We start from the raw sequence: 55569 nt of genomic DNA, 5'->3' as shown, positions 1-55569 counted from the left end.
GGGGAACATCACGTCCAGTGTCTGGCTTTGCTTGTCGGCGTATTCGATCTCGAACTCGGCCAGCGAGGAGCCGCAGTCAAAGCACCAGTACACGGGCTTCAGGCCACGGTAGACGAAGCCGCGCTCCATGACGCGCTTGAGGGCGCGCAGCTCGGCGGCCTCGTTGGCGTAGTTCATGGTCTTGTAGGGATGGTCCCAGTCGCCGAGCACGCCCAGGCGCTTGAAGTCCACCATCTGCTGGGCGATCTGCTCGGTGGCGAAGGCGCGGCTCTTGGCCTGCATCTCGTCGCGCGGCAGGTTGCGGCCATGCAGCTTTTCGATGGCGTTCTCGATGGGCAGGCCGTGGCAGTCCCAGCCCGGCACGTACAGCGCGTCGAAGCCTTCGAGCTGGCGGCTCTTGACGATCATGTCCTTGAGCGCCTTGTTCACCGCGTGGCCGATGTGGATCTTGCCGTTGGCGTAGGGCGGGCCGTCATGCAGGATGAACTTGGGCGCACCGTGGCGCGCGTCGCGCAGCTTCTTGTAGAGCCCCTTGTCCTCCCATTCCTGGACCCAGCCCGGCTCGCGCTTGGGCAGGTCGCCGCGCATGGGGAAGGGTGTGTCGGGCATGTTCAGCGTGGCGCGATAGCCCGCATTGGCGTTGGGAGAGACTTTCGAATCAGACATGGAGAACCTTGAAAGCAGGCCAGAGCCCGGACCGTCTGGTCCAGGCACGGAAAAAGGGGAGGAAAGCCTGGTGCGCACCCGCGCCCGGGCAGGTGACGGAGAGCGTCAAATTCGGTCGCGCGTGGTCTGGCGACGGGTCTCGGTGTAGATGGGCGTGTGGATGGTGGCGAAGAACGCGCGCGCGTCATCGCAGTCCTTGGCGATGCCGGCGGTGAGGGCGTCGAGACTGTCGTACTTCAGCTCGTCGTGCAGTTTGTGCAGAAGTTCCACGCGGATGATTTTACCGTAGGCCTCTTCGCCTCCCGGCGCGCCGGGCCAATCGAGGCAGTGGGTTTCCAGCAGGACGCGCCCGCCGTTGACATCCGTCGGGTCCAGGGAAGGGCGCACGCCGAGGTTGGCCACGCCGCGCAGCGGTCGTTCATTCAGGCCATGGACCAGCACGGCGAAGATGCCGCTGGCCGCAGGCTTCCAATGGTTGAAGCGCAGGTTCAGCGTGCGAAAGCCATCGCCCGCGCCCTGGCGGCTTTCGGCCAGGCTGCGGCCCAGCTTTCGGCCGTGCACCACATGGCCGGAGATGGTGTAGGGATGGCCCAGCAGCCGCGCTGCGTCCTGCATGCGCCCCTCGGCCAGGGCTGCGCGCACATGGGTGCTGGACACGCGCAGGCCGTGCACCTCGTAGCTGTTCATGCGGGCCACGTCAAAGCCCTGGCGCTGGCCTGCCGCATCCAGCATGGCGTAGTCGCCCGCACGCTGGGTGCCGAAGCGGAAGTCGTCGCCAACCAGCACGTATTTCGCGCCTAGGCCCGCCACCAGCACTTCGTCGATGAAGGCCTGCGGCGACTGGCTGGCCAGCGCCTGGTTGAAGGGCAGCACCACGGTCTGGTCCACCCCGCAGCGCTCCAGCTCCGACAGCTTGTCGCGCAACGTGCCTATGCGCGCCGGAGCGATTTCAGGCCGTCCAAGGGTCTGGGCGAAGTAGTCGCGCGGATGGGGCTCGAAGGTCAGCACGCAGGTGGGCACGCCGCGCTGTGCAGCCTCGGCCGACAGCAGGGCCAGCATGGCCTGGTGGCCGCGATGGACACCATCGAAATTGCCGATGGTCACGGCGCAGGCCGATTCCCGCCCTGGATGGTTGAAGCCTCGAAAAATCTTCATGGGACGCTTTGTTTTCAATAGCGGCTGGCACGCGCGCAGCCAGCGCGGGCTGTCAATCCGACATGGAAACAGAGTATATTGCCTCGATAAGGCCTGCCTTGCAGGCCCTGTGCACTGGCTGCATTCCCGTTCACTTTGGTGTCAGAGGAGGCGTGTCGTGAAGGTCTTGAAGCTGTCGGCCCAAGGGCTGCCCCAATCCTGGATCACGCTGGAGCAGGCGGCGCTGCATTACGCGGCGGACGATGTGCGCTGGGAGTCCGGCGGAGAGGTCGCCTGTTTCCGCGGTGGTCACAATGCCGTCACGGGCTGCCAGTCAGTCATCCACATCAACAGCATCATCGGCACGCGCGGGGCACCTGCCATCAATCCGCACAGCCTGCAGCCCGGCCTGACCAATGGCAAGCTGTTCGCACGCGACCGCTGCATCTGCGCCTATTGCGGCCGGGTCTTTCATGAAAACGACCTCACGCGCGAGCACATCGTGCCCATCTCCGCAGGGGGAGGCCACCAGTGGATGAACCTGGTGACGGCCTGCCGTTCCTGCAATCACCGCAAGGGTGCCCGCACACCTGAGCAGGCGCGCATGCCGCTGCTCTATACGCCCTATATACCCAGCCTCTGGGAAGACTTCATCCTGCGCAACCGGCGGATCCTGGCCGATCAGATGGAGTTCCTGATCGCCCATGTGCCCAAGTCATCGCGGCTGCTTGTATAGGGTATAGCTCCGGGTTTTCGATGGCTCCCGGTAGGCCTTGGCGTACAGCGATGAAGTTATGTCCGGCAAAGCGATTTCCGCGCGGTGAGGCTCGCGGGTCATATCACTGCGTCTGCCTTGCGGTCATGCAGGCTTGTTCGCGGTGATCAGAAAGCCCTGTACTGGTGTTCCCGCTTCCATGCGCAGGACCAGTTCCTGTTTACTGGGGACGAGGCCTGCCTGCCTGCATAGCTCTTCTACATGGCTGAGCTTGTGGGCATAGCGGTGCGAGCCTTGGAGCAGCAGATCTGGCCCGTCTTCTGGCGCAGCCTCGCAGGAGAAGATGAAGGAGCCACCTGCCTTGAGAATGCGGGCTGCATTGGGTATCACGGGCTGGAGGTCACCCACGTAAATCAATACGTCGAGACTGGTGAGAACCTCGTATTGCTCTTCCGGGGTGTCGCGTAGTGCCTTCAGCAAATCGACATGATGGAACCGATCGTAGACATTGTGCTGGGCAGCCTGCTCGATCATCGCGAGAGAGCTGTCCACGCCGATCAGATAGCCTTTCATTGGTCCGAGACAGGCACCGAGCAGGCCGGTGCCGCAGCCTAGATCCAGCAGATTGAAGTCTTTGTCCGGGCGCTGTTCAATCAATTGATCTGCCACCAGCTTCGGCAATTGATATTGGAGGCCGCGGACCAGATGCTGGTCGAACTGCCCAGCCATCTTGTTGAACATGGATTGGTGAACTTCCACCGGTTGCCTGGAAGGCACTTCTCCTCTGGCCAGAGTCGCGTAGTAGTCCAGGGTGGGGTCCTCGGGGAATTTTTCCCGCAGCACAAGAATGTCAGGCATAGCTGCCGCAGGCTCGCCGCGGGCCGCACAGGCCTTTATGCGGCCATATCGAAGTTCTGCTTCGTCGGGCCGCTCCAGCACCAGTGTGTCCCATAGCATTGTTGCTTCTGCGTGCTGTTGTGTGATGCTGAGATCCACCGCGAGATAGCGGCGCAGGACCGCATCACCGGGATGCAACTCCAGACCTCGCCGAAGGTGGTTGATGGCCATATCCAGATTGCCCACAGCATGTGCAAGATCCACGACAGCGGCCAGGACCTGCGGGTTTCTGGGTTCGATACGCGCGACTTTCTCCGCCAATTCGATGGCTCGGTCCGTTTCACCGCTGCGTGCACTGTACATTGCGTACTCTAGCAGGCCGGGACCCCACATCGGGGCCATTTCCAGGCAACGCTGGAACGACTCTTCGGCTTTGGCGGGATTGTTTGCCTTGTCGGCCAGCAGTCCTCCCAACATGAATACACGGGCGTCATGAGGCGCTTGGCGATGGGCCTTGTTCAGGGCCTGCGCAGCCTTCTTCAGGTTGCCCTGCATGATCTGTTGGCGGGCCATTTCCAAGAGCTTGCGGTTGATGTCTGCGGGGATGGAGATAGCACTCATGACGAAAGTGTGTGGGTATGACCGGAGAAGGGCAGGGCAGGCGCTGCAACATGCATAGTTGCTGTGCCAGCAGAGAACATTTAATTATCGCGGATTCTTTGTCCGCCCCTGTGCCAGGTTGGGATATGCAGGGGGTGCTGTCCTGCATGAGGTACTTGATAGCGTGAGCGTGAAGCGGGTGCCGCCCTGGTCTGATGGCGCTGCCTGTATGTCGCCGCCGTGCAGGCGCGCAATGCGCCGTGCCACCCACAGGCCCAGGCCGAAGCCGCGGGCCTGGTCCGCGCGGTGACCGCGCTCGAAGCGCTCGAAGATGCGTTGCGCCAGCTCGGGTGCAAGACCCGGGCCCTGGTCGCTGACAGTGAGTTCCAGCCGGCCGTATTCGTCGGTGCGCGCGCGCACGGCGATTTCTCCGGCCTTGGCGTATTTCACCGCGTTGTCCACGAGGTTGGACAGGGCGATGCGGGTGAGCGTGGAGTCGCACTCCCATGTGGCGGGCGCATTGGCGCTGTCCAGGTTCAGGTGGTGGCGGCGTGACCAGTGCACAAGCTGTGCGGCATCATCGACCAGTTCCATGACGGGAGCGCGGTGCAATTGCAGCCGGAAGGCGGGAGCATCCAGGCGGTCGCTGATCAGGCAGTTGTCCACCAGGGCCGTCAGGCGCCTGCAGGCGCGACGGATCTGTGCGGCGCGTTCCAGCTGGGAGTCGATGTCGGGCGAGGGAAAGGACAGCTGCTCGGTGGCCGCGCTGTCCACCACGGCCAGCGGCGTGCGGAATTCATGGTTGACCATGTTGAAGAACTGGCGCTGCTCCAGCCGCAGCGTGCGTTCGCTGTGCAGTGCCGCTTGCAGTGCGTTCTGGGCGCGCAGCAGCTCGGCAGTGCGCAGGCGTACACGCTCTTCCAGCGCATGCTCGGACTTGGCAAGGGATTCGAGCAGCTGTGCCTGGCGTGCCATGGATTCCCGGAATTTCTGGATCAGACCGGCGCCCACGGCCACGGTGATCACGATGTTGACCAGCAAGGTGTTGAGCTGCCAGAACACGCTGGTTTCTATGGTCGGCAGGCTGGTCAGGCCGACATAGGCCGCCGTCACATACAGGCCCATCAGCCCATACATGGTGCTGGGAACCACCATCAGCACATGGACCAGATTGGCACGCTCGCGCAGCAGATTGCTCCATGCCACCACGGCGAACAGTGCGCTGATGGCCCAGGGCGCGCCAACCCCTATCCAGGCCCAGTCCTGGTAGCGGCCCAGCGGTATGCTGGGCAGGCACAGCAGCGGGATGATTCCCAGGGCGAGCAAGGCCCGATCCATGCGCCGCCAGCGTGTGTCGCGTGTCAGCAGCTCGCGCATCTGCCAGGCCAGGGCGGCGGGCAGCATCAAGGTGCCCAGGCTGACGCACAGATGGCCCCAGTGCGCGAGATGGTCGGGCAGCCAGATCTGCAGGTACCCCCGGTCGCTGGCGCCGTGGATCAGCACGGCCATGGCGGCCACGGCCATGGCGGCCAGATTGCGCAGGCGCAGGGCCAGGGCAGCGCCGATGATCAGCAGGGCCAGCATGAGGTTGATGCCCTGGTGGATGCCCGATGCCCATTCCACGGCCGAGAACTGCGTCATCAGACCGCTGCTGCGCCAGAGCGTGGCGTCCAGCTGCATGGGGCTGGAGGTCTGCACGCGCAGGATGAAGGGCTGGCCCGAGTACAGCGGAAACACCAGCTGCCGAACATGCACGCGCGGTTCGTCGGTGGCCGTATCACCGCTGCTGCGCATGCGCCATGCGCCGTCCACGTGCTGGTAGAGCGCAACGCGGTCCAGATAACTGGGCAGGATTTCAAGCCACAGCGGATCGTGCTCGGGGTCTGCCTTGCCGGCTGCGATGTGAGGCGCCTGCACCTTGAGCCAATACACATCGCGCGTATAGCCCTTGTTCAGCGGTGTATCGAGCAGGGTGAAGGCCGTATCGGGCAGGGCTGCCACCTGATCGATGGTGAAGCTGCCCTGGGCATCGACGAGCGCCAGCATGGGCAGGTCCGTGCCCAGCTGCAGGCGCTTTGCCGGCAGGGACTGCCAGGCCGGGCTGAGAATGAAGCAGACCACCAGCACCAGCGAAAACACCAGCCAGCCCGGCAGCGCCAGCCGGTTCAGGATACGCAGCAGGTTCAGGATACGCATGGCGAGGCGGGCTGTGTTGCAGCTGTGGCAAGGCCGCTGTCTTCGGGAATGCTGCTGGGCAGCGTCAGCGTGAAGCAGGTGCCGCCGCCCGCAGCTGGCGTGACCTGCACATCGCCGCCATGCATCTGGGCCACGCGCCGGGCCACCCACAGCCCCAGGCCGAAGCCTCGGGTCTGGTCCGAACGCTCTCCGCGCTCGTGCAGCTCGAAGATGCGCTGCGCCAACTCGGGCGCCAGGCCAGGGCCCTCGTCGCTGACGGTGAGTTCCAGCCTGCCCTGTGCGTCCAGGCGGGCGCATACGGCGATTTCTCCGGCCTGGGCGTATTTCACGGCGTTGTCCACGAGGTTGGACAGGGCGATCCGTACCAGGGTGGGATCGCATTCCCAGGAGGCGGGGACGCCCGCAGTCTCCAGCTTCAGATGGTGGCGGCGCGACCAGTGCACGAGCTGCACGGCATCGTCGATCAGGTCCATCACGGGCACCCGGTCGAGCTGCAGCCGGAACGCAGGCGCGTCCAGTCGGTCGCTGACCAGGCAGTTGTCCACCAGGGCCGTGAGGCGCCTGCAGGCGCGGCGGATCTGGGCTGCGCGTTCCAGCTGGGAATCGATATCGGTGGACGGAAAAGTCAGTTGCTCGGTGGCCGCGCTGTCCACCACGGCCAGCGGCGTGCGGAATTCATGGTTGACCATGTTGAAGAACTGGCGCTGCTCCAGCCGCAGCGTGCGCTCGCCATGCAAGGCGGCCTGCAGCGCGTTTTGCGCATGCAGCAGCTCCGCCGTGCGTGTGCGCACCCGTCCTTCCAGCGCATGTTCCGACCGGGCCAGCGACTCCACCAGCTGCGCCTGCCTGCCCATGGAGTTCTGGAATTTCTCGACCAGGCTGGCGCCCACGGCAATGATGATGAGGATGTACAGCAGCAGCGATTCCAGCTGCCAGTACATGCCTGCCTCGATGTCGGAAGACACCAGTCCCGTATAGGCCGCAGCCACGTGGATGCCCATGACCGTGTGCAGCGTGTAGGGAATCAGCACCAGCAGGTTGACGATGCTGGGACCCTGGCGGAACAGGTTCTGCCAGGCCACCAGCGCACTCAGCAGACTGGCCATCCAGGGCACGCTGACCCCCAGCCAGGCCCATTGCGTGTAGTGCCCCGTCGGTATGCTGAGTACGGCCAGCAGCGGTGCCACGGTCAGCAGCACCAGCATGCGATCGATGCGGCGCCAGGCCGTGCCGCGCGTCAAGGTCTCGCGTGCCTGCCAGGCAAAGGCGGCAGGCAGCAGGAAGACGCCCACGCTCACCCAGACATCCGCATGCGGCGCCCAGGGCTCGGGCAGCCAAAGCTGGGCATAGCCGCGCACATTGGCGTTGTGGGTCAGCACCACGAAGGCCAGCAAGGTCATGGCCATCAGGCTGCGCATGCGCAGGGCCAGGGCCGCGCCCGCGATCAGCAGGGTCAGCACCAGATTCACACCCTGGTGCACGCCCGATGCCCACTCGACGCTGGACAACCAGGCCATCAGCCCCGTGCTGCGCCAGACCGTAGCGTACAGCTGCATGGCGCTGCTGGTCTCGATGCGCAGTACAAAGGGCTGGCCAGCGCGCAGTGGAAACACCAGCTGGCGCACATGGATGCGCTGAGCCATGGGCACGGTGTCACCGCTTTCCCTCGCCTGCCACAGGCCGTGCGCCTGCTGGTAGAGCGTGACCCTGTCCAGATAGGTGGGCGTGATCTCCAGCCACAGCGCATCGTTGTCGGCCAGCCCGCTTGTGGGCGCAAGGGCAGGCGCGGCAACCCTCACCCAGTAAGCATGGCGGGTATAGCCCTCGTTCAGAGGCGTGCGCCGGGTTTCGAAGGCATCATCGGGCAGGGCCGCGACCTGTTCAATGGTCATGCTGCGGCCCGCATCGGCAAGCACCTGCATGGGCAGGTCCTTGCCAAGACGCAGTCCCTTGTCAGGGGGAGGCATGGACGCCGGGCTCAGCACGAAAAATGCAAGCAACCCGAGCGAGACCATGATCCATGCAATAAATGTAAATTTTTGTGTGTTTCTCTGAACTGTGAGCATTCGAGAGTGTTCGTGCATGGCGGCGGACGTTCGCCCCAATGAAAATCCGCGCACCAATAGGCAAACATCATGCAGCAGACACTAGAGCCATCGATCGAGTTCACCGTCGCCGTCGTAGAGGACGACGAGGATATTCGTATCAATGTGTGTCGATTTTTAACAAAGTCTGGCTTGCATGCCTGGGGCACGGATTCTGCAGAAGACTTCTACATAAAGCTACTGCGCGAGAAGGCAGATCTGGTCGTCGTCGACCTGGGCCTGCCCGGCGAGGACGGCCTGAGCCTGGTCAAGCGCCTGGCCGAGCAGGAGATTCCCGTCGTGGTGCTCACGGCACGCGGCGATCTGGACAGCCGCATCGCCGGCCTCAATGCCGGCGCCCTGCAGTACTTCGTCAAGCCCACCGACATGAACGAGCTCGTGGCCGGCATCCGCTCCCAGCTGCGCCGCAACACGGGCCAGCCGGCCCGGGCGGCGGCACCTTTCCTGACCTGGCGCCTTGACCCCCTGTCGGCCTGCATGGTCGCGCCCAACCACCAGATCATTGCCCTGACCAGTCGCGAGCTGGAATTGCTCGGCTGCCTGATGGCAACCCCCGGAACCATGGTGGCCAAGCAGACCTTGATCGAGACCATGGGATACGCCGATGTGGATGACGGCTTCCACCGCATCGAATCGCAGCTGACGCGGCTGCGCCGCAAGACCCTGGATATCTCCGGGCTGGCCCTGCCGGTGAGGGCAGTGTTCGGCCGAGGGCTGGTGTTCGTGCCTTAGGCGCCTTTTTCTTCTCCATTTCAGTTTTTTGAACCGCAGCCGTCCGGGCATGCGGAAGGGATTCGTTCGCCCATTTTTTTGCTGCAGAAGCGCGTGCGCGCGCTTGGGCGGCTTGGTGCTGGCTGCGTGCGCAGGCGGACGGCGTGGCCGTCGGAGTTTTCAACCGTGATCAAACACACATGAAGAGAGGAATGGTATGGCGAGACAGAGTTTGCATATCCGGCCCGCAGGGCCGCGCATGAAGGCCTGGAGGCAGGCCAGAAGTCTGGTTGCAGCAGGCACCCTGGCAATGGTGGGTGCAGTTGCGCAGGCGGCATTTCTGAATGGGGACTTCGAGGCAGGGGACCTGACTGGCTGGACCCCCCAGGCCTGGACCAACAATGGCACCCAGGCCAATCCGAAACGCTTGAGCGAGTTGCGCCTGCAGCCACCTGGCACCAAGTCCCATCTGGTCGAAATCGCCAGCGGCTCGGAAAGCGCCGCAGACGAAGTCCTGTTCCGGGGTGACGCTGGCCAGTCCGCCCTCAAACTGACTTTGGCAGGCTCCCACTCTGCCCGTATCAACCTCAAGGCGAACAGCGCCACCCCAGCCAGCAACGTGATACCGCGGTCCAGCAAGGTCACGGGGGGACTCGCCGGCTGGACCCAGCAGGTCAATACGGCAAGCTCCATCACCCAGGAAGTGACGCTGACTGCAGATGACATCGACCAGGACGGCAAGATCCACATCCGATTTGTCGCGGCGCCCGTGCTTGAGTACGCCAGCAATCACGGAGGCGAGGATCGCCCCTACTTTGCCATCTCGCTGGTCAAGACCTATGACGCCCAGACCTCCACGGATCTGACGGGCTCGCCCCAGGAGTTGTTCTTCAAGTACCACTACGGCGGCGAGCCGGGAGCACCCTGGAAGACCTTTACCGACAAGGGCGGTGCCATCCAGAACTACACCGACCCTCAGGCCTACGATGTCGCACCCGGCAATGCCTACCTGCGGGTAGGCGACAAGGTCAGGCTGCAGGCCGTGGCCTCGGCCTGCAGTGCCGGTGGCCACGCAGGCCATCTGTACGTTGACAACTTCGGCACGACCCTGCCCAAGACACTGTGGATCAGCGCGTCCGGGCCTGTCAGCGCGCCCAAGGCGGACGGCACGGAGATCACCTACACCTATACCTATACGAACAACGGCAGCACCCCGGTGAACAACGTGAAGGTCACGCCCGCGATGCCCGTGGGCACGGATGCGGGCATCAGTCCGACCACGTTCGTGTCACTGGCCGGCGATGGCGGCGCTTGCACGGCCCCGGCCGTGGGCAGTTCAGACCCTGCCCAGTGCGACTTTGGGACCCTGGCACCCGGGCAGTCGGGCACGTTCACGATGACCGTGAAGGTTCCTTTGGGCACGCCGTCAGACCAGATCAACAACGGCAACTACACCATCGGAGGCGACCTGACCTCGACCCTGCTCGGTGCCATGGTGCAGACCCAATTGCTGGCTCCCGCGGCGAGCAGCGACATGGTGCCTGATGTCTCCGGACTCCCGCCCACCGCCGTGGTCGGCGTGCCCTACACCGGCAGCTTCTCCTGCAAGAACGATGGTGCAGCCAGCGCAGGCCAGGCCATCTGCGATGCCTCCGGTCTGCCCCCTGGCGTGACGGCAGGCCAATGCACGATAGACGGCGCGGCCTGGATGCAGCCCGGCGTGGTGCCTGCGGGCAAGACGGTGGTCTGCCAGGTCTCTGGTACACCGACGGGTCCAGGCGGCAGCTCGACGGCCACGGTGACCACGGGCGGCGACAACGACCTGACCCCGGGCAACAACACGACCACGTCGAACATCGCGGTCACCACAACGCCGGACATGCAGATCAATCTGAGCGGACTGCCCCCCACCTCGCCGCTGAACATTCCCTATAGCGGCAGCTTCACCTGCAGCAACCAGGGCCTGGCCAACGCCGTGAGCGGCACCTCCTGCGCCGTCACCGGCCTGCCGGCTGGCGTGACGCAAGGCGCATGCTCCATCAGCCCCGGCAATGCCGCGTGGGTGGCGGGCAATGCAGTGCCGGTGGGAGCCACGGTCACCTGTCAGGTGAGCGGTACGCCCACGGCCGCAGGCTCGTCCACGGTCACGGGCACCACGGGCGCAACGGATGATTCGAATGCGGCGAACAACACCGCGACCATGAATGTGTCCACCGTTGCAGTGCCCGACATGGGCGTCGATCTGAGCGGCCTGCCGACCGCGTTCACGGCCGGCACGCCCTACAGCGGCAGTTTTGTCTGCAAGAACCTGGGTTCGGTCGATGCATCGGCAGGCACCTCGTGCGCAGTCACGGGACTGCCCGCCGGTGTGAGCCAGGGAGCGTGCCGCATCAGCCCTGCCAATGCAGCCTGGTCGGCAGGTGATGCCGTACCTGCGGGCGCCAGCGTGACCTGCACGGTCAGCGGAACGCCCAGCTCCGTGGGAGCCGTGACACTGACGGGCAGCACCGGTGCGACCGGAGATGCCAACCCGGCCAACAACACGGCTTCCCGCGCAGTGGCAGGGGCCGTGTCGCCGGCCTCCATCCCCACGCTCTCCGAATGGGGCCTGATCCTGATGTCCGGCCTGATGGGCATCATGGGCTGGGGCATGGCGCGCCGCCGCCGCGCCAACCCGCTGTGACCGGCAGTCGGTCGTGACACAGGGCGCCCTTCGGGGCGCCTTTTTTTTCATCTGGGCGCGGCCGCAGCCAATTGACTTGCTCAATGTGTGATCGAATAAGGGTTTATACCTAGCGATATCCCCATGATCGTCCGTGATCGCCCCGCCGGCCTCAGGCTGTTTCTGATTTTGCGGGGCTCGGTGCTCCAGCGTATTCAGGTCACGCTGCTCGTGAACATCGTGTTCGCCGCCATCATCACTCTGGTGCATGGCAACCTGTTCGACGTCAAGATCACGGTGACGCCCATCCCTTTCACGCTGATCGGCCTGCCGCTGGCCATCTTCCTGGGCTTTCGCAACAACACCGCCTATGACCGCTACTGGGAAGGGCGCAAGCTCTGGGGCGAGATGGTGATCTGCGCGCGCACGCTGGCGCGCCAGTGCCAGAGCCTGATCGTCATCGACGGCGATCCGGACCCGGCCCGGCGCAGCAGCGATGTGCGCGTGCGCATGGTGCACCGGGCGATCGCCTTTGCGCATCTGCTGCGGACGCAGTTGCGAGGGCTGCACGAGGATGTGGCCGCAGGCCGCTGGCTGGTGGACAAGGAATGGCGCCAGCTCCAGGGCCTGCCGCTGGAGCAGCGCTGCGACGCACTGATGATGTCCATGGGCCGCGATCTGGCGCAGTGCGTGCGCCGCGGCGAGATGGACCCCTGCCTGGCCGCGTCCATGGACAAGACCTTCACGCGCATGACGGCGGCAGCCGCCTCGTGCGAGCGCATCCGCAACACGCCCATGCCGTTCTCCTATGCGCTGCTGCTGCACCGCACGGCCTATATGTACTGCTTTCTGCTGCCGTTCGGCCTGGTGGACACGACCGGGTTCATGACGCCCTTTGTCGTGGCCATCGTGGCCTACACCTTCTATGGGCTCGACGCCCTTGGCGATGAACTCGAAGAGCCCTTTGGCCTGGAGAGCAACGACCTGCCGCTGGACACCATCTGCCGCTCCATCGAGATCAGCCTGGGCTGCACGCTGGGCGAGACGGATCTGCCGGCACCGCTCAGGCCGGAGGGCTACCGGCTGACCTGAGGCGGCGGGCAGACATGGGCAAAGGCCCATGAAAAAAGCCCCGCAGTTTTCTGCGGGGCCTGGTGCGGTGCGGCGCGGTGAGGTCAGGCCTCAGGCAAACACGCCTGCCGTGTCCTGCATCTTCGCGGAGACGATGCCCAGGTGATGCAAGGTGTCACCGCCCGTCATCTCCATCTGCGTCAGGCGCTTGAAGTAGTGGCTGCCCGCGTACTCGTCGGTCACGCCGATGCCGCCGTGCAGCTGCACCGACTGCTGGCCGACAAAACGCAGCGACTGGCCCAGCTGGACCTTGGCGCGCGCGATGGCCACGTGGCGCTCGGCATCGGCCGCGCTCATCTTGAGGCTGGCGTAATAGCTCATGGAGCGGGCCAGCTCCAGCTGCATCTTCATGTCGGCCACGCGGTGGCGCAGGGCCTGGAAGCTGGCGATCACCGTGTTGAACTGCTTGCGCTGGTTCATGTACTCGGTGGTGAGCTTCAGCGTCTGCTCCATGGCGCCCACGCCTTCGGCGCACAGCGCGGCGTTGGCGGCGTCCTGGGCCAGCGTGAGGGCGGCCAGGCCATCGGCCGTCACCAGCGTGGCGGGGGCCGCCTGGCAGCGCAGCTCGGCCGCGCGGCTGCCGTCCTGGGTGCGGTAGCCCTGGGTGCTGACGCCGCTGGCGCCGCGCTCCACCAGGAAGAGGGCGATCTTGCCGTCCAGCTGGGCCGGCACCAGAAAGGCGTCGGCCGCGTCGCCTGCGGGCACCACGCTCTTGGTGGCGTCCACCGTATAGCCGCTGCCGCTCTTGCTGGCCTTGGCGGCACAGACATCGAGGCGGTAGCGGGCCTGGCGCTCCTGGTGTGCCAGCACGACCAGGGCCTCGCCGCTGGCCACGCGCGGCAGCCACTGGCCGGCCACGGAGGCGTCGGCGTGCTTGCCGAGCACGCCGGCGGCCACAAAGGCCTGCGCCAGCGGCTCCATCACCAGGCCGCGGCCCAACTCCTCCATCACCACCATCACGTCGGTGGCGCCCAGGCCCAGGCCGCCGTGCTCCTCGGGCACGGTCAAGGCCGTCAGGCCCAGTTCGGCCAACTCGCCCCAGACCTCGCGCGAAAAACCGCCCGCCTCGACGATGGAGCGGCGGCGCTCGAAGGTATAGCCCTTGTCCACCCAGCGGCGCACGGCGTCGCGCAGTTGCTGCTGGTCATCCGAAAAATCAAAGTCCATTTTCTGTCTCCCGAAGCTGATCGAAGCGCGTCCGGCGCACTTCCGGGTTCAGCGAAACTCCAGCCAAAATCAGCCCAGCACCGTCTGAGCGACGATGTTTCTTTGCACCTCGTTGGAGCCGCCGTAGATCGTCGTCTTGCGCATGTTGAAGTACGTCGATGCCAGCGGCGCGTTGTCCACCACGCCGCCGGGGAAGTCGCCCTGCCAGCCGGCTTCCATGGCTTCTTCGATGAAGGGCAGGCTGAAGGGGCCGGCGGCCTGCATCATCAACTCGGAGTAGCGCTGCTGGATCTCGCTGCCCTTGATCTTGAGCAGGCCGGCGATGTCCAGCGGGTTCTTGCCCGATTTCTCGGCCGACAGCACGCGCAGCACCAGCATTTCCAGCGCCACCACGTCGACTTCGAGCTTGGCGATCTCGTCGCGGAAACGCTGGTCCTCGTAGACGCCTTCGGCCTTGGCGATGCGCTTGAGGCGCTCCAGCTCGCGCTTGGCGCGGTTCACGTCGGCGATGTTGGTGCGCTCGTGGCTCAACAGGTGCTTGGCGTAGGTCCAGCCCTTGTTTTCCTCGCCGATCAGGTTCTCGGCCGGCACCTCGACGTTGTCGAAGAAGACCTCGTTGACCTCGCACTCGCCGTCCAGCAGCTTGATGGGGCGCACGGTCACGCCGGGGCTCTTCATGTCCACCAGCAGGAAGCTGATGCCGGTCTGGGGCTTGCCCTCGTTGCTGGTGCGCACCAGGCAGAAGATCCACTCGCCGTACTGGCCCAGCGTGGTCCAGGTCTTCTGGCCGTTGACGATGTATTTGTCGCCCACGCGCTCGGCACGGGTCTTGAGGCTGGCCAGGTCCGATCCCGAGCCCGGCTCCGAGTAGCCCTGGCTCCACCAGACCTCGCCGCTGGCAATGCCGGGCAGAAAGCGCTGCTGCTGCTCGGGCGAGCCGTAGGCCATGATCACGGGCGCCACCATCACGGGGCCGAAGGGAATGATGCGCGGGGCGCAGGCCAGGGCGCATTCCTCCTCGAACAGATGCTTTTGCACGGCGGTCCAGCCGGGGCCGCCGAACTGCTTGGGCCAGCCGTAGCCCAGCCAGCCTTTCTTGCCAAGAATCTTGGCCCAGTTCTGCAGGTCGTCGCGTGTCAGGCGCAGCGAATGGCGCACCTTGTGCGCGATGTCCTGGGGCAGGTTGGCCCGCACCCAGGCGCGGACTTCCTCGCGAAAGGACTGTTCTTCAGGGGTAAATGCCAGGTCCATGGACTGTGTCTCCTTCAATCCCGGCTTTTGTAGCACGCACGTTCTTTTTTGGACTGTCCAGGGCGTGACAACCTATGGCAATCCCTGATGCAACAAGCCCCGGGCGGCGGGGCCGTCCGGGGCTTGATGTTGGGGCAGCCTGAGCGCAGGCGATCAGCTGGATTGGCCGGGCTCCTCCAGCCCCAACTGTGCATAGACATGCGCAAGACGTGCCTGCAATTGCTGTACCTGGGCTTCGAGATCGACCACGCGCTGGGCCAGGGCATCGCCGCGTGCGCCTGCTGCAGCGGGGGGCTGGGCCATGGCGTTCACGTCCACGGGGCCGCACAGCAGATGGGCCCAGCGCTGCTCGCGTGCGCCAGGCGCGCGTGGCAGCAGCACGACCAGCGGGCCGCCTTTTTCCTCGCTGCGTTCGCGCAGCTCTTCCAGGAAGGCTTCGACCGATGAGATGTCGGCGAAGCGGTGCCAGCGCTCGGAGTTGATGCGCAGCTCGCCCGCCGTCTGCGGGCCGCGCAGCATCAGCAGGGACAGCAGCACGGCACTCTGGTCGGGCACCCCCACGCCGCGCGGGAAGTTGTGCTCCCAGCGCGTGGCGCGCGCGCTGCTGATCTGTACGGACATGGTGCGCAGGCGCAGGCTGTCCAGCGCTTCCTGGGCCTCGCCTTCGCTGACTTCCATCACCGGATCACGGCTGCTTTTCTGGTTGCAGCCCGTGACCAGCGCGTTGAGCGTGAGCGGGTAGCTGTCGGGCACGGTGCGCGCCTTCTCCATCAGGGTGGCCAGCACGCGGGCTTCGACAGCGGTCAGGGGGGTGGTGCGGGGATCGAATGGCATGGGTGTCTGGACGGAAGAGGTGACAAGGCCCGGCAGGGCCATGGGCCTTGCCGGGGCTGGCGCAGGCCGCGCGGCCTGCGGTGCGACAATCGCCGCCCATGAAAAATATCGTGATCCTGATCTCGGGCGGCGGCTCGAACATGGCTGCCATTGTGCGTGCTTCGCAGCAACAGGACTGGGCGCGGCGTTACGGCGCCCGCGTGGCCGCCGTGGTCAGCAACAAGGCCGAGGCCTCGGGCCTTGTTTTCGCGCGCGAGCAAGGCATTGCCACCGAGGTGCTGGACCACCGCCCGTTTCCCAGCCGCGAGGCGTTTGATGCCGAGCTGGCCCAGGTGATCGACCGCCACGCGCCCTCGCTGATCGTGCTGGCCGGCTTCATGCGCATCCTCACGCCGGGCTTCGTGGCGCATTACGAGGGGCGCATGATCAACATCCACCCCTCGCTGTTGCCCGCCTTCACGGGTCTGCACACGCACCAGCGGGCGATCGATGCAGGCTGCCGCTTTGCAGGCTGCACCGTGCACCGCGTTACGGCCGAGCTGGATGTGGGCCCCATCCTGGAGCAGGCCGTGGTGCCCGTGCTGCCCGGCGACACGGCCCAGGCGCTGGCCGCGCGCGTGCTGGTGCAGGAGCACCTCATCTACCCGCGCGCCGTGGCGCAGTTAATGCGGGGCTAGGGTCTGCTCACAGGCCCTCGCTCTGAAAGGCCTGCTGCTCCGGCTCGGGGCAGCGTGCAAAGCGGGGCTGCTCCACGCCGTCGATGACCACGGTTTCATTGAACATGGCGGCAGGCCGCACCCACAGGCCGCGCTCGCCATAGAGCGCGCGATACAGCGTCATGGACTCGCGCGTCTCGCTGTGGCGCACGGTGGCGAGCACTTCGTAGAGGGCGCCCTTATAGTGGCGGTACAGGCCCGGGGGAGTGTGGATCAGGGGAGGCAGGTCGTCGTCGGTCATGGGGCGCCATGGTAGCTGCGCCAGCCCGGCGTTGCTGCGGGTTCCGACCTGTGGCCCTCTCGGATTTGCAAGGCGGTGGGACAATTGCGCCCATGCATCCCAAACAGCTTCTCGACGCCTGCGCCGAACTGGTCAAGCGCACCCTGACTTTCGAACACCCGGCCGACGCCGTGGTGTCACGCTTTTTCCGTGAAAACCGCAACCTGGGCCCGCGCGAGCGTGCCGCGCTGGCCGAAACCGCCTACACCGTGCTGCGCAAGAAGCTGCTTTTTGAGAGCCTGGCACGTTCTGGCAGCGGCTCGCGCGAGCGCAGGCTGGCCATCCTGGGCTTTGCCCATAGCCAGGAAGCCCTGGCCCGCGTGGCCGGCAAGTCCGAGCAGGGCGTCAAGGAGGCGCTCGGCTTTGCGCGCGCAGCGCTGTCCCCCCAGGAACTGCAATGGCTGGACGCCTGCGATGCCGTGCGCCCCGATGAGCTGATGGAGCCGCACCGCCACAACCTGCCCGAGTGGCTGGTCGCGCCGCTCAAGCAGCAGCTGGGTGAAGATTTCTGGGCCTTTGCCCAGAGCATGGAGCAGGCCGCACCGCTGGATCTGCGCGTCAATGCGCTGAACGCCAAGCGTGCCGATGTGCAAAAGGAACTGGCCGATGCCGGCATCGCCGCCGAAGCCACGCCGTACTCGCCCTGGGGCCTGCGCGTGCAGGGCAAGCCTGCGCTGGCCCGGCTGGACGCCTTCACGCGCGGCGCCATCGAGGTGCAGGATGAAGGCTCCCAGCTGCTGGCGCTGATGCTGGACGCCAAGCGCGGCGAAATGGTGGTCGATTTCTGCGCCGGCGCAGGCGGCAAGACCCTGGCCATTGGCGCGTCCATGCGCAGCACGGGGCGCCTGTACGCCTTCGATGTGTCCGGCCACCGGCTCGAAGCCCTGAAGCCACGCTTGGCGCGCTCGGGCCTGTCGAATGTGCACCCTGCGGCCATCGCCCATGAGCGCGACGACCGCGTCAAGCGCCTGGCCGGCAAGATCGACCGCGTGCTGGTCGATGCGCCCTGCTCGGGCCTGGGCACGCTGCGCCGCAATCCCGACCTCAAGTGGCGCCAGTCGGCCAAGGCCATCGAGGAGCTCACGCAAAAGCAGGCGGCCATCCTGGCCAGTGCAGCGCGTCTGGTCAAGCCGGGTGGGCGCCTGGTCTATGCCACCTGTTCGGTCCTGCCCCAGGAAAACGAAGCCATCGCCGAAGCCTTTGCAGCGGAGCACTCTGACTTCGTGGCCATGGATGCCGGCGAACTGCTGGCCCAGCTCAAGGTGGAGCAGGGCGATGCGCTGTGCAGCGGCGGCGAGACCGGTACGCAGTACCTGCGCCTGTGGCCGCAGCGCCATGAGACGGATGGCTTTTTTGCCGCCGTTTGGACCCGGAAGCCGTAACTTGCAGACGCAATAAGCTGTAAATCGCAGGAGATTGCCGAATGCCTTTGTAGGCGCATCGCCTAAAATTGAGGCATCGGTGCCACTGGGCGCCGCCTTGCCAAAGGCTTCGGTTATGTCGCTGGATTTCGGATCGGTTTGGAACCTCGCCGTGGATTGGATGGCCCATGGCCTGTGGCAGCTGTCGTGGTGGCAGCTGCTGCTATATGCCCTGGTCACCACCCACATCACCATTGCGGGCGTCACCATCTTCCTGCACCGCTGCCAGGCCCACCGCTCGCTGGACCTGGGGCCGGTTCCTTCGCACTTCTTCCGTTTCTGGCTGTGGCTGGGCACGGGCATGGTCACCAGGGAGTGGGTGGCCATCCACCGCAAGCACCATGCCAAGTGCGAAACCGAGGACGACCCCCACAGCCCGCAGACACGCGGCCTGGACACCGTGATGCGCCAGGGTGCGGAGCTGTACCGCGAAGAGGCGGCGAACGCCGAGACACTCAGGAAGTTCGGCCACGGCACGCCCGACGACTGGATCGAGCGTCATCTCTACAGCCGGCATTCGATCTGGGGCCCTTCGCTGATGCTGATCATCAACGTGTTGCTGTTCGGCGCCATCGGACTGACGATCTGGGCCGTGCAGATGGCCTGGATTCCGTTCTGGGCTGCCGGCGTGGTCAACGGCCTGGGCCATTTCTGGGGCTACCGCAACTTCGAGGCCCAGGATGCCAGCACCAACCTCGTGCCCTGGGGCCTGATCATTGGCGGCGAGGAACTGCACAACAACCACCATACCTACCCGACCTCGGCGAAGTTCTCGGTCAAGCGCTATGAGTTCGACGTGGGCTGGGTCTACATCAGCGCCATGCAGAAGCTGGGCTGGGCCAAGGTCAAGAAGACGGCGCCGCGGCTGGTCATGGGCGCCGTCAAGCCCGTGGCCGACGAAAAGACGCTGGAGGCCGTGATCGCCAACCGCTATGAGGTCATGGCCCGCTATGCGCGCGGCGTGCGCGCCGCCGTGCAGATCGAGCTCGATGCGCTCAAGCAGCGCAAGGCCCGGCAGGCCGACCTGTCCCTGCTCAAGACGGCGCGCCGCTGGCTGCACCGCGATGCCGACAAGGTGCCCGCCCAGGCGCAAGGGCAACTGGCCCAGGCGCGCGCAGCCCACCCCGTGCTCGACCAGATGCTGGTCATGCGCGAGGAGCTGCGCCAGCTGTGGCTGAACACCTCGCTGTCGCGCGAGCAACTGACGGCCCATCTGCAGGCCTGGTGCCATCGCGCCGAGGCCAGCGGCATTGCCGCGCTCAAGGAGTTCTCGGTCAAGCTGCGCGCTGCCCACGCCTGAGGCCACGAAGCCAGCCGGCAACCGACCATGCCCTGGGCCGCATCCCCTCTTCGGAGGCGATGCGGCTTTTTGCTGTGGGGCTCTGCCGCAGTTCCAGGCTTGCCATGGCCTGGGACAAGGAGCGGACCCGTATCTGCAGATCGGCGCCCGCACGCCAGCCCTGGCCCGGGTGCAGCCTGAGGGCCGGCGCGGGCACCCCATCCGCCCAGGCCTGTTGCGGGGCGGTGATTTCCAGCGGGCCGTGGCGGCAGAACAGTTCACTGCCCTCCAGCACATGCAGGTGAAGATCGTTGCCGGGGGCAAGATGGCGCAGTTCGAAGGAGCGGGTGTCGGCGTTGTGCATGGTCTGTGTCCTGTGATTCCAGGCCCTCAAGCGTAGGCAGGCGGCCTTCATCGGCACAGGCACAGCCCGCGGCTTGTTGCATCGCAGCAGTGCAGATGTCGGTGGATCTGTTCTGCTTTGTGGTCGATGGATCTGTATCTGTTGCGTAACAGCGCCTTGCGGCAAGATCGCGGGCAAGTCCTCTCGTCCCCGATTCGTTCTCCATCTGTTCCATGACCCTTGCAAGCGCCTCTCCGACCTTGTACCGCCGCCTGGCGGCCGACTACAGCCTGGCCATGGAACTGGGCACGCTCAAGGCGGGCGAGCGCATGCCTTCCGTGCGCGAGCTGATGCGCCGCCATGAGGTCAGCCTGTCCACGGCGCTGCAGACGCTGCGGCATCTGGAGGACCTGGGCCAGCTCGAGGCCCGCCCGCGCGTGGGCTACTTTGTGCGCGATGCCCGGCCTGCAGGCCTGGCCCCGGCCAGCGAGCCCGACCTGAGTCAGCCGGTGCAACCGCTGCCGCAGCCGCACTTCGCAGGTATCAATGAACACATTTCCCTGATGCTGGAGCGCGGCCGCCAGGCCGACGTGCGCGTGGACCTGGGCGGTGCCACGCCGCCGCCCGAACTGTTCGATCGCGGCTATCTGAACCAGGCCGCCGCCCGGCTGCTGCGCGAGCAGCCCGACCTGTTGGTGCTGGGGCGCTCCATGATGGGCAGCCACCCTGATTTCCAGCGCGCCATGGCGCGGCGCGCGCTGGCGGCGGGCATCCATGTCGCACCGGCCGATGTGCTGGCGACCACGGGCAATTCCGAGGCCGTGAGCCTGGCGCTGGCCGCCGTGGCCTCGCCCGGCGACATGGTGGCCGTGGAGTCGCCGACCTACTACGGCCTGCTGCAGGTGGTGGAGTCCTTGCAGATGCAGGCGCTGGAGATTCCCTGCAGCCCGCGCACCGGCCTGTCCATCGAGGCGCTGGAGCTGGCCCTGCAGACCCAGCCGCGCCTGAAGGCCGTGGTGGTCGTGCCCGAGCTGCAGATGCCGCTGGGTACGCGCATTCCCGATGAGCACAAGGCCAGGCTGGTCGATCTGTGCGGCGCCCACGGCGTGGCATTGATCGAGGACGACTCCTATGGACTGTTCGTGGAAAGCAGCCAGCCCGTGCGCCCCATCAAGGCCTGGGATCGCCTGCCGGGCCATGTCATCTATTGCGAGGCCTTCAACAAGAGCATGGCGCCGGGCCTGCGCCAGGGCTGGATGAACGCCGGCCAGTGGCATGGCCGGGTGCAGATGCTCAAGTTCGCGCGCAGCCGGGGTACCCAGACCCTGGCCCAGTTGCTGGCGGCCGCCTGCGTGGGCTCGCCCGCACACCTACGCAATCTGCAGCGCCTCAAGCAGCAGTTGCGGCGCCAGCGTGAAGGCATGGCACAGCTGGTGGCGCGGTTTTTCCCGCTGGGCACGCGGCTGAGCCTGCCGCCCGGCGGACTCAGCCTGTGGCTGGAGTTTCCGGCTGGCGTGTCCACGTCCGCGCTGTTCACGCAGGCGCTGGCGCGCGGCATCCGCACGGCGCCGGGCAGCATGTTCTCGAACTCGGGGCGCTACGAGCACTGCATGCGCCTGGGCTGCACCCTGCCGGTGGATGCCGTGATCGAGCAGGCCTGCCGCGAGCTGGGTGCCATGGCCTGTGCGCAGCTGGGTCAGCCGGCGCGCAGTGGGTGACAGGCGAAAAACAGACGCAAAGCGGGCACAAAGCGGACGCAAAAAAACCGCCGGGCTTGCGCCGGGCGGTTTTTTGTCGGTACCGGGAACAGGCTGAATTACTTCAGCTTGATTTCCTTGTACGTGACGTGCTTGCGAGCCTTGGGATCAAACTTCATGATCGCCATCTTCTCGGGCATTGTCTTCTTGTTCTTGGTCGTGGTGTAGAAGTGGCCGGTTCCTGCAGTGGATTCCAGCTTGATCTTTTCGCGTCCGCCTTTAGCAGCCATGGTGTTTCTCCTTGAGGGATTTAGGCTTGGCCACGGGCACGCAGGTCTGCGAGCACGGAGTCGATACCGTTCTTGTCGATCAGGCGCAGAGCAGCGCTGGAAACGCGCAGGCGCACCCAACGGTTTTCGCTCTCAACCCAGAAACGGCGGTATTGCAGGTTGGGCAGGAAACGACGCTTGGTCTTGTTGTTGGCGTGGGAAACGTTGTTTCCCACCATGGGCTTCTTGCCCGTTACTTCACATACGCGTGCCATCAGGACACTCCGATAGTTGTACAGCCGCCGACGCTGATGCCCTGCATTTGCTGCATGGCTTGCCGGCAACCTCACCTCGCCATAAAGGGTGGCGGTAACCCCATGCTGAAAGTGTCCTGGCCATGCAAGCAAGGCGCGCTTCAAATTCAGCAAAGCCACGGATTATAGCGTCTCCATGAGAAAAGCCCCTGGGCCAGCCAAACACGGCTGCAGCCAGGGGCTTTTGCCGCCCTGCGGGAGAGCAGGGCGGGCGGGGTGGCGTCCTGCTTATTCCTGTTCGAGGAAGCGCTGGGCGTCCAGCGCGGCCATGCAGCCCGTGCCGGCGCTGGTGATGGCCTGGCGGTAGACATGGTCCTGCACGTCGCCGGCTGCGAACACGCCGGGCACGCTGGTCTGCGTGGCAAAGCCCTTGAGGCCGCCCTGGGTGATGATGTAGCCGGTCTCGTCCATCTCCAGGTGGCCCTTGAAGATCTCGGTGTTGGGCGCATGGCCGATGGCGATGAAGCAGCCCTGCAGCTGGATGTCCTCGGCATGGCCGTCCTGGGTGCTCTTGATGCGGATGCCGGTCACGCCGGACTGGTCGCCCAGCACCTCTTCGAGCACGAAGTGGGTCTTGAGCTCGATCTTGCCAGCCCGGACCTTGTCCATGAGCTTGTCCACGAGGATGGGCTCGGCCTTGAACTTGTCGCGGCGGTGCACCAGGGTGACCTTGCTGGCGATGTTGGACAGGTACAGGGCTTCCTCGACGGCCGTGTTGCCGCCGCCGACCACGCACACGGGCTGCTCACGGTAGAAGAAGCCGTCGCAGGTGGCGCAGCCGGAGACGCCGCGGCCCATGAAGGCCTCTTCGGAGGGCAGGCCCAGGTACTTGGCCGAGGCGCCGGTGGCGATGATCAGGCTGTCGCAGGTATAGGTGCCGGAGTCGCCGGTCAGCGTGAAGGGGCGCTTGGAGAAATCGACGCTGTGGATGTGGTCGAACACCACCTGGGTCTTGAAGCGCTCTGCGTGCTCCAGAAAACGCTGCATCAGCTCGGGGCCCTGCACGCCGTTCACGTCTGCAGGCCAGTTGTCCACCTCGGTCGTCGTCATCAGCTGGCCGCCCTGGGCCATGCCGGTCACCAGCAGCGGGTTGAGGTTGGCGCGCGCGGCATAGATGGCGGCCGTGTAGCCGGCAGGGCCGGAGCCGAGGATCAGGACTTTGGCGTGTTGGGTAGAAGACATGGATGCAGTTCTTGAAAAAGGCGCACGCCGGCAGTCGGCGTGCAGAAAAAAAGATACATCGGGAACAGCTGTGGAGTATCGCTCCGCAGTCAGGTTCCCGTTGCCATATGGATCAATGGCCCGGATTGTCAAAAATGATCGACGTGGCGCCGTCATGCGGCGGTGTCATGCTCTGTTGCAAGTGCTTGCATTACGCTTGCGGGTCGCCCTGGCTGTTTTTGCGGCCAGTCCGAGGGGGCTGGGGTAAGCTCCCGCCTGCGTATGACTTACTCATTGAACGCTCTGAACGCTTCCACATCCGCCAAGGGCAAATCCAGGTCTGCGGCGCGCCCCGGCATGGTGGCGCGCTTCGGCCACGAAATGCTGCTGCTGGCGGGGCTGCTGGCCCTGGTGTTCTGGCTTGCCTCCATGCTCAGCTACTCGCCCCAGGATCCAGCGTGGTCCACCTCCGGGGCGGGACACGCACGCCTGGTCGCCAACTGGATGGGCCGCGTCGGAGCCTGGCTGGCCGACGCCTGCTATTTCGGTTTCGGCATGTCGGTCTGGTGGCTGGTGCTGGCCTCGCTGCAGACCTGGCTGTCTTCCTTTGCGCGCTGGCTGCGCGGTGGCGTGCCGCGCGACGGTGTGCCACTGCCGCCCCTGTGGCGCCGGCGCCTGCGCTTTTGGGGCGGGCTGCTGCTGCTGCTGGGTGCGAGCTGCGCACTGGAGTGGACGCGCCTGTACCGCTTCGAGAGCGTGCTGCCCGGCCCGGCCGGCGGCGTCTTCGGTTACATGCTGGGGTACCACAGCCTGCAGTGGCTGGGCTTCATGGGCTCGGGCCTGATCGGCATCTGCGTGGCCGTGATCGGCCTGGCCATGGTGTTCCGCTTTTCCTGGGGTCATCTGGCCGAATCCATGGGCGCACGCCTGGACGGCTGGGTGCTCTTTCTTTTTGCGCGCCGTGAAAAGGCCCGGGACGAAGCCGCAGGCCGCCGCGCTGCGCGCGAGCGCGAGGAAGTGGTGCAGGAAGAGCGCACGGAAAGCGCCGTGCAGCACCCGCAGCCCGTGCAGATCATCGAACCCGTGCTCCAGGAGGCTGCGATACCCAGCGTGCGCGTGGTCAAGGAGCGCCAGAAGCCCCTGTTCTCCGAACTGCCCGACAGCAAGCTGCCCCAGGTGGATCTGCTCGATGCGGCGCAGCAGCGCCAGGAAAGCGTCTCGCCCGAAACGCTGGAGATGACCAGCCGGCTGATCGAAAAGCGCCTCAAGGACTTTGGTGTCGATGTGCATGTGGTCGCCGCCATGCCCGGCCCCGTGATCACGCGCTACGAGATCGAGCCGGCCACGGGCGTCAAGGGCTCGCAGATCGTGAACCTGGCCAAGGATCTGGCGCGCTCGCTGTCCCTGGTGTCCATCCGCGTGATCGAGACGATTCCCGGCAAGAATTTCATGGCGCTGGAGCTGCCCAATGCCAAGCGCCAGTCCATCCGCCTGTCCGAGGTGCTGGGCTCGCAGGTCTACCACGACGCCAAGAGCATGCTGACCATGGGCCTGGGCAAGGACATCGTGGGCAATCCGGTCGTGGCCGATCTGGCCAAGATGCCGCACGTGCTGGTTGCCGGCACCACGGGTTCGGGCAAGTCGGTGGGGATCAACGCCATGATCCTGTCGCTGCTGTACAAGGCCGAGGCCCGCGATGTGCGCCTGCTGATGATCGACCCCAAGATGCTGGAAATGTCGGTCTACGAAGGCATTCCGCACCTGCTGTGCCCCGTGGTCACCGACATGAAGCAGGCCGCCAATGGCCTGAACTGGTGCGTGGCCGAGATGGAGCGCCGCTACAAGCTCATGAGCAAGCTGGGCGTGCGCAATCTGGCGGGCTACAACACCAAGATCGACGAGGCCAAGGCGCGCGAGGAATCCATTCCCAACCCCTTCAGCCTCACGCCCGAGGAGCCCGAGCCGCTGCAGCGCCTGCCGCACATCGTCATCGTCATCGACGAGCTGGCCGACCTGATGATGGTGGTCGGCAAGAAGATCGAGGAGCTGATCGCGCGCCTGGCCCAGAAGGCCCGCGCGGCCGGCATCCACCTGATCCTGGCCACCCAGCGCCCCAGCGTGGACGTGATCACCGGCCTGATCAAGGCCAACATCCCCACGCGCATCGCCTTCCAGGTCAGCAGCAAGATCGACAGCCGCACCGTGCTTGACCAGATGGGCGCCGAATCCCTGCTGGGCATGGGCGACATGCTCTACATGGCCAGCGGCACGGGCCTGCCCGTGCGCGTGCACGGCGCCTTCGTGTCGGACGAGGAAGTGCACCGCGTGGTGGGCTACCTCAAGGAGCAGGGCGAGGCCGACTACATCGAAGGCGTGCTCGAAGGCGGCACGGCCGAGGGCGACAGCGAGTTCGGCTCGGAGTCCGGCGACGGCGGCAACGGCGAGAAGGACCCCATGTACGACCAGGCCGTGGAAGTGGTACTCAAGGACCGCAAGGCCAGCATCTCGTATGTGCAGCGCAAGCTCAGGATTGGTTACAACCGCTCGGCGCGCCTGCTGGAAGATATGGAAAAGGCGGGCCTCGTCAGCGGTCTCACGGCCAGCGGGCAGCGCGAAGTGCTGGTGCCCGCGCGCGCCGGGGAATGAGTCCGCTTCCCCCGCAATCATGGAGAAAGAATGAAACGTCTGTTGACTGCAGTTGTGATCGCGGCAAGCGCGACGGCCTCGTGGGCCGATGGCCTCAAGAGCCTGGAAGCCTTCATGAAGAATTCCCAGGCCGGCCGCGCCGAATTCACCCAGGCCGTCACGGCCCCGTCCAAGGATGGCCAGCCGCCGCGCACCAAGAACTCCAGCGGCCAGTTCGAATTCCAGCGTCCCGGCAAGTTCAGGTTCGTCTACACCAAGCCGTTCGAGCAGACCATCGTCGCCGACGGCAAGACGCTGTGGCTCTATGACGCCGACCTCAACCAGGTCACGCAGCGCCCCCAGGCCCAGGCCCTGGGCAGCACGCCGGCCGCCATCCTGGCGTCGGCCAACGATCTCAAGGCGTTGAGTGCCGACTTCGATCTGCAATCCGCGCCCGAGCAGGATGGCCTGCAATGGGTCCAGGCCAGCCCCAAGGACAAGAACGGCCAGCTCAAGAGCGTGCGCGTGGGCTTTGCGGCCGATGGCCAGCTTTCGGCGCTGGACATCCTGGACAGCTTTGGCCAGCGTTCGCTGATCCGCTTCAGCCAGCTGCAGACCCAGGCGTCCTTGCCAGCCTCCACTTTCGAGTTCAAGGTGCCAGCGGGCGCCGACGTGCTCAAGCAGTAAGCCGCGCTGCCGCGCGGGCAACCATCCAGGCCGGTCACAGGCTGCAGTGCGCAGTTTGTGAGGTTTTGTAATGGTTTTGCCTAATATCGTCGAGACAATGGCGGCCTGCGGCCAGCGATTGTTTCGACGTCCCTCCGAGGACATGCTGGCCGGCTCTCGCATGCCTTTATGAACCTCAGTCGCAAGTTGCCGCTCGCCATTGCCATGGCGCTGCTATTCACCCTCGCTGCCGGATTCTTCGGACTCTGGTCGGCCCATCGATCCCTAGGCGTCTTTCACGGCGATGTCCAGCGCCACATGGCGGCGGAACGCCTTGCCGCCGAGGTGGAAGGCCACTTCAAAACCCAGGTCCAGGAATGGAAGAACGTGCTGCTGCGCGGCTCGGACAACGCGCTGCGCGAGCAGCACTGGAAGGGCTTTCTGGCCGGTGAGCGCGCCGTGCAGGACAAGACTGCAGCCTTGCTGGCCCTGGTGGACGATGCCTCCCTGCGCGAGATCGCCCAGGGCTTTGTGGCGCAGCACCGCAAGATGGCCGAAGGCTACCGCGTGGGGCTGGACAAATTCGAGGCCACGGGCTTCGACCCCTCGGTGGGCGACATGGCCGTGCGCGGCGTGGACCGCGAGCCGGCCGAGCTGCTTTCCCAGCTCAAGGCCGGCATAGCGGCGCAGAGCAAGGCGGTGGCCGACGATGCCTACAGCAGCGGCAAGCACGCCACTGAGCTGAGCCTGGTGCTGATGCTGGTGGCGGCCGTGGCCGGCGTGGCCATTGGCTGGCTCATCACCCGTGCCGTGGTGGCACCGCTGCGCAGCGCGGTCCAGCTGGCCGAGAAGGTGGCCCAGGGCCATCTGACCAATGCCATAGCGAGCGGCGGGCCAGACGAACTGGGCCAGCTGCTGCGGGCGCTGGGCGCCATGCAGGAGCAGTTGCGCAGCATCGTCGTGGAAGTGCGCGGCAATGCGGAGCAGGTGGCATCCGCCAGCTCGCAGATCGCGGCGGGCAACAGCGACCTGGCCCAGCGCACCGAGCAGCAGGCATCGGCCCTGCAGATGACGGCTTCGTCCATGGACCAGCTCGACTCCACCGTGCGCGGCAATGCCGATCACGCAGAGAAGGCCAACCTGCTGGCTTCGTCCGCCAGCGACATCGCCACGCGCGGTGGCGATGCCATCTCTGCCGTCGTGGGCACCATGCGCAGCATCCAGGATGCGTCCGAGCGCGTGGTCAGCATCATCGAGGTGATCGACGGCATTGCGTTCCAGACCAATATTCTTGCGCTCAATGCGGCCGTGGAGGCCGCACGGGCCGGCGAACAGGGCCGGGGCTTTGCCGTGGTCGCCGCCGAGGTCCGCACGCTGGCACAGCGCAGCTCGGGCGCGGCGCGGGAAATCCGTGACCTGATCCAGGCCAACGCCCAGCGCGTGGCCCTGGGGGCCGAGGAGGTGGACAGCGCGGGTGCGACCATGGCCTCGGTGCAGGAGGTGATTGCCAAGGTCTCGCGCATGATCGGCGCCATCAGCCACTCCAGCGGCGAACAGAGCGCTGGCGTGAGCCACGTCAACAGCGCCATCGTCCGCATCGAGGAGGGGACCCAGCAGAACGCCGCGCTGGTGGAGCAGACCAGTTCGGCCGCCGAGAGCCTGCGCAAGCAGGCCCATCAGCTGGTCGAACTCATGGCGCGTTTCAGGACGGCCTGAACGCGGTGGCCGGGGCCGGGCGCAGCCGGTCGTGGAGCGCCGCCAGCACCAGGGTGGCTGCCACGGGCAGGGCCCAGCCCATGCCGTTGCCCGGCAGGCTGTTCAGGAAGGCCGGCAGCCAGTCCTGCCAGCCGGCCGCCTTGGCGGCATCGACAAGACCGAACACCAGCGCCACGGCCAGCACCGGCGCGAACACGCGCTGGGCATTGCGCCACAGGCCTGACAGCAGGCTCAACACCACCAGGGCGATGGCCAGCGGATAAATGCCCACCAGCACGGGGCCGGACAGGGCGATCAGCTGGGCCAGGCCCTGGTTGGACACCAGGATGCACGCCAGCCCAATGGCCACCACCACCGCGCGGTAGGGCAGGCGCAGCATCTCGCTGAAGTAGGCGCCACAGGCGCTGACCAGGCCCACGGCCGTGGTCAGGCAGGCCAGGGAAATCACCACGGCCAGCAGCAGGCTGCCGATGGGGCCGAAGGTGTGATCCACGTAGCGCGTGAGGATGAGCACGCCGGTCTGCGCCTGCGGGGCGATGGACTGGCTGGTGGCGCCCAGATGGATCAGCGACAGATACACCAGGCCCAGGCCCACGGCCGCGATCACGCCCGCGATGATGGCGTAGCGCGTCTGCAGCCCGGTGTGGGAGATGCCCCGGTCCCGGATGGCGTTGACGATGACGATGCCGAAGGCCAGGGCGCCCAGCGCGTCCATGGTCTGGTAGCCCTCCAGAAACCCTTCGGTCAGGGGCGCGACCAGGTAGTCGCCGCTGGCGCTGGTGGCAGCACCGGCCGGCAAGAGCACGGCGGCGGCACCCAGCACCACCAGGGCCAGGATCAGCACGGGCGTGATCAGCTTGCCGATGGTGTCGATCAGCTTGCCGGGGAACAGGGACAGGCCCATGACCAGCACAAAGTACACCGCCGAGTAGATGAACAGCGCAGTGCTGCTGTGGCCCACGAAGGGCGCAAAGCCCATCTCGAACGACACGGTGGCCGTGCGCGGCGTGGCAAACAGCGGGCCGAGGATGAGATAGATCAGCAGGCCCAGCACCATGCCGGCCTTGCGGCCCACGGGCGAGGTCAGCGCATCGAGCCCGCCGCCCACGCGCGCCAGCGCCACCACGGTGAGCAACGGCAGGCCCACGCCCGTGAGCAGAAAGCCCGTGGCCGCAGCGGCCGCGTGCTCGCCGGCTCCCTGGCCGACCATGGGCGGAAAGATGATGTTGCCCGCGCCGAGGAACAGCGCAAAGGTCATGAAGCCTAGGGCGATAAGGTCCCGGGTCTTGAGTGTTTGCATGGATGCAGAAATGAAAAGGTCCCGCCTTGCCGCATGGCAGGCAGTTCCGGAAACGGTGGGAGGCGCGGAGCGATGGGGCAGCAATGGCGCAGGCCCGATGGCCGCGCATGCAGCGCGGCCGGCTCCGCAAAGGGCAGCATTTTAGGGCGGCGGCCCGAAGCGGGTGAAAAATGTCAGTGATTGCTCTTGATGAGATGCATGCAAACCATTCATGTCATGTGAGTGACATGCCTGCAGGCGATGGCCAGGATCCCAGCTGGCGATCCATGGCTTCATCCCCCGCGGCCAGGTACAGGCATCAGGGGCTGGCGCACCCGCTGCCGCTATGGCGTGGACAATGGCGTCATGGTTTTGCAACTGCATCTGTTCCCCTCGGCAGCGAATCCGGCACATGGGCTGCCGAGCGCCTTCTGCGCGGCGCTGCCTGCGACGGAGCTGGCCCATGGCTGATCTGTTCACCCAGGAGCCCTCCGCACCACTGGCCGAAGCCCTGCGGCCCAAGACCCTGGACGAGGTCGTGGGCCAGTCACACCTGCTGGGCGAGGGCAAGCCGCTGCGCCTGGCCTTCCAGTCAGGCAAGCCGCATTCCATGATCTTCTGGGGGCCGCCCGGCGTGGGCAAGACCACGCTGGCCCGGCTCACGGCCACGGCCTTCAAGTGCGAGTTCATTGCGCTGTCTGCGGTGTTCTCCGGGGTCAAGGACATCCGCGCGGCCATGGAGCAGGCGCAGCAGAACCTGGCCATGGGCCGGCACACCATCCTCTTCGTGGACGAGATCCACCGCTTCAACAAGTCCCAGCAGGATGCGCTGCTGCCCTATGCGGAAAGCGGGCTGGTCACCTTCATCGGCGCCACCACGGAAAACCCTTCCTTCGAGGTGAACTCGGCCCTGCTGTCGCGCGCGCAGGTCTATGTGCTGCAATCCCTGACCGACGATGAACTCAGGCAACTGCTGCTGCGGGCGCAGGAAAAGGCCCTGGGCGGCCTGGAGTTCGACGACTTGGCGCGGGACACCATCGTCGGCTATGCCGATGGTGATGCCCGGCGGTTCCTGAACCTGCTGGAGCAATGCCAGACGGCGGCCGGCGCTGCGGGCGTCACGCGGATCGATGCCGAGTTCGTGCAGAACGCGCTGACCTTGAATGCCAGGCGCTTCGACAAGGGCGGCGACAACTTCTACGACCAGATCTCGGCCCTGCACAAGTCCGTGCGCGGCTCCCATCCCGATGCGGCGCTGTACTGGCTCACGCGCATGCTCGATGGCGGCGCCGATGCGCGCTACCTGTCGCGGCGCATCGTGCGCATGGCCTGGGAGGATATCGGCCTGGCCGATCCGCGCGCCATGCAGATCGCCAACGACGCAGCCCTGACCTATGAGCGCCTGGGCAGCCCCGAAGGCGAGCTGGCGCTGGGCCAGGCCGTCATCTACCTGGCCATGGCCGCCAAGAGCAACGCCGGCTACAACGCCTACAACAAGGCCCGGGCCTTCGTGAAGCAGGACAGGAGCCGCGAGGTGCCCGTGCACCTGCGCAACGCGCCCACCAAGCTCATGAAGGAGCTGGGCTACGGCCATGAATACCGCTACGCGCACGATGAGCCCAACGCCTACGCGGCCGGCGAGACCTATCTGCCCGAAGGCATTGCGGAGCCGGGCTGGTACCAGCCCGTGCCCCGGGGCCTGGAGATCAAGATCGGCGAGAAGCTGGCCGTGCTGCGCAAGTGGGACGAAGAGGCTGGCGGCGCATAGCCGAAGCCGCTGAGGGCAGGCCGGTGCCGGGGCTAGGCGCCCGGGCCGGGCTCCACCGCCACGTCGCGCGCGTGCAGGGGGGCGTGGCACTCCGAGCAGACGACCAGGGGGTCGAACGTGTGGCCGCACACCGTATGCCGGTGCAGCACGGGCCGGCCTTCCTCGCCGGACATGTGTACATCACCCCAGTGCACGATGGCCATGACCACCGGATGCAGGTCCAGTCCCTTGGGCGTGAGGCGGTACTCGTGCCGTACCGGCGCCTCCTGGTAGGCCACCTTCTTGAGCACGCCTGCCTCGACCAGCCTGGCCAGCCTGTCCGACAGCATGGGGCGTGAAATGCCCAGGCGTCCCAGGAATTCATCAAAACGGCGTACGCCCAGAAAGCAGTCGCGCAGCACCAGCAGTGTCCAGCGGTCGCCGATGACCGAGACCGTGCGTGCGATGGAGCAGCGCTCCTCTTCCAGTTCGTTCCATTTCATTGGGCAGTTCCCCGCTTGACGGGTTCTGATTTTAAACCTACCGTGCATTGGGTTCAAAAAATGAACTGACCAATCATCCACGGAGATCCCATGACCGACAAGAAAGCCATTCTCGTGATCGGCGCTGGCGACGCCACGGGCGGCGCCATCGCCCGGCGTTTTGCGCGCGAAGGCTATATCGCCTGCGTCACGCGCCGCGATGCGGACAAGCTCCAGCCCCTGGTCGAACAGATCCGCGCCGCCGGTGGCCAGGCCCATGGTTTTGGCAGCGACGCGCGCAAGGAAGAGGAAATGGTGGCCCTGGTGCAGAAGATCGAGGCCGAGATCGCTCCCATCGAGGTCGCCGTCTTCAACATCGGCGCCAACGTGCGCTTCGGCATCACCGAGACCACGGCGCGCGTCTACTTCAAGGTCTGGGAGATGGCCTGCTTCGCCGGCTTCCTGATGGGGCGGGAGGCGGCCAGGGTGATGCTGCCGCGCGGCCGGGGCACCATCATCTTCACGGGCGCCACCGCCAGCCTGCGCGGGCGTGAGGGCTTTGCGGCGTTTGCCGGTGCCAAGCACGGCCTGCGTGCGCTGGCCCAGAGCATGGCGCGCGAGCTCTGGCCCAAGGGCATCCATGTGGCCCACCCCGTGATCGACGGCGCCATCGACACGGAGTTCATCCGGACCAACTTTCCCGAGCGCTATGCCCTCAAGCAGCAGGACGGCATTCTCAATCCCGACCACATCGCCGACCTCTACTGGCAACTGCACCAGCAGCCGCGCGATGCCTGGACGCATGAAACCGAAATCCGCCCCTGGATGGAGTCCTGGTAGGCCCTTCAGCCATTTCCGCCCCCTCAGCCGCTTCAGCCCCTTCGCTTCGATGTTCCATCCCATTTGATGCAGGCCGTGCCATGAAACCCAACGTGCAATTCCTTTTCGACTTCGGCAGCCCCAACGCCTATCTCTGCCACCAGGTCATCCCCGCAATCGAGGCGCGCAGCGGCATCCGCTTCGACTATGTGCCGGTCCTGCTGGGCGGCCTGTTCAAACTGGCCAACAACCGCTCACCGGCCGAGGCGAATGCCGACATTCCCAACAAGCGCGCCTATGAGGCGCTGGAACTGCAGCGTTTCGTGCAAAGGCATGGGCTCACGCGCTTCCGGATGAATCCGCACTTTCCCGTCAACACCCTGCAAATCATGCGCGGGGCCGTGGCGGCGCAGGGCCTGGGCTGCTTCGAGCGTTATGTGGATGCGGTGTTCTCCAGTATGTGGGAGAAGGGCTGCAAGATGGACGATGCCCAGGTGATCGGCACCGAGCTGTCCGGGGCGGGCCTGGACGCCCCAGCCCTGATCGCCGCAAGCCAGACGCCCGAAGTCAAGGCCCGGCTGCTGGCAAATACCGAGCAGGCCTTCCACCGTGGCGCTTTCGGATCGCCCACCTTTTTTGTTGGCGACGAGATCTACTTCGGCAAGGACCGCCTGCGCGATGTGGAGGAACAAGCGCTGCGGGCCTGCAGCCAGCCTCAGGCCGATCGCCCGTCGTAGCGCGTGATGCGCAGCGCCTCGGGGTCCACGCCTTCCAGGCAGCGCACGTTGACGGCCGCCATGTGCCGGCCCTGGGGATCGATGGCCTCGCCGAACGGATGGATGCCGCAGGTCGGGCAGAAGCGGTGCTGGATCAGGTGCCGGTTGAAGGTGTAGGTCCGCATCTGTTCATCGGGCGTCTGCAGCTGCAGCTGTTCGCGGGGAACGAACCACATGAGCGCGCCCTTGCGTGCGCAGATGGAGCAGTTGCAGGCCATGGCCTGGGTGAGTTCGCCTTCCACATCGAAAGCGATGCCGCCGCAGTGGCAGCTGCCGTGGTATTTCATCGGGGTTCTCCGTGGCCACCTCGGGCTGGCGGCACTGCCGTTGATGGTAGGAGTTCATGCTGGCTACGGCAAATTGCTGCAGTGCTACATAAGAGCACGTGGCTTGTAAAGCCTCGGGAAACCCCCCTGCAACAAGGCGTTGCAGGCCACCGGGGGGTGCCTAGAATCGCCAATCCCCTGCGGTTTCCGGGCCACAAGCCAGGATGCGGCGGGAGAGCTTCCACCACCATGGCATTGCTGGCTCCGTTCGTTTGGATGCGAGGCACGCTGAATGTCTCCATCCTGGACTAAAGGGGAGAGCGCATATGGACATACTGCTTCAGCAGGTCATCAACGGATTGGTCCTGGGCAGCATGTACGCCCTGATCGCCCTGGGCTACACCATGGTGTACGGCATCATCCAGCTCATCAACTTCGCCCATGGCGAGGTGCTCATGGTCGGCGCGCTGACCAGCTGGAGCTGCATAGGCCTGATGCAGGAGGCCATGCCCGGTGCGCCGGGCTGGCTGATCCTGCTGCTGGCGACTGTGATCGCCTGCGTGGTGGCCGCGGCACTGAATTTCGTGATCGAGAAAGTGGCTTACCGCCGCCTGCGCAGCAGCCCGCGCCTGGCGCCGCTGATCACGGCCATCGGCGTCTCGCTGCTGCTGCAGACGCTGGCCATGATCATCTGGAAGCCCAACTACAAGGCCTATCCCACGCTGCTGCCGAGCACGCCCTTCGAGATCGGCACGGCGGTGATCACGCCCACCCAGATCCTGGTGCTCGTGGTCACGGCGATCGCGCTGGCATCGCTGACCTATCTGGTCAACTACACCAAGCTCGGGCGCGCCATGCGGGCCACGGCCGAGAATCCGCGCGTGGCGGCCTTGATGGGCGTCAAGCCTGACTTGGTGATCTCGGCCACCTTCATCATCGGCGCCGTGCTGGCGGCCATCGCGGGCATCATGTATGCCTCCAACTACGGCACGGCCCACCACACCATGGGCTTTCTGCCGGGGCTCAAGGCCTTCACAGCGGCCGTGTTCGGCGGCATCGGCAACCTGGCCGGCGCCGTGGTCGGCGCCATGCTGCTGGGGCTGATCGAGTCCATAGGCTCTGGCTACATCGGCGACCTCACGGGCGGCGTATTGGGCAGCCACTACACCGACATCTTCGCCTTCATCGTGCTCATCATCATCCTGACGCTGCGCCCCTCGGGCCTGCTGGGTGAGCGTGTGGCCGACCGCGCCTGAGGAGATCCGCATGAACAGCAAGAAGACCGTGCAATGGATTCTGGGCGGCCTGGCGCTGATGGTGCTGCCGCTGGTGCTGCAGTACTTCGGCAATGCCTGGGTGCGCATCGCCGACCTGGCCCTGCTCTATGTGCTGCTGGCACTGGGCCTGAACGTGGTGGTGGGCTATGCAGGCCTGCTGGACCTGGGCTACGTGGCCTTCTATGCCGTGGGCGCCTACATGTTCGCGCTGATGGCCTCGCCGCATCTGGCGGAGACCTTCGAGGGCTTTGCCGCCATGTTCCCTGACGGGCTGCATACCTCCATCTGGCTGGTGATACCGCTGGCGGCGCTGCTGGCGGGCATCACGGGAATACTGCTGGGCATTCCGGTGCTCAAGCTGCGCGGGGACTACCTGGCCATCGTCACGCTGGGTTTCGGCGAGATCATCCGCATCTTCATGAACAACCTGGACCAGCCGGTCAACATCACCAACGGCCCCAAGGGCATAGGCCAGATCGACTCGGTGAAGATTCTGGGCCTGGACCTGGCCAAGCGCCAGGAGATCTTCGGCTACGACATCAGCTCGGTCACGCTGTACTACTACCTGTTCCTCTTCCTGGTGCTCGTCAGCATCGTGATCTGCTGGCGCCTGCAGGACTCGCGCATCGGCCGCGCCTGGATGGCCATCCGCGAGGACGAGATCGCCGCCAAGGCCATGGGCATCAACACGCGCAACATGAAGCTGCTGGCCTTCGGCATGGGCGCTTCCTTCGGTGGTGTCTCGGGCGCCATGTTCGCTGCCTTCCAGGGCTTCGTCTCGCCCGAGTCGTTCAGCCTCATGGAGTCCATCATGATCGTGGCCATGGTGGTGCTCGGCGGCCTGGGCCATCTGCCGGGCGTGATCCTGGGGGCGGTGCTGCTGTCGGCCCTGCCCGAGGTGCTGCGCTATGTGGCCGGTCCCTTGCAGCAGATGACCGACGGGCGGCTTGACGCCTCCATCCTGCGCCAGTTGCTGATCGCGCTGGCCATGATCGTCATCATGCTGATGCGTCCGCGCGGCCTGTGGCCGTCGCCCGAGCATGGCAAGAACCTGCCGCACCAGTCCTGAGCATGGAGACAACGCAGATGGCGAACACGGCAGACAACGGCTCCACCTCCCCGGTGCTCAGGGTTTCGGGCATTTCCAAGCGCTTTGGCGGACTGCAGGCCCTGTCCGATGTGGGCATGACCATTGGCCGTGGCCAGGTCTACGGCCTGATCGGTCCCAACGGCGCGGGCAAGACCACTTTCTTCAACGTGATCACGGGCCTGTACACGCCCGACAGCGGCAGCTTCGAGCTGGCCGGCAAGACCTACGAGCCCTCGGCCGTGCACAAGGTGGCCAAGGCCGGCATTGCGCGCACCTTCCAGAACATCCGGCTGTTTGCCGAGATGACGGCGCTGGAGAACGTGATGGTCGGGCGCCATGTGCGCACGCATTCGGGCCTGATCGGCGCGGTGTTCCGCACGCCAGGCTTCAAGGCCGAGGAAGCCGCGATCCGCGCGCGGGCCCGCGAACTGCTGGACTACGTGGGTATTTCCAAATACGCCGACTTCAAGGCCCGCACGCTGAGCTACGGCGACCAGCGCCGCCTGGAGATCGCGCGGGCGCTGGCCACCGACCCGCAACTGATCGCGCTGGACGAGCCTGCCGCCGGCATGAACGCCACCGAGAAGGTGCAGCTGCGCGAGCTGATCGACCGCATCCGCCGGGACCAGCGCACCATCTTGCTGATCGAGCACGACGTGAAGCTGGTCATGGGCCTGTGCGATCGCGTCACCGTGCTGGACTATGGCAAGCCCATCGCCGAAGGCACGCCGGCCGAGGTGCAGAAGAATGACAAGGTGATCGAAGCCTATCTGGGCACCGGAGGACACTGAACCATGGGTGAGCAAGTGCAAGACAAGGGCGTGTCCGCGCCGGTGCTGTTGAAGGTCCAGGGACTGAAGGTGGCCTATGGGGGCATACAGGCCGTCAAGGGCGTGGATTTCGAGGTCCGCCAGGGCGAGCTGGTCTCGCTGATCGGCTCCAACGGGGCGGGCAAGACCACGACCATGAAGGCCGTCACGCGCAGCCTGCAGATGGCGGATGGCGATGTGCACTACCTGGGCCGCAGCATCCGCAACGTGGGCGCCTGGGATCTGGTGGCCCAGGGCCTGGTCATGGTGCCGGAGGGGCGCGGCGTGTTCGCGCGCATGACCATCACCGAGAACCTGCTCATGGGCGCCTACACGCGCAACGACAAGGCCGGCATTGCCGCCGACATCGAGCGCATGTTCGGCATCTTCCCGCGCCTGAAGGAGCGCCGCGACCAGCTGGCCGGCACCATGTCGGGCGGCGAGCAGCAGATGCTGGCCATGGCGCGCGCGCTGATGAGCCAGCCCAAGGTGCTGCTGCTGGACGAGCCCTCCATGGGCCTGTCGCCCATCATGGTGGACAAGATCTTCGAGGTGGTGCGCGATGTGCATGCGCTGGGCGTGACGCTGGTGCTGGTCGAGCAGAACGCCAGTCGTGCGCTGGCGCTGGCCGATCGCGGCTATGTGATGGAGTCCGGCCTGATCACCATGACCGGGCCAGGCCAGACCCTGCTCAGCGATCCGCGCGTGCGGGCCGCCTACCTGGGCGAGTGAACTCCGGGGCAGCCGCCTGCGCACAGGTTGCTGGAATGTCCCGTGCCATCGACGGGATATGGCAAAAATATGACGATTTGATGAAGATTCATCGAATGCCCATCGATGCGGGATGTTGCGTATCTGTGCGATGAAGCAGGTTTTTCGAGAAAATTCGCGCAAAAAAGCAATTTTTGGAAAGAAATCGAAAATCCAGCTTCTGGCGCTGCGGGCGCGATAATTCAGGCCTTCCAGCACCCGGGCGCACCTCACATGAACTGGCTCCAACACATCCCTGTCGGGCTGCAGACCGTGGTCCTGCTGGCCATGAGCAATGTCTTCATGACGTTTGCCTGGTATGGGCACCTGAAGAACCACGCCTCGTCGCCCTGGTACGTGGCAGCCCTTGTCAGCTGGGGCATTGCGCTGTTCGAGTACCTGCTGCAGGTGCCCGCCAACCGCATAGGCCACACGCAGTTCAGCGTGGCGCAGCTCAAGATCATCCAGGAGGTGATCACACTGTCGGTGTTCGCGCCTTTTGCCGTGCTCTACCTGAACCAGCCCCTCAAATGGGACTTCCTCTGGGCCGGCCTGTGCATGGTTGGCGCGGTGTATTTTATTTTTCGCAGCGGCTGACAAGGCGGCGCGCCGGCGCGCAAAAACGCGCTTGGGACTCAAGAGTACACTTCGCCCCGTTCAAGCCGGGAAGCCATGCCAAGCATCCGCAATGTGACGCAGTGAGTCGCCTGGTTCCCACTTTTCCCGGTAAGGAGCATTCATGCTTTTTGGCAAACTATTGCCACGCGAAGGCAATTTCTTCGAGATGTTCAACCAGCATGCCGACCGCATCGTCGATGCCGCGCATGCCTTCTCGCAGCTTGTCGCCAACTACAACGATCCTCATCTTCGCGAGAAGTACAACGAGGACGTGAACAACGCCGAGCGTGCCGCCGACCGCGTGACGCATGACGTCACCAAGGCGCTGCACAAGACCTTCATCACGCCGCTGGACCGCGAGCAGATCCACTCGCTGATCAACACCATGGACGACGTGGCCGACCTGATCCAGGACTCGGCCGAGACCATGGCGCTGTACGACGTGCGCCACATGACGGATGAGATCACGCGCCTGACCGACCTGTGCGTGCGCTGCTGCGAGCGGCTGCGCGATGCGGTCAAGCTGCTGTCGCGCATCTCCGATCCATCGGTGGTGGACGCGGCGATGAAGACCTGCGAGGAAATCGACCGCCTCGAATCGGACGCCGACCGCGTGATGCGCTCGGCCATGAGCAAGCTGTTCCGCGAAGAGCCCGATGTGCGCGAAGTCATCAAGCTCAAGGCCATCTACGAGCTGCTGGAGACGGTGACCGACCGCTGCGAGGACGTGGCCAACCTGATCGAGGGCATCGTCCTCGAGAATTCCTGAGCCCTCGCGGAGTCGTTTCGTTATGGAATCCGTACAAGCGGCCCTGTGGGTCGTGATCCTGCTGGTGGTGCTGGCCTTGCTGTTCGACTTCATGAACGGCTTCCACGATGCTGCCAACTCGATCGCCACCGTGGTCTCCACGGGCGTGCTCAAGCCCACGCAGGCCGTGGCCTTCGCGGCCTTCTTCAACGTGGTGGCGGTCTTTGTCTTCCACCTCAGCGTGGCGGCCACTGTGGGCAAGGGGATCGTCCAGCCCGGCATCGTGGACACGCACGTGGTCTTCGGCGCCCTGGTCGGCGCCATTGCCTGGAACGTGATCACCTGGCACTACGGCATCCCCAGCAGCTCCTCGCATGCGCTGATCGGCGGCATCGTGGGCGCCGTGATCGCCAAGGCTGGCGCGGGCGCACTGATCGCCAGCGGCATCTGGAAGACCGTGGCCTTCATCTTCGTCTCGCCGCTGCTGGGCTACCTGCTGGGCTCGCTGATGATGGTGCTGGTGGCCTGGATCTGCCGCCGCGCCGCTCCCAACCGGGTGGACCGCTGGTTCCGCCGGCTGCAGTTGGTCTCCGCCGGCGCCTACAGCCTGGGCCACGGCGGCAATGATGCGCAAAAGACCATCGGCATCATCTGGCTGCTGCTGATCGCCACCGGCTATGCCAATGCCGGCGACGCGGAGCCGCCGCTGTGGACCATCGTCAGCTGCTACCTGGCCATCGGCCTGGGCACCATGTTCGGCGGATGGCGCATCGTCAAGACCATGGGCCAGAAGATCACCAAGCTCAAGCCCGTGGGAGGCTTTTGCGCCGAAAGCGGTGGCGCGCTGACGCTGTTCTTCGCGACCTTCCTGGGCGTGCCGGTCTCGACCACGCACACCATCACGGGCGCCATCGTCGGCGTGGGCTCCACCCAGCGCGCCAGCGCCGTGCGCTGGGGCGTGGCGGGCAACATCGTCTGGGCCTGGGTGCTGACGATTCCTGCCAGCGCCTTCGTGGCTTCCATTGCCTACTGGATCAGTCTCCAGCTGTACTGAGCCAAGGCAAGTGCCTCCAAAAAGAAAGACCGCCAATGGCGGTCTTTCTTTTTGGGTGGAGGCACGCGCTGGCGCACCACAGCGAAAACTTCACTGCGAAATCTTGCGCGCTTCCTCCACCTGGTGCTCGAAGTAGTGCTGGAAGCTGTAGGCAATGCTGGCCATGAGCACGGCGGCGCCCAGCATCAGGGACAGCGCAATGGCAAAGATGGTTGACCAGCCCGTGCGCCCGGCCTGCGCCTGCTCGTCAATGCCGGGGTTGTGGCGCCGGTTCCAGGCTTCGGTGTCGGTCAGCCCGTAGAGGATGGCGCGCAGCGCGCAGCCGGCGATGGTGAAGCCCAGCAGCGGAATCAGCAGCCAGCTGAGCTGGTCGTCCTGCCCCAGTTGCTGGACGCGCTCGATGCCGTATACGCCCAGCGCCGTGGGCACGGGCAGCAGCCAGCCCAGCCAGTCGCCGAAGCCATGCAGATAGAAGCGGTGCAGCCCCAGCGGCCCGCCGACAAAGGCCAGCCAGGTCGTCAGGGTCTTGCTTTTGGAGCGCGCAGCCCCCTGCTGTGCTTGAGCGGGCTGAGGCAAAGGCGTGCTGGGTCGGTTCATGCGCCCATTATTCGGGCGAACTGCGGTTGCCGTCTCCCAGGGTCTTCTCCATGAGAACGATGTCCAGCCAGCGGCCGAACTTCCATCCCATGGAGCTCAGCGTGCCCGCCGGGGTGAAGCCCGCGGCGCGGTGCACGCCGATGGAGCCGGCATTGGCCGAGTCACCGATCACCGCCAGCAGCTTGCGCACGCCGGCCGCCTCGCATTCGCGCGACAGCGCATCGAGCAGGAGGCGGCCCACGCCCTGGCCGCGTGCCGCGTCATGCACGTAGATGGAATCCTCGGCGGAGAAGCGATAGGCCGGGCGCGGCTTGAACCAGTTGGCGTAGGCAAAGCCCAGCACCTGGCCCTGTTCGTCCACGGCGACCAGATAGGGCAGGCCCTTGGCCAGCACGTCCGCGCGGCGCGTGGCCATGTCCGATTCGGCAGGGGGATCGGTCTCGAACGTGCCCGTGCCGTGCAGCACGTGGTGGCGGTAAATAGAGGTGATGGCGGCGAGATCGCCGTCCAGGCTTGAGCGAATGGTAGGCATGGAAAGGGAAGTTGGATATAATCGCTGGTTTTACGGCGTGTCGCTGGCCGGGTGGCCATGTCGCGTGTCTCAAACGCCGCAAAACATGTGCAGCCATTCATTGTCTAGTTAATTGTGTGGTGGCTGCGCCCACCCGAAGGAAAATCATGGTCGTCATTCGACTCTCTCGCGGCGGTTCCAAGGCCCGTCCGTTCTACAACATCGTTGCCGCCGACAAGCGCGTGCGTCGCGATGGTTCGTTCATCGAACGCCTGGGCTTCTACAACCCCAACGCCCGTGGCGGCGAAGAGGGTCTGCGCGTTGCTCTGGACCGCGTGAACTACTGGAAGGGCGTTGGCGCGCAGGCTTCCGAGACCGCAGAGCGCCTGATCAAGCAGGCCACCCAGAAGACTGCTGCCTAATTCAGCATCCCTTCTGAAATCGGGTTCCGTTGGCTTGTCTGACGGAGCCCTTTTTTGTTTTCCCCTCTGGATCGCCTTGCAGGGATCTGCAACGATCTGCATTGACTGTCCATCTACTGCCTACCGACTGCCATGAGCCACATGCCTGAACTCGAAGCCAGCGTCCTGCCCGCCGATGCCGTGGAGGTCGGGCGCATCGCCGATGCCTGGGGCATCAAGGGCTGGTTCAAGGTGGCCGCCTTCAGTGCCGACCCCGAGGCCCTGTTCACCGCAAAGCAGTGGTATCTGCAGCCCCCCGAGAAGGGTGCGCGGCAGTTCACCGGTACGGTGCTGCTGCCGGTCAAGCAGGCGCGCGTCCACTCCGATTCCGTCGTCGCCACATCGCCTGTCGTGAACGACCGCAATACCGCCGAGGCCCTGCGTGGCGCGCGCATCTTCGTGGCGCGCAGCGATTTCCCGCAGCCCGAAGATGGCGAGTATTACTGGGTCGATCTGCTGGGCCTGTCCGTGGTCAACCGCGAGGGCGTGGCCCTGGGCGTCGTCCGCGACCTGCTGTCCACCGGCCCGCAGACCGTACTGGTGCTGGCCTATGAAGAGGATGGCAAGGAGCGCGAGCGCATGATTCCCTTTGTCGATGCCTATGTGGACAAGGTGGATCTGCCGGGCAAGACCATCGTTGCCGACTGGCAGCCCGACTATTGATCGCCGATCTCCATGCGCTTCGACATCATCACGCTGTTCCCTGAGCTGTTCACGCCGTTTCTTGAAAGCGGCGTCACGCGCCGTGCCTATGCCTCGGGCCAGGTCGGCGTGCACCTGTGGAATCCGCGCGACCATGCCCAGGGCAACTACCGGCGCGTGGACGATCGCCCCTTTGGCGGCGGTCCGGGCATGGTGATGATGGCCGAGCCGCTGCAGCGCTGCCTGGAGGCGGCCCGGCAGGCACGCCGCGATGCCGGCGAGCCCGAGCCGGCTCCCGTGGTGCTGTTCTCGCCGATCGGCACCACGCTGCGCCATGCCGTGGTGGCCGACTGGGCGCAGGGGCAGGGCGCAATCTTGCTGTGCGGCCGCTACGAGGGCCTGGACCAGCGCTTCATCGATACCCATGTCACGCACCAGTTGAGCCTGGGCGACTTCGTGCTGTCTGGCGGCGAGATCGCTGCCATGGCCCTGCTGGATGCCGTCGCACGGCTGCAGCCCGGCGTGCTCAATGACGAAGGCAGTTTCCAGCAGGACAGTTTCAATCCGGCGCTCGACGGCCTGCTCGATTGCCCGCACTACACCCGCCCCGAAGTCTGGGAAGGGCGGGAAGTGCCGGCGCCACTGTTGTCCGGCCACCACGCGCAGATCGAGCGCTGGCGCCGTGACCAGCGCCTGTCCATCACGGCCAGGCACCGGCCCGAGCTGATAGAGCAGGCGCGCGCCCAGGGCCTGCTCAACGCCAAGGACGAGGGGTTTTTGGCAAAAAACGTCTCCGGGCTATAATCCGCGATTCTTCGATCCTCTATCCGGCCGCTGCTACGAACAAAGCAGCCATGGCGCCAATCCCGGTGCTTGCCAATCCTGGCGCGGACAAGATCGATTGGATGTTGACCATGAATCTGATCCAGATCCTCGAGCAAGAGGAAATCGCCCGTCTGAACAAGACCATCCCCCAGTTCGCCCCCGGTGACACCGTCATCGTGAGCGTGAACGTGGTCGAAGGCAGCCGCAAGCGCGTGCAGGCTTACGAAGGCGTGGTGATCGCCAAGCGCAACCGTGGCCTGAACAGCGGCTTCACCGTGCGCAAGATCTCCAGCGGTGAAGGCGTGGAGCGTACGTTCCAGACCTACTCGCCCCTGATCGCCGGCATCGAAGTCAAGCGTCGCGGTGATGTGCGTCGTGCCAAGCTGTACTACCTGCGCGAGCGCAGCGGCAAGTCGGCCCGCATCAAGGAAAAGCTGCCGTCGCGTGTCAAGGTTTCTGCCGAAGCCTAAGCACCTGCGTCACAGCTGGAAAGCCGCTACAGTCGCCTGTAGCGGCTTTTTTGTTGTCCGGCCGTTGCCCATCACAAGCCTTCATTCGTGTCCTCTCTGCCCGATACCGCCATTCCCGTGCCGACCGGCGGGCCAGTGCCCGCAGCCGTGCCGTCGATCGCCGACCCGCGCATGGCGCAACTGATTGGCAAGGACAGCCACCTGCCTGCCGTGCCCCCCGAGGCCCGCACGCCCGAGGCCCTGCGCCAGCGCTTTGCGCTGCCGCCCCAGTGGGCTCCCGAGGTGGTGCGCGAGAAACGCTTCAGCTATCGCCAGCCCACCGATGCCGCCGTGCTCGTGCCCATCGTGATGCGCCCCGAGCCCACGGTGCTGCTGACCGAGCGCACGGCCCACCTGTCCACGCATTCGGGGCAGGTGGCATTTCCGGGCGGCAAGCGCGATCCGGAGGATGCCTCTGCCCAGGCCACGGCCCTGCGCGAGGCGCATGAGGAAGTCGGACTGGCCGCCAGCGATGTGCAAGTGCTGGGCACGCTGCCCATCTACATCACGGGCACGGCCTTCCTGATCACGCCGGTGGTGGCCCTGGTCGACCCCCGGGCGCACCTCAATCCCAATCCCTACGAAGTGGCGGATGTGTTCGAGGTGCCGCTGGCCTTCCTGCTCGATCCTGCCAACCATGAGCGCCACTCCATGGTCTGGAACGGCGTGCCGCGCGAATGGTTTGCAATGCCCTACCAGGATGGTGATCGCCAGCGCTACATCTGGGGCGCCACGGCCGGCATGCTGCGAAATCTTTACCGATTCCTGTCGGCCTGATGCCCGGATCGCGGGCCGTGCCACCCCGGGGTCACTGACCTGTCTGCATGCGCCAGTATGATGGCCGGATGAGTTTCTTTGCCATTCTGATCGCCTTGCTGATCGAGCAGGCGCGCCCGTTGACGCCGGCCAATCTCGTGCACACAGGCTACAGAGCCTGGACGGTTTCGGTGCGCCGCAACTTCGATGCCGGCCAGGCGCACCATGGCTGGCTGGCCTGGACCGTGGCGGTGGCATTGCCCTGCGTGCTGGTGACGGGCATCTACCTGCTGCTGCTGTGGGGCGTGGGCTGGCCGCTGGCCATGGTCTGGAATGTGGCCGTGCTCTATGTGACGCTGGGCTTTCGCCAGTTCAGCCACCACTTCACACGCATCCGCGATGCGCTGGATGCAGGCGATGAGTATGCCGCGCGCGAGGCGCTGGCTCACTGGCAGCAGGTCGATGCCAGCGAGGTGCCGCGCAGCGAGGTTGTGCGCCATGTGATCGAGTACTCGGTGCTGGCCGCGCATCGCCATGTGTTTGGCGTTCTGTTCTGGTTCTCTGCGCTGGCAGCGCTGGGGCTGGGCCCGCTCGGCGCCGTGTTCTACCGAATGACCGAGCACCTGTCGCGCTCCTGGTCGCGCAAGGGCCTGGTGGGCGGCACCCAGGTCAGCCCCCAGTTGCAGCACACCTCCCGGCTGGCCTGGACCGTGATCGACTGGTTGCCTGCACGGTTGACGGCGCTGTCCTTTGCCGTGGTCGGCAGCTTCGAGGAAGCCATCGAAGGCTGGCGCTTCCATGCCCAGCGCTTTCCCAACGACAACGATGGCGTGATCCTGGCCGCCACCTCGGGTGCCATCAACGTGCGCCTGGGCGGCGAGGCACTCAAGCGCCGCGAAGGCATCTCGGTGACCCGCGACGACGGCGAGGAGATCGATCTCGATGTGGACAGCGAAGCCACGCCGGGCCGCGAGCCGGAGATCGGCCATCTGCGCAGCGTGGTCGGCCTGGTCTGGCGTTCGGTCGTGGTCTGGCTGCTGCTGCTGGCCCTGCTGTCGCTGGCGCGTTTGCTGGGCTGATCGCTGCGCCGCAGAAGGCGAGCCCTGCCTGTCTTGCCAGGCAGCAGCCCGCCCTTCCTGATGCAGCCGGGTCGTTGTTTTGAGGAGGTCAGTACTTCTGCGCCTGGCTCAATTCATCGAACAGCTCGGCGTAGATGTAGTAGCGGTTGGCGCTGATGTCGTGGTCGGCATCCATTCCGGTTTCCTCGTCTTCCACGCGCGGCATGACGGCGCATCCCGGCTCGTGCAGGTGGGTGCAGTTGTAGAACTTGCATTCCTGCGCATGGGCGCCTATGTCGGGCATGCAGCGGGGCAGGTCCGTGGGCTCTATGTGGCGCAGGCCGAATTCCTGGAAGCCCGGTGAGTCGATCAGCGCCGTGGTGCGCTCTTCGTCCATCCAGTACCAGCTGGTCGTGGTGGTCGTGTGCTTGCCGGAGTTCAGCGCCTGCGAGATCTCGTTGGTGGCCGCGCGTGCGCCGGGCACCAGCAGGTTGATCAAGGTGCTTTTGCCCGAGCCGGACGGGCCCAGGACCAAGGTGGCCTTGCCCTTGAGGTGTTGCATCAGCAACTGCCGGTCGGCCTCGCCTTCGTTGGCCAGCGAAAGCGACAGCACCTCGTAGTGCGGCGTTTCCTGGCCCAGGTACATCTCGCGATAGGGCTTCAGGCGCTCCCAGGCATCGGCGAAGGGCTCGGCCAGGTCACGCTTGTTCAGGGCGATCAGGGGCTTGATGTGGGTGGCTTCGGCGGTGATGAGGGCACGGGCCAGCTGGCTTTCGGAGAACACCGGCTCGGCCGCGATCAGGATCAGCACCTGGTCGATGTTGGCCGCAAAGGATTTGGTGCGTATCTCGTCCTGGCGGTAGAACAGGTTGCGCCGTTCCAGCACCTTCTCTATGGTGCCTTCCTCGCCCTGGCCGGCGGGTGGCAATTGCCAGCGCACGCGGTCGCCGACCACGGTCTGGCTCTTCTTGCCGCGCGGATGGCAGATGTGGCGTGCGCCTTCTTCGGTCTCGACCACGCAGTGGCGGCCATGGCTGGAGACGACCAGGCCTTCTCGCAATGCGGAGCGCTCAGCCATGGGATGCCGGGGTGGGATTCATGGACGCTCCAGCAGCGCATCGATGCGCCGTGCGCACTCGATGTCGGTGGACGAGATGCCGTTCACGTCATGCGTGTTCAGGCGCACACCGCAACGGCCGTAGCTCACGGTCAGGTCGGGGTGGTGGTCCTGCTGGTGGGCGATCAGGGCCAGCGCGTTCACGAAGGCCATGGTCTCGTAGTAATTGGCAAAGGCGTAGCTCTTGGCGATGGCATCGCCATCGAGCTGCCACCCCGGCAGGGCCGCCAGTGCGGTGCGCAATTCGTCCGGCGTCAGCGCGCGGCGCTGCTGGGTGGACCAGTCCTGTTGTTGCAAGCGTTGTGTGCTCATGGTGGATGTGAAAGGGTCAGGTCGGAGAAGGCATGCGCGCCAGCCGGGCGAGGGCGGGCGGATGCGAGTAGTAAAAGCCCACGTACCAGGGATCGGGCGTGAGCGTTGAAGCATTGTCCTCGTACAGCTTGAGCAGTGCCGAGGCCAGATGGGCGCCGCTGGCCTGTTGCATGGCATAGGCATCGGCTTCGAACTCGTCGCGGCGCGACAGGGCCGAGAACAGCGGGGTGACAAAGAAGCTGAATACCGGCACGGCCAGCAGGAACAGCAGCAGTGCCACGGCCTCGTTGCCGGCGCCTATCCCGCCATGGCCCAGCGCAAGGTCCAGACCCGGGCGCACGCCCAGGCCCAGGTAGAACCACAGCTGCTGCGACAGCCAGCCCAGCAGGGCGAAGCCGGCCAGGCTGGCGGCGAACATCAGCAGCATGCGCTTGAGGATGTGGCGGTGCTTGAAGTGGCCCAGCTCGTGCGCGAGCACGGCCTCCACCTCGTCGGCGTCGAGCTGCTTGAGCAAGGTGTCGAAGAACACCACGCGCTTGGAATGGCCGAAGCCCGTGAAATAGGCATTGGCATGGGCCGAGCGGCGGCTGCCATCCATCACGAACAGGCCTTTGGCCGTGAAGCCGCAGCGCTGCATCAGCGCGCTCACGCGCTCCTTGAGCGTGCCTTCGGCCAGCGGTTCGAACTTGTTGAACAGCGGTGCGATGAAGGTCGGAAAGATCCACATCAGCAGCAGGTTGAACGCCGTCCACACGGCCCAGGCCCACAGCCACCACAGGTCGCCGGCCGAGCCCATGAGCCACAGGATCAGGGCCGCCAGGGGAAGGCCGATGGCCGCGCCCATGGCGGTGGACTTGATGGCATCGGTCAGCCACAGCCGCAGCGTCATCTGGTTGAATCCAAAGCGCTGCTCCAGCACAAAGGTCTGGTAGAGCGACAGCGGCAGCTCCACCAGCCCGGAGATCAGGGCAAAGCCGGCCAGCAGTGCCAGTTGCTGCCACAGGCCGGCGCCCATCAGTTCCAGCAGCCACTGGTTGAGCGCGTCGAGCCCGCCCAGCAGCGTCCATGCGAGCAGCACCACGGCGCCCAGCGTCATCTCGATCAGTGCGATGCGGGCCTTGGCCAGCGTGTAGTCGGCGGCCTTTTGATGGGCCGCGAGGCTGATGCGTTGCGCAAAGGCCTCAGGCACCTCGGCCCGATGGCGGGCCACATGGCGGACCTGGCGCGAGGCCAGCCAGGCGCGCAGCAGCCACTGGGCGAGCACGGCTGCGGCAAACAGCAGGGACAGCGTCGAGGAAAAATCGGGGTTGAAGGCCATGTGGCCGCAGTGTAGGCGACAATTTGGGCCATGTCCGAAGCCTCCGAAGCCGCCAGCGCTTGCATTCCCGTCCCCGCCGAACCCGGCACGTCCATCACCCTGGCCAAATCCGATCTCAACCTCGTCTGGCTCGACTGCGAGATGACCGGGCTGCAGCCCGATACCGATCGCATCATCGAGATCGCCGTGGTCGTCACCAGTCCGGACCTGGCCATTCGCATCGAAGGGCCGGTATTTGCCATCCATCAGGCAGATGCGCTGCTCGATGGCATGGATGCCTGGAACAAGGGCACGCATGGCAGGAGCGGCCTGATCGATCGCGTCAAGGCATCGACCACCAGCGAGGCCGATGCGGAGGCTGCGCTGATCAAGTTCCTCTCGCAGTACGTTCCCAAGGCCAAGGCCCCGCTGTGCGGCAACAGCATCGGGCAGGACAGGCGCTTCATGGAACGCTACATGCCCAAGCTCAACAACTTCTTCCACTACCGCAATGTCGATGTCAGCACCCTCAAGGAATTGGCCAGGCGCTGGAAGCCCGACGCCTACGCCTCCTTCAAGAAGGCCCAGCGCCACACCGCATTGGCCGATGTGCACGAGTCCATCGATGAGCTGGCGCACTATCGCGCGCGCCTGCTGAACGTCTGAATCTGGCGGCCCCGGCCATTTTTTATGACAGGGGCTTGCGGGAAAACCCGGGGAGTGCGACAATCTACAGCTTGCCCCCATCAACAAGGGGCAATTTGCACATCTCCATCACACAAGGGCCCCTGCGCTGTGTGTCTGTGGTCGGTGTCCATAGACCACCATGAAGGCTTTCATGGATGGCGGGACCACCGGTTTCGGACCAGCCGAAAATGCCCATCCGCCCTTTTGCGAAGGGCCGGTTAAGTCTGACGGTGGATGTTGACCCAACCGTCGAGAAAAGCGTGCCAGATCGCTGACTGCGCGTGCTTTTCGTTAGAGCCATTCATGAACGATATCTCTCAAGAGCAGGGCATCATTGCCGCTGCCGATTCCTCTTTTGCTTCCGCCGCTGAAGCATCTTCCGTGCTGAACGCCGCCGTTGCCAGCGCCGAGCAGGCCGCCGAATCCCTGGCCGCCGCCGAAGTCGTGGAAATCGCCGAAGGCGCCGAGGCTGTTGAAGCAGCCCCCGAACTGCCCAATGCCTTCATCGAGCTGGGCCTGGCTGAAGAACTGGTCCGTGCCGTTGCCGATCTGGGCTACACCCAGCCCACGGCCGTGCAGGCGCAAGCCATTCCCCTGGCCATGGGCAGTGATGACCAGGCCTTCATCGACCTGATGGTGTCCAGCCAGACCGGCTCGGGCAAGACCGCTGCCTTCCTGCTGCCCGTGCTGCACACGCTGATCCAGCAAAAGGCTGACGAAGAAGCCGCCATCCGCGCCGAATATGACCGCCAGTGCGCCGAAGCAACGGCCAGCGGCCAGCCCACGCCCAAGCGCAACAAGCGCAAGGACCCCACGAATCCCCGCAACTTCAAGGCAGCCGTTCCCGGCGCCCTGATCCTGTGCCCCACGCGCGAGCTGGCACAGCAGGTGGCGCATGACGCCATCGAGCTGGTCAAGCACTGCCGCGGCATCCGCATCGCCAACGTGGTGGGCGGCATGCCCTACCAGCTGCAGATCGCCAAGCTGCAGAACGCCAACCTCGTGGTGGCCACTCCCGGCCGTCTGCTGGACCTGCAGCGCTCGATGCAGATCAAGCTCGACCAGGTTCAGTTCCTGGTGGTGGACGAAGCCGACCGCATGCTGGACCTGGGCTTCTCGGACGATCTGGCCGAAGTCAACGACCTGACGGCACAGCGCAAGCAGACCATGATGTTCAGCGCCACCTTCGCGCCCCGCATCCAGCAACTGGCCATGCGCGTGATGCATGACGGCGGCTCCGGCGTGAAGAAGGTCACCATCGACACGCCCCAGGAAAAGCACGCCAGCATCAAGCAAGTGCTGTTCTGGGCCGACAACTCCCAGCACAAGCGCAAGCTGCTGGACCACTGGCTGCGCGACACCACGATCAACCAGGCAATCGTTTTCGCATCGACCCAGGTCGAGTGCGACGGCCTGGCCAATGACCTGCAGCAAGACGGCTTCTCCGCCGTGGCACTGCACGGCGCCCTGAGCCAGGGCCTGCGCAACCGCCGCCTGATGGCGCTGCGCAGCGGTCAGGTGCAGGTGCTGGTGGCTACCGATGTGGCCGCACGCGGCATCGACGTGCCCACCATCACCCACGTCTTCAACTACGGCCTGCCCATGAAGGCCGAGGACTACACCCACCGTATCGGCCGCACGGGCCGTGCCGGTCGCGAAGGTGTGGCCGTCACGTTCGCGGAATTCCGTGACCGTCGTCGCATTTTCGATATCGAGGCCTACAGCCGCCAGCAATTCAAGGCCGAAGTGATTCCTGGCCTGGAGCCTGCACAGCGCGCACCCAGCAGCAACGAAGGCCGTGGCGGCCGTCGTGGCGGCGGTGGTTTTGAAAGCCGTGGCGGCGATCGCCGCGGTGCCGGCGGCGGTGGCCGTGGCGGTTTCGGTGGTGATCGTGGCTTTGGCGGCGATCGCGAGCGCAGCTTCGGTGATCGCGGTGGCGATCGTGGCTTCGGCGCACGCCGTGATTCCGAAGGCTATGGCCGCAAGGCTGGCTTCGGTGGCTTCGGCGGTGGCCAGCGCGAAGGCGGCTTCGGCCAGGGCCAAGGTCAGCGTGAAGGCGGCTATAGCCAGGCTCCGCGTGAAGGCGGCTACAGCCAGGCCCCGCGCGAAGGCGGCTTTGGCCGTGGCGGTGAAGGCCGTGGCTTCAGCGGCGACCGTGGTGCTCCGCGTGGCGGCGATCGCCGTGACGGCGCTCCCCGCGAAGGCGGCTTCCGTGGTGCATCCGGCGAGTCGCGCGGCTTTGGCGGTGGCGAATCCCGTGGCGGCTTCGGCGGCGGCGAGCGCCGTCCTGCCTTCGGCAAGAGTGCTCCCAAGCCTTACTCGCCCCAGGGCGGTGATCGCAAGCGCGTTGTGCGCTGATCGATCTCGGCATTGCATGCAGACCGGCCCTTCGGGGCCGGTTTTTTTTCGGCCATCTGCGTCCTCGCGTGGTGCGGCCTGTCCTTGATGGTGCAGAACCTGCTGTCTGGCGGGCTCTGTGACTGCCATAATCGCGGCGCGGAGGTGCCCTGTGGAGTCTTTGATCGCGTCCAGTGTGGATTTTGAACACATGTTCGAACTGGCCCCCGTCTCGCTATGGCTGGAGGACTACAGCGCGCTCAAGCGGCTGCTCGACCAGTGGCGTGCACAAGGCGTGACCGATCTGCAGGCGTATTTTCTGGCCCACCCTCAGGCGCTGCAGCAGTGCAGCGCGGCGCTCAAGGTGGTGCGCGTCAACCAGCGCACGCTGGACCTGTTCGGCGCCAGTGATCAGCAGACCTTTCTTGCCAGCCTGGGCCAGGTGTTCCGCGATGACATGCACGCGGGCCTGGCCTGCGAGCTGGAGGATCTGTGGCAGGGCTCTCTGAGCTTTGCCAACCGCACCGCCAACTACACGCTGGACGGGCGGCGGCTCGATGTGCAGATCCGTGGCCGCATCCTGCCCGGTCATGAAGCGCTTTGGGACTGCGTGCTGGTGTCGCTGGAAGACGTGACGGCCGAGATGCGCAGCGCGCGCCAGCTGCACCGCAGCGAACAGTACTCGCGCGACCTGTTCGAGTACTCGCCCGTGTCGCTGTGGGTCGAGGATTTCAGCGCCATCAAGCGCCTGCTCGACGATGTGCGCGCCCAGGGCATCAGCGACTTCGCCACCTTCCTCAAGGTGCACCCGGAATTCGTCTCGCGCTGCATGCAGGAGATTCGCGTCGTGGACGTGAACCGCCAGACGCTGCGCATGTTCGGCGCCACCGACAAGCTGCAACTGCTGAGCCGGCTGGGCCGCATCTTCCGTGACGAGATGATCGACTCCTTTGCCGATCAGTTGCAGGACCTTTGGAGTGGCAAGCTCGTGCAGCACCGCGAAGTGGTGAACTACGCCCTGTCAGGCGACGCTCTGCACATCCACATGCAGCTGGCCGTGCTCGATGGCCATGCCGATGACTGGGGGCTGGTGCTGCTGTCGCTGGTGGACATCACGGCGCGCAAGAAGGCCGAGGCCTACCTCGAATACCTGGGCAAGCACGATGTGCTGACCCAGTTGCGCAATCGCGCCTTCTATATCGAGGAACTCAATCGCCTGGCACGCAAGGGGCCCTGGCCGCTGGCGGTGATTGCCATCGACATGAATGGCCTCAAGGAGGCCAATGACGAGCATGGCCATGCCGCAGGCGACGACATGCTGCGCCGCGTGGGCGAAGTGCTGACCAAGGCCGTGGATGCGCCTGCCTGCGCGGCGCGCATAGGCGGCGACGAATTCATGGTGCTTTTGCCGGCTTCGGACGAGCGCGGCGCCGAGGCGGTCAAGGAGCGCATCCTCTCGCTGCTGGAGCTCAACAACCAGTTCTATCCGGGCCAGGCGGTCAGCCTGTCCATGGGCGTGGCCTGCTGCGATTCGGGCAGCCAGGTCGAGGCCACCGTCTCGCGCGCCGACCAGGCCATGTATGCCGAAAAGGCGCGCTACTACAAGGAAAGAATGCTGGACCGCCGCGCGGGCCGCGCTTAGCGGTCTTGCGCCGCAGTGCCTGTCACGCCTCCGAGGCGTGCCGCCCGATTTCGGGCCAGCGGTGGTGCAGGTAGATCCAGGACGCCAGCCCGATCAGCATCATGCTGATCGAGCCCAGGGCCAGCAGTACGGTCGAATGCATCACCAGCGGTGCAATCATGCCGGCCACGATGCCGTTGGCCGTGGAGCCGACCACGGCCTGCAGCGATGAGGCCAGGCCGCGCCGCTCCGGGTGGATGTCCAGCACCAGCAGCGTGACCACGGGCACCATCATGGCCCAGCCGAAGGCGAACACCCCCACGGGAATCAGCGCCCAGCTCACGTGGGCGGGCCAGATCAGGTTGGCGACCAGGTTGATGATGGACACGACGAACATGATCAGAAAGCCATGGCGGATCTGGTGCTTGGGCGGAATGCGCCCGGCCAGACGGCCGCTCACCCATGCGCCACCCATGATTCCCGAGATCGAGATCACGAAGAACCAGAAGAACTGCTGCGGCTGCAGGTGCAGCAGGTCGCCCAGGAAGGCGGGCGCCGACAGCACATACAGAAACATGCCGTTGAACGGCACGCCGCTGGCAAAGGCCAGCAGCACAAAGCGCGGATCGCTGCACAGCTCCTTGTAGCCGTGCATCAGAGGCTTGAAGCGGAAGGGCTGGCGTTGCGCCTGTGGCAGGGATTCCGGCAGGAATCGCCAGTTGATGCCCCACAGCAGCACGCCCACCAGGGTCAGGAACCAGAACACTGCCGCCCAGCCCAGGTGTATGAACAGCCAGCCGCCCATCACAGGGGCCAGGGCTGGCGCGATGCCAAAGAAGATGGTGATCTGCGCCATCACGCGCTGGGCCTGGGCGGGTGGAAACAGGTCGCGCACCACGGCGCGCGACACCACGATGCCGGCACCCGTGGACAGGCCCTGCAACGCGCGAAACAGCACCAGCTGCGTGATGTTCTGCGACAGCGCACAGCCCGCCGATGCCAGCGTGAATACGGCAAGCCCCCACAGCACCACGGGCCGGCGGCCAAAGCTGTCGGCCATGGCGCCGTGGAAAAGGTTCATGAAGGCAAAGCCGAACAGATAGGCCGACAGCGTCTGCTGCATCTGCAGCGGCGTGGCGTTCAGGGCCTGGGCGATGCCGGAGAAGGCGGGGATGTAGGTATCGATCGAGAACGGCCCCAGCATGCCCAGGATGGCAAGCAGGACGGCCAGGGCCCAGCGCGGGCCCTGCCAGAGCGGGGAAACATTTTGTGGCATGCAGGCTAGGCGGTTGTGCGCTGCGGGAGACCGCAGGCGCAGAAAAAGGCCGCGCGCCCTTGCGCCTGCGGCAGGGTGACACTGTAGCGGCTTGGCTGGAATCCGGTGTGACGGATGGCTTGGCGAATGACCTGGGCGATGGAATGGATCGATAGTTTGTATCTAAATGATGTAAATATCGATAGAATTTATCTTTTGCGCCAGCATGCACAGGTCCGCCGTGGGGTGGATGGCATGGTTCTGGGCGCTTTCGCCAAGGATCTTTCATGACTGTTTCTCGCCGCACGTTGATATCGGGTCTGGCCCCGGCTGCGTTGCAACTGACCGCCGGCGCTGCCTGGTCCAAGGGCCGCCGACTGCAGCTCTCGGCGGCCTATGGCGATGGCATCTTCCACACGCAGAACCTGCGCAACTTCGCGGCGCGCGTGGGGGCCGATACCCAGCAGGCGCTGGAGATCGATGTGGTGTCCAACTCTGCGCTCAAGCCCATGGCGCAGGTGCTTCCTGCGCTCAAGCGCAATGAAATCCAGTTCGGCGAAGTTCTCATGTCGTCCTATGTGGATATCCATCCGCTGCTGGCCATGGACTCGCTGCCTTTCATCGTGCGTGGCTTTGACGAGGCTGCGCACCTGTGGCAACTGACCCGCCCCGTGCTGCAGGAGTTTTTGCTGGCTCAGCAGGGTGTGCGCCTGCTGTTTGCCGTGCCTTGGCCGGCGCAGGGCCTGTTCTGCCGGCGCCCGGTCAACAGCATCGTGGATCTCAGGGGGCTCAGGCTGCGTGTGCAAAGCGATGCGACCAAGCGGCTGGCGGAACTCTGGGGAGCGCAGCCGGTGGTGCTCGCGGCCGGTGATCTTGGCATGGTGCTGGAGCAGGGAGGTATTGACGCCATGGTTTCATCCAGTGCCACCGGCGTCGACAGCCAGGCTTGGAAGACCATGAAGGTGTTTCTGGACATCAAGGCCTGGATTCCCAAGAACATGTTGTGCGTCAGCGAACTTGCCTGGAAGGGCTTTGCCGAGCCGGAACGCCAGGCCATCAGCCGCGCCGCCGCGCTGGCCGAGAAAGAAGGCTGGGCGCTGGCCCAGCAGGCCGATGAGCTGGGCAAGAAGGTTCTTGTCGACAACAAGATGTCCGTCACCGCGCCATCGGCGGACCTGCGCCGCATGCTGGATTTGATGGGGGAGCGCTTTGGCCGGGAGTGGGTGGCAAAGGCTGGCAGCAGCAATATGTCTGTGCTGATGGAATACAACAAGAAAAGGCACTGAGCGCTGTCGCGCCAAGTGCCTTGTTCTGGGTGTTGGTGGTGGGCCCTGAGTGATTCGAACACTCGACCAACGGATTAAGAGTCCGCT

The 55569-nt window shown here is 65.3% G+C and carries 54 protein-coding genes (1 of these 54 only partly in view); 32 read left to right on the top strand and 22 right to left on the bottom strand.

The genetic code is table 11. The features are described 5' to 3' along the window. Together ileS and IAE24_RS11320 are read right to left on the bottom strand one after the other, a co-directional pair. On the bottom strand, positions 1-666 hold the beginning of the coding sequence (ileS, locus tag IAE24_RS11325) for an isoleucine--tRNA ligase (RefSeq protein ID WP_199960312.1). Its footprint begins 2190 nt before the window's first position; only the first 666 of its 2856 coding nucleotides appear in the window; the start codon lies at positions 664-666; its stop codon lies beyond the left edge, outside the window. Between the two features lie 105 nt (positions 667-771). Beyond that, the gene (locus IAE24_RS11320) at positions 772-1821 is read right to left on the bottom strand and encodes a bifunctional riboflavin kinase/FAD synthetase (RefSeq protein ID WP_197944122.1); all 1050 of its coding nucleotides are present in this window, start codon (positions 1819-1821) and stop codon (positions 772-774) included. A gap of 157 nt (positions 1822-1978) precedes the next feature. On the opposite strand from IAE24_RS11320, the gene IAE24_RS11315 reads away from it, so the two are divergent. Then, positions 1979-2536 (top strand): HNH endonuclease, encoded by a 558-nt coding sequence (locus tag IAE24_RS11315; RefSeq protein ID WP_199960311.1) that lies wholly within the window; start codon positions 1979-1981, stop codon positions 2534-2536. A 123-nt stretch (positions 2537-2659) separates the two neighbouring features. Here the strand turns inward: IAE24_RS11315 and IAE24_RS11310 are convergent, their stop codons facing one another. The 3 genes from IAE24_RS11310 to IAE24_RS11300 form a co-directional block, all read right to left on the bottom strand. Then, positions 2660-3973 carry a methyltransferase domain-containing protein gene (locus IAE24_RS11310; RefSeq protein ID WP_199960310.1) on the bottom strand — a complete coding sequence of 438 codons (1314 nt, stop codon included), beginning with the start codon at positions 3971-3973 and terminating at the stop codon, positions 2660-2662. Positions 3974-4057: 84 nt separating this feature from the next. After that, positions 4058-6148, bottom strand: coding sequence for a sensor histidine kinase (locus IAE24_RS11305; RefSeq protein ID WP_233626161.1), 2091 nt, complete (start codon positions 6146-6148; stop codon positions 4058-4060). Further along, positions 6136-8115 (bottom strand): sensor histidine kinase, encoded by a 1980-nt coding sequence (locus tag IAE24_RS11300; protein ID WP_199960309.1) that lies wholly within the window; start codon positions 8113-8115, stop codon positions 6136-6138. Before IAE24_RS11300 ends, IAE24_RS11305 begins: the two co-directional genes overlap by 13 nt. A gap of 168 nt (positions 8116-8283) precedes the next feature. Between IAE24_RS11300 and IAE24_RS11295 the strand changes: the two genes are divergently transcribed. The 3 genes from IAE24_RS11295 to IAE24_RS11285 all read left to right on the top strand — a co-directional run bounded on the left by IAE24_RS11295 (position 8284) and on the right by IAE24_RS11285 (position 12718). Continuing rightward, positions 8284-8985, top strand: coding sequence for a response regulator transcription factor (locus IAE24_RS11295; RefSeq protein ID WP_013800907.1), 702 nt, complete (start codon positions 8284-8286; stop codon positions 8983-8985). Positions 8986-9391: 406 nt separating this feature from the next. Then, a complete protein-coding gene (locus tag IAE24_RS11290; RefSeq protein ID WP_233626160.1) occupies positions 9392-11647 on the top strand; it encodes an IPTL-CTERM sorting domain-containing protein in 2256 nt (751 codons plus the stop codon). A 123-nt stretch (positions 11648-11770) separates the two neighbouring features. Beyond that, positions 11771-12718: a bestrophin family protein gene (locus IAE24_RS11285; protein ID WP_012207174.1), complete on the top strand. Its 948-nt coding sequence runs from the start codon at positions 11771-11773 to the stop codon at positions 12716-12718. 90 nt (positions 12719-12808) lie between these two features. On the opposite strand, the gene IAE24_RS11280 is transcribed toward IAE24_RS11285, so the two are convergent. From IAE24_RS11280 to IAE24_RS11270, 3 genes are all read right to left on the bottom strand, one after another. After that, a complete protein-coding gene (locus IAE24_RS11280) occupies positions 12809-13924 on the bottom strand; it encodes an acyl-CoA dehydrogenase family protein (RefSeq protein ID WP_012207173.1) in 1116 nt (371 codons plus the stop codon). Between the two features lie 69 nt (positions 13925-13993). Continuing rightward, a complete protein-coding gene (locus IAE24_RS11275; RefSeq protein ID WP_012207172.1) occupies positions 13994-15175 on the bottom strand; it encodes an acyl-CoA dehydrogenase family protein in 1182 nt (393 codons plus the stop codon). A gap of 153 nt (positions 15176-15328) precedes the next feature. Continuing rightward, complete coding sequence (locus IAE24_RS11270; protein WP_043783684.1) at positions 15329-16009, bottom strand: YceH family protein; 681 nt, start codon at positions 16007-16009, stop codon at positions 15329-15331. Positions 16010-16107: 98 nt separating this feature from the next. Between IAE24_RS11270 and purN the strand changes: the two genes are divergently transcribed. Then, a complete protein-coding gene (gene purN, locus IAE24_RS11265; RefSeq protein ID WP_012207170.1) occupies positions 16108-16686 on the top strand; it encodes a phosphoribosylglycinamide formyltransferase in 579 nt (192 codons plus the stop codon). 7 nt (positions 16687-16693) lie between these two features. Here the strand turns inward: purN and IAE24_RS11260 are convergent, their stop codons facing one another. Further along, positions 16694-16966 carry a DUF1653 domain-containing protein gene (locus tag IAE24_RS11260; RefSeq protein WP_199960307.1) on the bottom strand — a complete coding sequence of 91 codons (273 nt, stop codon included), beginning with the start codon at positions 16964-16966 and terminating at the stop codon, positions 16694-16696. Positions 16967-17058: 92 nt separating this feature from the next. On the opposite strand from IAE24_RS11260, the gene IAE24_RS11255 reads away from it, so the two are divergent. Beyond that, positions 17059-18387 (top strand): RsmB/NOP family class I SAM-dependent RNA methyltransferase, encoded by a 1329-nt coding sequence (locus IAE24_RS11255; RefSeq protein WP_043825048.1) that lies wholly within the window; start codon positions 17059-17061, stop codon positions 18385-18387. A gap of 115 nt (positions 18388-18502) precedes the next feature. After that, the gene (locus tag IAE24_RS11250) at positions 18503-19726 is read left to right on the top strand and encodes a DesA family fatty acid desaturase (RefSeq protein WP_043825050.1); all 1224 of its coding nucleotides are present in this window, start codon (positions 18503-18505) and stop codon (positions 19724-19726) included. Here IAE24_RS11250 and IAE24_RS11245 read toward each other — a convergent pair. Beyond that, a complete protein-coding gene (locus tag IAE24_RS11245; protein ID WP_199960306.1) occupies positions 19701-20069 on the bottom strand; it encodes a hypothetical protein in 369 nt (122 codons plus the stop codon). The two genes, IAE24_RS11250 and IAE24_RS11245, sit on opposite strands and share 26 nt — an antisense overlap. A gap of 212 nt (positions 20070-20281) precedes the next feature. On the opposite strand from IAE24_RS11245, the gene IAE24_RS11240 reads away from it, so the two are divergent. Next, positions 20282-21766, top strand: coding sequence for an aminotransferase-like domain-containing protein (locus IAE24_RS11240; protein WP_198819671.1), 1485 nt, complete (start codon positions 20282-20284; stop codon positions 21764-21766). A 98-nt stretch (positions 21767-21864) separates the two neighbouring features. Here the strand turns inward: IAE24_RS11240 and rpmG are convergent, their stop codons facing one another. The 3 genes from rpmG to trxB all read right to left on the bottom strand — a co-directional run bounded on the left by rpmG (position 21865) and on the right by trxB (position 23510). Then, a complete protein-coding gene (gene rpmG / locus IAE24_RS11235; RefSeq protein WP_012207164.1) occupies positions 21865-22035 on the bottom strand; it encodes a 50S ribosomal protein L33 in 171 nt (56 codons plus the stop codon). Positions 22036-22055: 20 nt separating this feature from the next. Then, positions 22056-22289 carry a 50S ribosomal protein L28 gene (gene rpmB, locus IAE24_RS11230; protein ID WP_012207163.1) on the bottom strand — a complete coding sequence of 78 codons (234 nt, stop codon included), beginning with the start codon at positions 22287-22289 and terminating at the stop codon, positions 22056-22058. Between the two features lie 267 nt (positions 22290-22556). Further along, positions 22557-23510, bottom strand: coding sequence for a thioredoxin-disulfide reductase (trxB, locus tag IAE24_RS11225; RefSeq protein ID WP_034396780.1), 954 nt, complete (start codon positions 23508-23510; stop codon positions 22557-22559). Positions 23511-23771: 261 nt separating this feature from the next. On the opposite strand from trxB, the gene IAE24_RS11220 reads away from it, so the two are divergent. From IAE24_RS11220 to IAE24_RS11210, 3 genes are all read left to right on the top strand, one after another. Continuing rightward, the gene (locus IAE24_RS11220) at positions 23772-26135 is read left to right on the top strand and encodes a DNA translocase FtsK (protein WP_043795743.1); all 2364 of its coding nucleotides are present in this window, start codon (positions 23772-23774) and stop codon (positions 26133-26135) included. A gap of 30 nt (positions 26136-26165) precedes the next feature. Then, the gene (gene lolA / locus IAE24_RS11215; protein WP_013800917.1) at positions 26166-26801 is read left to right on the top strand and encodes an outer membrane lipoprotein chaperone LolA; all 636 of its coding nucleotides are present in this window, start codon (positions 26166-26168) and stop codon (positions 26799-26801) included. 168 nt (positions 26802-26969) lie between these two features. Continuing rightward, entirely contained in the window at positions 26970-28496 is a 1527-nt protein-coding gene (locus tag IAE24_RS11210) for a methyl-accepting chemotaxis protein (protein ID WP_199960305.1), read from the top strand. Here IAE24_RS11210 and brnQ read toward each other — a convergent pair. Beyond that, entirely contained in the window at positions 28483-29796 is a 1314-nt protein-coding gene (gene brnQ / locus IAE24_RS11205; protein ID WP_013800919.1) for a branched-chain amino acid transport system II carrier protein, read from the bottom strand. The genes IAE24_RS11210 and brnQ overlap by 14 nt on opposite strands. 442 nt (positions 29797-30238) lie before the next feature. Here brnQ and IAE24_RS11200 point away from each other — a divergent pair, with 442 nt between their 5' ends. Continuing rightward, positions 30239-31543 (top strand): replication-associated recombination protein A, encoded by a 1305-nt coding sequence (locus IAE24_RS11200; protein ID WP_012207157.1) that lies wholly within the window; start codon positions 30239-30241, stop codon positions 31541-31543. A gap of 32 nt (positions 31544-31575) precedes the next feature. On the opposite strand, the gene IAE24_RS11195 is transcribed toward IAE24_RS11200, so the two are convergent. After that, positions 31576-32025, bottom strand: coding sequence for a winged helix-turn-helix transcriptional regulator (locus tag IAE24_RS11195; protein ID WP_198819674.1), 450 nt, complete (start codon positions 32023-32025; stop codon positions 31576-31578). 90 nt (positions 32026-32115) lie between these two features. On the opposite strand from IAE24_RS11195, the gene IAE24_RS11190 reads away from it, so the two are divergent. Then, on the top strand, positions 32116-32844 hold the full coding sequence (locus tag IAE24_RS11190) for an SDR family oxidoreductase (protein ID WP_034396773.1): 729 nt from the start codon (positions 32116-32118) through the stop codon (positions 32842-32844). An 80-nt stretch (positions 32845-32924) separates the two neighbouring features. After that, positions 32925-33560 (top strand): 2-hydroxychromene-2-carboxylate isomerase, encoded by a 636-nt coding sequence (locus IAE24_RS11185; protein WP_065345604.1) that lies wholly within the window; start codon positions 32925-32927, stop codon positions 33558-33560. Here the strand turns inward: IAE24_RS11185 and IAE24_RS11180 are convergent. Continuing rightward, positions 33539-33886 (bottom strand): GFA family protein, encoded by a 348-nt coding sequence (locus IAE24_RS11180; protein WP_013800923.1) that lies wholly within the window; start codon positions 33884-33886, stop codon positions 33539-33541. The genes IAE24_RS11185 and IAE24_RS11180 overlap by 22 nt on opposite strands. A gap of 305 nt (positions 33887-34191) precedes the next feature. Here IAE24_RS11180 and IAE24_RS11175 point away from each other — a divergent pair, with 305 nt between their 5' ends. From IAE24_RS11175 to IAE24_RS11145, 7 genes are all read left to right on the top strand, one after another. After that, the gene (locus IAE24_RS11175; RefSeq protein WP_199960304.1) at positions 34192-35121 is read left to right on the top strand and encodes a branched-chain amino acid ABC transporter permease; all 930 of its coding nucleotides are present in this window, start codon (positions 34192-34194) and stop codon (positions 35119-35121) included. Between the two features lie 10 nt (positions 35122-35131). Continuing rightward, positions 35132-36211: an ABC transporter permease subunit gene (locus tag IAE24_RS11170; RefSeq protein ID WP_013800924.1), complete on the top strand. Its 1080-nt coding sequence runs from the start codon at positions 35132-35134 to the stop codon at positions 36209-36211. Positions 36212-36228: 17 nt separating this feature from the next. Continuing rightward, positions 36229-37023 carry an ABC transporter ATP-binding protein gene (locus IAE24_RS11165; RefSeq protein WP_199960303.1) on the top strand — a complete coding sequence of 265 codons (795 nt, stop codon included), beginning with the start codon at positions 36229-36231 and terminating at the stop codon, positions 37021-37023. 3 nt (positions 37024-37026) lie between these two features. After that, positions 37027-37773 carry an ABC transporter ATP-binding protein gene (locus IAE24_RS11160; protein WP_012207149.1) on the top strand — a complete coding sequence of 249 codons (747 nt, stop codon included), beginning with the start codon at positions 37027-37029 and terminating at the stop codon, positions 37771-37773. Between the two features lie 252 nt (positions 37774-38025). Next, positions 38026-38388: a DMT family protein gene (locus tag IAE24_RS11155; protein WP_012207148.1), complete on the top strand. Its 363-nt coding sequence runs from the start codon at positions 38026-38028 to the stop codon at positions 38386-38388. Positions 38389-38530: 142 nt separating this feature from the next. Continuing rightward, on the top strand, positions 38531-39178 hold the full coding sequence (locus tag IAE24_RS11150; protein ID WP_013800926.1) for a DUF47 domain-containing protein: 648 nt from the start codon (positions 38531-38533) through the stop codon (positions 39176-39178). Positions 39179-39200: 22 nt separating this feature from the next. Next, positions 39201-40211: an inorganic phosphate transporter gene (locus IAE24_RS11145; RefSeq protein WP_012207146.1), complete on the top strand. Its 1011-nt coding sequence runs from the start codon at positions 39201-39203 to the stop codon at positions 40209-40211. Positions 40212-40301: 90 nt separating this feature from the next. Here the strand turns inward: IAE24_RS11145 and IAE24_RS11140 are convergent, their stop codons facing one another. Continuing rightward, complete coding sequence (locus IAE24_RS11140; protein WP_199960302.1) at positions 40302-40808, bottom strand: TM2 domain-containing protein; 507 nt, start codon at positions 40806-40808, stop codon at positions 40302-40304. 7 nt (positions 40809-40815) lie between these two features. Beyond that, on the bottom strand, positions 40816-41340 hold the full coding sequence (locus IAE24_RS11135) for a GNAT family N-acetyltransferase (RefSeq protein ID WP_013800927.1): 525 nt from the start codon (positions 41338-41340) through the stop codon (positions 40816-40818). A gap of 146 nt (positions 41341-41486) precedes the next feature. Here IAE24_RS11135 and rpsP point away from each other — a divergent pair, with 146 nt between their 5' ends. From rpsP to IAE24_RS11105, 6 genes are all read left to right on the top strand, one after another. Beyond that, positions 41487-41741, top strand: a complete 255-nt coding sequence (gene rpsP / locus IAE24_RS11130) for a 30S ribosomal protein S16 (RefSeq protein WP_012207143.1) — start codon at positions 41487-41489, stop codon at positions 41739-41741. Between the two features lie 132 nt (positions 41742-41873). Further along, positions 41874-42443: a ribosome maturation factor RimM gene (gene rimM, locus IAE24_RS11125; protein WP_013800928.1), complete on the top strand. Its 570-nt coding sequence runs from the start codon at positions 41874-41876 to the stop codon at positions 42441-42443. A gap of 12 nt (positions 42444-42455) precedes the next feature. Next, complete coding sequence (trmD, locus tag IAE24_RS11120; protein WP_071956676.1) at positions 42456-43226, top strand: tRNA (guanosine(37)-N1)-methyltransferase TrmD; 771 nt, start codon at positions 42456-42458, stop codon at positions 43224-43226. Positions 43227-43336: 110 nt separating this feature from the next. Then, positions 43337-43717, top strand: a complete 381-nt coding sequence (rplS, locus tag IAE24_RS11115; RefSeq protein WP_013800930.1) for a 50S ribosomal protein L19 — start codon at positions 43337-43339, stop codon at positions 43715-43717. Between the two features lie 87 nt (positions 43718-43804). Then, positions 43805-44533, top strand: a complete 729-nt coding sequence (locus IAE24_RS11110; protein WP_199960301.1) for a CoA pyrophosphatase — start codon at positions 43805-43807, stop codon at positions 44531-44533. Positions 44534-44601: 68 nt separating this feature from the next. Beyond that, a complete protein-coding gene (locus IAE24_RS11105; protein ID WP_034398910.1) occupies positions 44602-45591 on the top strand; it encodes a CobD/CbiB family protein in 990 nt (329 codons plus the stop codon). Between the two features lie 88 nt (positions 45592-45679). On the opposite strand, the gene rsgA is transcribed toward IAE24_RS11105, so the two are convergent. Genes rsgA through IAE24_RS11090 form a run of 3 tightly spaced genes read right to left on the bottom strand, consistent with a single transcriptional unit; the run spans position 45680 to position 48317 of the window. Next, on the bottom strand, positions 45680-46648 hold the full coding sequence (rsgA, locus tag IAE24_RS11100) for a ribosome small subunit-dependent GTPase A (RefSeq protein ID WP_013800931.1): 969 nt from the start codon (positions 46646-46648) through the stop codon (positions 45680-45682). 18 nt (positions 46649-46666) lie between these two features. Then, positions 46667-46999 carry a 4a-hydroxytetrahydrobiopterin dehydratase gene (locus IAE24_RS11095; protein WP_034396758.1) on the bottom strand — a complete coding sequence of 111 codons (333 nt, stop codon included), beginning with the start codon at positions 46997-46999 and terminating at the stop codon, positions 46667-46669. A gap of 16 nt (positions 47000-47015) precedes the next feature. Then, the gene (locus IAE24_RS11090) at positions 47016-48317 is read right to left on the bottom strand and encodes a M48 family metallopeptidase (protein ID WP_043782752.1); all 1302 of its coding nucleotides are present in this window, start codon (positions 48315-48317) and stop codon (positions 47016-47018) included. Between the two features lie 30 nt (positions 48318-48347). Between IAE24_RS11090 and orn the strand changes: the two genes are divergently transcribed. The 3 genes from orn to IAE24_RS11075 all read left to right on the top strand — a co-directional run bounded on the left by orn (position 48348) and on the right by IAE24_RS11075 (position 52962). Continuing rightward, positions 48348-48962 (top strand): oligoribonuclease, encoded by a 615-nt coding sequence (gene orn / locus IAE24_RS11085; RefSeq protein ID WP_043825074.1) that lies wholly within the window; start codon positions 48348-48350, stop codon positions 48960-48962. Between the two features lie 324 nt (positions 48963-49286). Then, positions 49287-51341, top strand: coding sequence for a DEAD/DEAH box helicase (locus IAE24_RS11080; protein ID WP_065345610.1), 2055 nt, complete (start codon positions 49287-49289; stop codon positions 51339-51341). A gap of 151 nt (positions 51342-51492) precedes the next feature. Beyond that, a complete protein-coding gene (locus IAE24_RS11075) occupies positions 51493-52962 on the top strand; it encodes a diguanylate cyclase domain-containing protein (protein WP_442778729.1) in 1470 nt (489 codons plus the stop codon). A 22-nt stretch (positions 52963-52984) separates the two neighbouring features. Here the strand turns inward: IAE24_RS11075 and IAE24_RS11070 are convergent, their stop codons facing one another. Beyond that, positions 52985-54217: a multidrug effflux MFS transporter gene (locus tag IAE24_RS11070; protein ID WP_012207132.1), complete on the bottom strand. Its 1233-nt coding sequence runs from the start codon at positions 54215-54217 to the stop codon at positions 52985-52987. A gap of 138 nt (positions 54218-54355) precedes the next feature. Here IAE24_RS11070 and IAE24_RS30570 point away from each other — a divergent pair, with 138 nt between their 5' ends. Further along, on the top strand, positions 54356-54487 hold the full coding sequence (locus IAE24_RS30570) for a hypothetical protein (RefSeq protein ID WP_267908915.1): 132 nt from the start codon (positions 54356-54358) through the stop codon (positions 54485-54487). Further along, on the top strand, positions 54484-55482 hold the full coding sequence (locus IAE24_RS11065; RefSeq protein WP_199960299.1) for a TRAP transporter substrate-binding protein: 999 nt from the start codon (positions 54484-54486) through the stop codon (positions 55480-55482). Before IAE24_RS30570 ends, IAE24_RS11065 begins: the two co-directional genes overlap by 4 nt. Positions 55483-55569 lie beyond the last annotated feature (87 nt).

This window comes from Delftia sp. S65, from assembly GCF_016516495.1.
Lineage (GTDB): Bacteria > Pseudomonadota > Gammaproteobacteria > Burkholderiales > Burkholderiaceae_C > Comamonas > Comamonas acidovorans.
Note: the sequence above shows the minus strand (reverse complement) of the source record. Positions and strands in the feature narration are given on the sequence as shown.

What these genes read in the sequence shown, in the direction of transcription:
- rplS (WP_013800930.1), top strand. Translation starts at nt 43,337, where the DNA reads ATGAATCTGATCCAGATCCTCGAGCAAGAGGAAATCGCCCGTCTGAAC.
- lolA (WP_013800917.1), top strand. Translation starts at nt 26,166, where the DNA reads ATGAAACGTCTGTTGACTGCAGTTGTGATCGCGGCAAGCGCGACGGCC.
- IAE24_RS11280 (WP_012207173.1), bottom strand. Translation starts at nt 13,924, where the DNA reads ATGGACTTTGATTTTTCGGATGACCAGCAGCAACTGCGCGACGCCGTG.
- IAE24_RS11310 (WP_199960310.1), bottom strand. Translation starts at nt 3,973, where the DNA reads ATGAGTGCTATCTCCATCCCCGCAGACATCAACCGCAAGCTCTTGGAA.
- IAE24_RS11305 (WP_233626161.1), bottom strand. Translation starts at nt 6,148, where the DNA reads ATGCGTATCCTGAACCTGCTGCGTATCCTGAACCGGCTGGCGCTGCCG.
- IAE24_RS11255 (WP_043825048.1), top strand. Translation starts at nt 17,059, where the DNA reads ATGCATCCCAAACAGCTTCTCGACGCCTGCGCCGAACTGGTCAAGCGC.
- IAE24_RS11200 (WP_012207157.1), top strand. Translation starts at nt 30,239, where the DNA reads ATGGCTGATCTGTTCACCCAGGAGCCCTCCGCACCACTGGCCGAAGCC.
- IAE24_RS11250 (WP_043825050.1), top strand. Translation starts at nt 18,503, where the DNA reads ATGTCGCTGGATTTCGGATCGGTTTGGAACCTCGCCGTGGATTGGATG.
- orn (WP_043825074.1), top strand. Translation starts at nt 48,348, where the DNA reads ATGTCCGAAGCCTCCGAAGCCGCCAGCGCTTGCATTCCCGTCCCCGCC.
- IAE24_RS11185 (WP_065345604.1), top strand. Translation starts at nt 32,925, where the DNA reads ATGAAACCCAACGTGCAATTCCTTTTCGACTTCGGCAGCCCCAACGCC.
- IAE24_RS11270 (WP_043783684.1), bottom strand. Translation starts at nt 16,009, where the DNA reads ATGCCATTCGATCCCCGCACCACCCCCCTGACCGCTGTCGAAGCCCGC.
- IAE24_RS11300 (WP_199960309.1), bottom strand. Translation starts at nt 8,115, where the DNA reads ATGCCTCCCCCTGACAAGGGACTGCGTCTTGGCAAGGACCTGCCCATG.
- IAE24_RS11180 (WP_013800923.1), bottom strand. Translation starts at nt 33,886, where the DNA reads ATGAAATACCACGGCAGCTGCCACTGCGGCGGCATCGCTTTCGATGTG.
- IAE24_RS11245 (WP_199960306.1), bottom strand. Translation starts at nt 20,069, where the DNA reads ATGCACAACGCCGACACCCGCTCCTTCGAACTGCGCCATCTTGCCCCC.
- IAE24_RS11070 (WP_012207132.1), bottom strand. Translation starts at nt 54,217, where the DNA reads ATGCCACAAAATGTTTCCCCGCTCTGGCAGGGCCCGCGCTGGGCCCTG.
- IAE24_RS11240 (WP_198819671.1), top strand. Translation starts at nt 20,282, where the DNA reads ATGACCCTTGCAAGCGCCTCTCCGACCTTGTACCGCCGCCTGGCGGCC.
- IAE24_RS11080 (WP_065345610.1), top strand. Translation starts at nt 49,287, where the DNA reads ATGAACGATATCTCTCAAGAGCAGGGCATCATTGCCGCTGCCGATTCC.
- rpmG (WP_012207164.1), bottom strand. Translation starts at nt 22,035, where the DNA reads ATGGCTGCTAAAGGCGGACGCGAAAAGATCAAGCTGGAATCCACTGCA.
- IAE24_RS11150 (WP_013800926.1), top strand. Translation starts at nt 38,531, where the DNA reads ATGCTTTTTGGCAAACTATTGCCACGCGAAGGCAATTTCTTCGAGATG.
- IAE24_RS11210 (WP_199960305.1), top strand. Translation starts at nt 26,970, where the DNA reads ATGAACCTCAGTCGCAAGTTGCCGCTCGCCATTGCCATGGCGCTGCTA.
- IAE24_RS11295 (WP_013800907.1), top strand. Translation starts at nt 8,284, where the DNA reads ATGCAGCAGACACTAGAGCCATCGATCGAGTTCACCGTCGCCGTCGTA.
- IAE24_RS11320 (WP_197944122.1), bottom strand. Translation starts at nt 1,821, where the DNA reads ATGAAGATTTTTCGAGGCTTCAACCATCCAGGGCGGGAATCGGCCTGC.
- brnQ (WP_013800919.1), bottom strand. Translation starts at nt 29,796, where the DNA reads ATGCAAACACTCAAGACCCGGGACCTTATCGCCCTAGGCTTCATGACC.
- rsgA (WP_013800931.1), bottom strand. Translation starts at nt 46,648, where the DNA reads ATGGCTGAGCGCTCCGCATTGCGAGAAGGCCTGGTCGTCTCCAGCCAT.
- IAE24_RS11095 (WP_034396758.1), bottom strand. Translation starts at nt 46,999, where the DNA reads ATGAGCACACAACGCTTGCAACAACAGGACTGGTCCACCCAGCAGCGC.
- rimM (WP_013800928.1), top strand. Translation starts at nt 41,874, where the DNA reads ATGAGCCACATGCCTGAACTCGAAGCCAGCGTCCTGCCCGCCGATGCC.
- IAE24_RS11275 (WP_012207172.1), bottom strand. Translation starts at nt 15,175, where the DNA reads ATGGACCTGGCATTTACCCCTGAAGAACAGTCCTTTCGCGAGGAAGTC.
- IAE24_RS11065 (WP_199960299.1), top strand. Translation starts at nt 54,484, where the DNA reads ATGACTGTTTCTCGCCGCACGTTGATATCGGGTCTGGCCCCGGCTGCG.
- trxB (WP_034396780.1), bottom strand. Translation starts at nt 23,510, where the DNA reads ATGTCTTCTACCCAACACGCCAAAGTCCTGATCCTCGGCTCCGGCCCT.
- IAE24_RS11140 (WP_199960302.1), bottom strand. Translation starts at nt 40,808, where the DNA reads ATGAACCGACCCAGCACGCCTTTGCCTCAGCCCGCTCAAGCACAGCAG.
- IAE24_RS11175 (WP_199960304.1), top strand. Translation starts at nt 34,192, where the DNA reads ATGGACATACTGCTTCAGCAGGTCATCAACGGATTGGTCCTGGGCAGC.
- IAE24_RS11135 (WP_013800927.1), bottom strand. Translation starts at nt 41,340, where the DNA reads ATGCCTACCATTCGCTCAAGCCTGGACGGCGATCTCGCCGCCATCACC.
- trmD (WP_071956676.1), top strand. Translation starts at nt 42,456, where the DNA reads ATGCGCTTCGACATCATCACGCTGTTCCCTGAGCTGTTCACGCCGTTT.
- IAE24_RS11155 (WP_012207148.1), top strand. Translation starts at nt 38,026, where the DNA reads ATGAACTGGCTCCAACACATCCCTGTCGGGCTGCAGACCGTGGTCCTG.
- IAE24_RS11145 (WP_012207146.1), top strand. Translation starts at nt 39,201, where the DNA reads ATGGAATCCGTACAAGCGGCCCTGTGGGTCGTGATCCTGCTGGTGGTG.
- rpsP (WP_012207143.1), top strand. Translation starts at nt 41,487, where the DNA reads ATGGTCGTCATTCGACTCTCTCGCGGCGGTTCCAAGGCCCGTCCGTTC.
- IAE24_RS11260 (WP_199960307.1), bottom strand. Translation starts at nt 16,966, where the DNA reads ATGACCGACGACGACCTGCCTCCCCTGATCCACACTCCCCCGGGCCTG.
- IAE24_RS11220 (WP_043795743.1), top strand. Translation starts at nt 23,772, where the DNA reads ATGACTTACTCATTGAACGCTCTGAACGCTTCCACATCCGCCAAGGGC.
- IAE24_RS11195 (WP_198819674.1), bottom strand. Translation starts at nt 32,025, where the DNA reads ATGAAATGGAACGAACTGGAAGAGGAGCGCTGCTCCATCGCACGCACG.
- IAE24_RS11170 (WP_013800924.1), top strand. Translation starts at nt 35,132, where the DNA reads ATGAACAGCAAGAAGACCGTGCAATGGATTCTGGGCGGCCTGGCGCTG.
- IAE24_RS11165 (WP_199960303.1), top strand. Translation starts at nt 36,229, where the DNA reads ATGGCGAACACGGCAGACAACGGCTCCACCTCCCCGGTGCTCAGGGTT.
- IAE24_RS30570 (WP_267908915.1), top strand. Translation starts at nt 54,356, where the DNA reads ATGGAATGGATCGATAGTTTGTATCTAAATGATGTAAATATCGATAGA.
- IAE24_RS11160 (WP_012207149.1), top strand. Translation starts at nt 37,027, where the DNA reads ATGGGTGAGCAAGTGCAAGACAAGGGCGTGTCCGCGCCGGTGCTGTTG.
- rpmB (WP_012207163.1), bottom strand. Translation starts at nt 22,289, where the DNA reads ATGGCACGCGTATGTGAAGTAACGGGCAAGAAGCCCATGGTGGGAAAC.
- purN (WP_012207170.1), top strand. Translation starts at nt 16,108, where the DNA reads ATGAAAAATATCGTGATCCTGATCTCGGGCGGCGGCTCGAACATGGCT.
- IAE24_RS11090 (WP_043782752.1), bottom strand. Translation starts at nt 48,317, where the DNA reads ATGGCCTTCAACCCCGATTTTTCCTCGACGCTGTCCCTGCTGTTTGCC.
- IAE24_RS11105 (WP_034398910.1), top strand. Translation starts at nt 44,602, where the DNA reads ATGAGTTTCTTTGCCATTCTGATCGCCTTGCTGATCGAGCAGGCGCGC.
- IAE24_RS11190 (WP_034396773.1), top strand. Translation starts at nt 32,116, where the DNA reads ATGACCGACAAGAAAGCCATTCTCGTGATCGGCGCTGGCGACGCCACG.
- IAE24_RS11285 (WP_012207174.1), top strand. Translation starts at nt 11,771, where the DNA reads ATGATCGTCCGTGATCGCCCCGCCGGCCTCAGGCTGTTTCTGATTTTG.